Genomic DNA, 57671 nt, shown 5'->3' on the forward strand with positions numbered 1-57671 from the left:
CCAGCGAGCGCATCTCGGCCAGCAGCGCCTCAGGCGCCGGGGGTTCGAGCAGCGCATCTCGTTCGAGCCAGGCGACGCCCTCGGGGTACCCCTCGAGCAGGCCCGCAGCGTACTTCGAGTTTGCGAGCAGCAGCGTGAGCCGCTCGGCCGCGAGCGAGCCGTCCCTGAGGAGGCGCAGGTACCACGACGCATCCCGGTTCGCCTCGCTCACCTTGCGAAAGGCGAGCAAGCCGAAATCAGGATCGGTGCCGAGCGCCAGCCATTGCAGCAGCACTGGGGTGAGGTTGCGCAAGATCTTTGCGCTGCGCGACGGGCCGCTTGTAAGTGCGGCGAGGTGCCGTGAGGCGCCATCAGGATCGAGGAAGCCAATGCTCGACAGTCGAGCTTTTGCCTCTGCCGTGCCGAGCACAAACTCCTCGTCAGGCAAAGCTGCGACAGCGCTCAACAGCGGCGCATAAAAGATCTTCAGGTGCAGTTCTCGGACCTCGCGGCGTACTCGATCCCAGAGCGCGCCCAGTTCCTTCGCGTCTCGTGCAAGTCCAGACGCCCGCGCAAGCACCCGCCGTCCCTCATCGTCGCTGGGCATGAGTGCGGTTCGTCGAAGGTCGCGAAGTTGAAGCCTGTGCTCGAGCACCCGCAGCGTTCGATAGTGCTCGCTCAGGCGTTCACCGTCCCGGCGGGCCACGTAGCCATCGTCGACAAGTGCTCGAAGCGCGGGCAGTGTGCCCCGCAGTTGCAGGTGCTCGTCGTGCTGGCCATGCACGAGTTGCAGCAGCTGCACGCTGAACTCGATATCGCGCAGCCCTCCGGGACCGAGTTTGATTTGCAGCGGCAGCTCTTCAGGCGCGATGTGCTCAGTTACTCGTTCACGCATGCGCTGCACTGAACCAACGAAGTCCTCGCGACTCGCAGACGCCCAGACGAGCGGCCGTGTCGCAGCAACAAATTCCTCGCCAAGGGCAAGGTCGCCTGCACACGCCCTGGCCTTAATAAGCGCTTGGAACTCCCATGCTTTCGCCCACCTGTCGTAGTAGCTCAGCATCGATGACAGCGACCGCACGAGTGGCCCCTGCCTGCCCTCCGGGCGAAGGTTCGGGTCGACCTGCCAGAGAGGCAGCTCGTGAGCAGGATCCTGAATGGCACGCATCACCTCACGAGCGAGCGCGGTCGCCGCGCGCTCGTCGCCCTCGGCGATGAACATGACGTCGACGTCCGAGACAACGTTGAGCTCTTGCGCGCCGCACTTGCCCATGGCAATCACCGAGAACCTGAGCTCGGAAAGCTTTTCTGTAGCAACTCGAGGGCTGGCGCCGTCAGCGCCGAGCGTCGCCCGGCCAACTGCGATGGCTGCCTCTATTGCCGCGTCTGCGAGACTCGACAGCGCGGCAGCGACGGCCTCAAACGCGGGTCGAGGGTCACGGGCGACCTCTTGTGGCCCGGCGCTCGTCAGGTCGAAGAGCGCGACGCTGGAGAGCAGCGCACGGTACCCGACTCTGAGCGCATTCCAACCCGGTTCTCCAGCGAGCTGCACGCCACCCGGCGCGACCGCGGCAAGCATCTCGGCCCGCGCCTCTTCAGCGCTCGGAAGACGGCCATCCCCGCACACGGTCGCCCCGATGCGTTCCGGGTGTCTGGAGAAGAACTCTCCGAGCGCTGGCGACGCACCAACAAGTAGGCACAGGCGTCGCCAAGCGAATGCGTCGAGTAGTGCGAGCCTCGCTCCCTCGGCTTCCGCAATGCGTAGAAGCATGGCGAGCGCCGTGTCTGGGTCCGCAGCCGCCTGCAACCCCTCCAGAAGCGCTAATTCGTCTGCCCCATCGAGCGCGAGGGCGAGCTCGCGAATGCTCTCCCGGGCTGCTGTGAGGTTCTGAAACCCGGCGCGCGCGTAGCTTCCAAGCTCTCCGCGCCGACCGGGTCGCGAGGCTCCGGGCTCCATCATCACTGCGACTAGATCGTGTCGAGCATCGACTTGAGCTCGAACGGTGTCACTTGGCTGCGGTACTCGTCAACCTCGCGACGGCTGTCCCTGATGAGGTAGGCAAATACCTGCTCACCAAGCGTCTCGGCAACGAGCTCGGAGCGCTCCATGACTGCGAGAGCATGCTCAAGGCTCTGCGGCAGCGGGTCGAAGCCCATTGCGCGTCGCTCGCCGTCGCTCAGGGCCCAGACGTTATTCTCGGCCTCTGGCGGCAGCTCATACTCCTCGCGAATACCCTTGAGCCCAGCGGCGAGAAGCACAGAGAAACCGAGGTACGGATTCACTGCACTGTCCATCCCGCGATACTCGATCCGTGCGGCGCCGCCCTTGCCAGGCTTGTACATGGGCACGCGAACAAGCGCTGAGCGGTTGTTATGACCCCAACTCACGAACGACGGCGCCTCGTCTCCACCCCACAGCCGCTTGTACGAGTTCACGTACTGGTTCGTCACGGCGGTGAGCTCGGGTGCGTGCCTGAGAATGCCTGCAACGAAGCGGCGCGCCGTCACTGACATCTGGTACTTCGCGCTCGGGTCGTAGAACGCGTTCTCCTCGCCTTCAAAGAGCGACACGTGCGTGTGCATTCCTGATCCGGGCTGGCCAGCCAGGGGCTTCGGCATGAACGTTGCGTGCACACCCTGCGCGATCGCCACCTCCTTCACCACGGACCTGAAGGTCATGATGTTGTCGGCAGTCGCGAGGGCATCTGCGTAACGGAGGTCGATCTCGTTTTGGCCGGGGCCCGCCTCGTGGTGGCTGAACTCGACTGAGATCCCGAGCTCCTCGAGCATGTTCACGCTCTCACGGCGGAAGTCGTGCGCGGTTCCCCCTGGCACGTTGTCGAAATACCCGGCCCTATCGACGGGAATGGGACCCTCGGGGCCGATTTCTTTCGACTTGAGCAGGTAGAACTCGATTTCAGGGTGGGTATAGAACGAGAAGCCCATGTCGGCGGCCTGCGCGAGCGTGCGCTTCAGCACATTGCGCGGATCAGATACTGCGGGCTCGCCGTTTGGCGTGCGAATATCGCAGAACATCCGTCCCGTCGGCTCAGTCTCGCCGCGCCACGGAAGGATCTGAAATGTCGACGGATCCGGCACGGCAAGGAGGTCCGACTCGTACGCGCGGGTCAGGCCCTCAATGGCTGAACCGTCAAAACCGATGCCTTCGCTGAACGCACCCTCGACCTCTGCGGGCGCGAGTGCCACCGATTTCAGCGCACCGGCGACGTCAGTGAACCAGAGGCGCACGAATCTCACGCCCCGCTCTTCAATCGTACGAAGCACGAAATCTCTCTGCTTGCTCACGCTGCAGCTCCCTTCAGGGCGCGGTCTCGCACCGGGTCCGGTACGCCTTTCAGCCTACCGCCCCCGTGCCGCATCGTGCGCCGGATTGCCCTGTTCGGGGCTTAGCACCCAAGGAGGGCTTAGTATTCTTCCTCGTCCTCCTCGTTCCATTCCCGAGCACGTTCAGCAAGCAGTTGCGGCGCGCGCCGCGCTTCATCACGTGTCTTGAACGGACCGATGCGGTAGATCGCGAGCGACTGCGGCCCCTCTTCAACCTCCCCGGTCTTCGAGTTGAACCAGTAGGTTTCCTCGGGGTCGTCGATCCCCCAGTCCTTCTTGCTCATGAGCGTCTCCTTCGTCAGCTTGCTCCTAGACTAGACCCATGCCTTTCGACGACCACGGCAATCTGATTCCCGGCGTTTTGCCAACGCCGCTCACAGTTCCTCGCGAGATCTCGCGGCCTCCCTACGTCGGGCTACAAGAGCCCCCGGCATATACGGGCGACAACACCTACACCGATGCCGAGGTCGCGAAGATCCGCGCTGCCGGACGCATCGCCTCACGTGCGCTTGACGCCGTTGGGGCGGCGGTTGAGCCTGGCGTCACAACAGCCGAGCTTGACCGCATCGGGCACGACGCTGTCGTTGCAGCTGGCGCGTATCCGTCGACACTGGGCTACCGCGGCTACCCAGCATCCTCATGTACGTCGGTCAACGAGGTCGTGTGCCATGGGATCCCTGACGACACCGTGCTTCGCGAGGGAGACATCGTCAATGTCGATATCACTGCATACCTCGACGGATTCCACGGCGACACCAACCGCACCTTTCGTGTTGGGAAGGTCGCTGAGGATGTCGATCTCCTCGTCGAACGCACGCACGAGGCAATGATGCGCGGAATTCGGGCCGCAAAGCCCGGCCGAGAGGTGAACGTCATTGGCAGGGTCATCGAGACGTACGCGAAGCGTTTCGGGTATGGCGTGATTCGCGACTTCACTGGCCACGGGGTCGGCTCGTCGTTTCACACGGGACTCATCATCCCGCACTACGACTCGGCGCCTCGCTTTAACGATCTCATCGTCCCTGGGATGGTCTTCACAATCGAACCGATGCTCACCCTCGGCACGCGCGAGTGGGACATGTGGTCCGACAACTGGACAGTCACGACGAAGGACAAGTCGATCACAGCACAGTTCGAGCACACGATCGTTGTCCGTGAGGACGGCTTCGAACTACTCACGGTCTCCGAGTAGCTGTGTCCGGGTAGCTATGTCCGGGTAGCCGCCCAGGTTCGCCCCCACGCCGCCACCTCACCACGCCGCACGCCGTCACACGGCCGGACAGCGCCTTTCTTGCAGGACGCCCCCTCCCCTACGGTCGGGAGGGTGCTCTCCTGCGGGGAAGGTGCTCTCGCGGGGACAGAACTCTGCCGAGCACAGTGCGCCCTTCCACGCACAGTGCGCACAGGCCTGCGCAGACCTCCGCGGCGCGCGCCACCTGTGCGAGAGGGGAATGGGCCGGCTATACGCCGGGTTCTGTCCCGCCGGCCAAAGCCGGCTTGGACGGTTATCTATCTCGGGACGCCGTTGCCGACGCCCTCTAGCAGCCCACCCGCAGACTCGGCGGGGCGCGTCATCGTCTGCTGTCTGGCCTTGCTCCGAACGAGGTTTACCTGGCCGCCCGTGTTACCACGGACGCCGGTGGGCTCTTACCCCACCCTTTCAGCCTTACCGGCCGCGGCGAACCACGGCAGGCGGTCTACTCTCTGTTGCACTTTCTCGCGGGTTGCCCCGGGTGGACGTTATCCACCGTTCTCCCCTGCGGAGCCCGGACGTTCCTCGGCCCGTTGCCGCACGCGACACGGGACGCAACCGTCCACCGACCCATTCCGGCTCCCATTCTAGCGTGTCGGCGCGAGGGGTCTCGCCGTAAACCAAAGCTCACCTCGCCGCAAACCAAAGCTCACTTCGCCGCAAACCAAAGCTCACCTCGCCGCAGGCAAGCTCCGCCGCGCTTAGTCTTCGATGACGCGGACGAGAATGGCGCCGGTCTCTGGGCAGAACACGACCTCGTCGTCCGCGGTGGCCTTGATTGTCGAGAGGTCTGCAGGGCTGAGTGCCATCCCGCTCGCCTCCGACACACCAGCGCGCAGGCGCGCAGCCCCGATGCCGACCTGGGCGCGGGTCTTCTCGTAGAGCGCGAGCAGATCGCCCTGCACCTCGGCGGCCTTGCCTGCCCGCTCCGCCGCGGTCGCCGCGCGGTCGCGTTCAGTCTCGGCCTCAGCAGCGGCGATGCGAGCATTGATCTCGTCGCGACGCTTGTCGACGCCCGCAAGCACGTGCTCTGCCTCGGCAAACACTGCCGCCGCGGCGTCAGCGACCTCCATCGCCTCAAGCTGGCGCTCCTCAAGTTCACCCTTGCGGCGGCCGAGCGTGTCGAGCTCACCTTGCAGCGCCTGAGCTTCCTTCGCGGAGGTGCTTGCTGCGAGGAGGTCGTTATCTCGCTTCACGCGCTGATCTACGACGTCGACGTCCGCTTCGATTCGTGAAAGCTCAAGTCGCCTGGCGTCAAGCTCGCGCTGCGCATCCATGTAGCGGTTCCGCACCTCGTCGCGCTCCGCTTCGAGGGAGACAAGCTCGGCACGCTCAGGAAGCTGTTCGTGACGTTTGCGAAGCCTTGCGAGGGTGTGGTCGAGCTGCTGGAGGTCGAGCAGCAACAGCTGCTGGCGCGGGGTAGCCTTCATGGTTCCAGCTTACTCTGCGCCCGGCGCGTCGCTCGGGCGTGCCCCGACGGAGAAACTCCACGGGTCGGTGCGGAGGGTGCTGACGCGAAACTCGACGCCTGGAAGCCTCGTGGCAAGCACCGCAGCTGCGCCCTCGAGCCAGAGCGACTCGCTGGCCCAGTGCGCGACATCGATGAGGGCTGGACCACCTGCGACTGCGTAGAGCTCGAGCGCCTCCTGTGCTGGATGATGCCTGAGATCGGACGTGAGGTAGACGTCTGCGCCGCGCACTGCCGGGTTGTCGAGCAGGCTGTCTCCCGCGCCGCCGAGCAGCGCGATCGCTTGCACGAGGCGATCCGGATCGCCGGCCACTCGCACTCCCGACACCGTCGAAGGCATTGCTAAAGCAACTCGCTCGGCGAACGCTCTGAGCGTCTCGGGAGCGGAAAGCTTCCCGACACGACCAATGCCGATCTCGGGGTCCGCGGGATGGGGAACGATGGGCACGGCACCAACAAGCCCCAGGCGGCGAGCGATAACGTCGGAGACCCCACCGGCAGGCTGATCGGCGTTCGTGTGCGCCGCGATGAGCGCGCACCCCCCGCGGATAAGCGAGGCAAGGAGTGCGCCTTTCGCAGTGTCCTCGGCGACCGTGTGGATGCCGCGTAGCAACAGCGGGTGGTGCGTGATGAGCGCGTCCGCCTCCCAGGCGAGCGCCTCGTCGACTGTCGCGGCGACAGCGTCGACAGCGAGCAGCACCTTGCGAAGCGGGGCGGCATCCCGGCCCGTCACCAGCCCGACGCGATCCCACGACTCGGCAGTATCGGCAGGCCACATCTCGTTTGTGACACGCCGGAGGTCGGCTAGGGTCTGCGCCGCGGGAGCGGTGGGTGTGGGTGTGACAGGTTCGGTGTTCGTCATGCCTCGAGGCTAGCGCCTGAGGAGCCTCCGCGCCGTCACGTTGCCGATGAGCTGTGCGATCTGGACGATCACGACGATGATGAGCACCGACGCCCACGTGACCCACGGGTTCGACTGGCGATAGCCATACTGCAGCGCGAAGTTGCCGATACCGCCTGCGCCGATGATGCCAGCCATCGCTGACATGTCGACGATCGCCACGAAAGCGAACGTGTATCCGAGCACGAGCGGGCCGAGGCCCTCTGGAATGAGCACTGTGAAGATGATCCGCAGCGGACCGGCGCCCATCGCGCGGGCGGCCTCAATCTGGCCGGGCGGCACGGTGAGGAGGTTCTGTTCGACGAGGCGGGAGATCCCAAACGCTGCGGCAACGACGAGCGAGAAGATCAGTGCGGGGCCGCCGATGCCCTTTCCCGTGACCATGCGCGCCAGCGGTTGCAAGAGCATCAGGATCAGCACGAACGGGATCGGGCGGAAGAAGTTCACGAGCAGGTTCAGCACCCAGAATGTTGGTGCGCTCTGCAGGATGCCGCCGCGCCGCGTCGTCGTAAGGAGGACGCCGACGATGAGGCCGATCAGGCCGCCGATCGTGATCGCGAAGGCGACGTAGATGAGCGTCTCGACTGTCGCATCGCCGATCTTTGGGAGCAGTTCAATCAGGCGATCCATTACGCGAGCACCTCCAGCTCAGTCTGCTGTGCGAGTGCTGCGATAGCGTGTTCAACCTGCACGCCCTCGCCGATGAGCTCAAGCGTGAGCTTTCCGAACGTGCGGCCGCCGACGTCAGTGATGCCGCCGTGGACGATGTTCACGCCAACGCCGCGGTCAGCGAGAGTCTGGAACACGATCGGCTGATCTGCTCCGCCGTCACGGAAGGTGAGGGCGATGAGCTTGCCGCGGTGCTTCTCGCGCAGCGCGCGGAGGTGTGCGGGGTCCGGCTCGGTGGGCAGCGCAGTCGACACGAAGCGCCGCGTCGTGTCGGTCTTCGGGTTCGAGAACACTTCGAACACCTCGCCCTGCTCGACCGCCTGACCGCCCTCCATGACGGTGACCCGGTGTGCGATCTCCCGCACAACGTCCATCTCGTGCGTGATGAGCAGGATCGTGACGCCAAGCTCGCGGTTGATCTTTGTGAGCAGCGCAAGCACCTCACGGGAGGTCTCGGGATCGAGCGCACTCGTGGCCTCGTCCGCAAGAATGAGGCCGGGGTTCGTCGCGAGCGCGCGGGCGATGCCGACGCGCTGTTTCTGTCCGCCGGACAGCTGCTCGATGTGTGAGTCGGCGTAGTCCGAAAGCCCGACAAAGCTGAGGAGCTCGGCCACTCGGGCCCCGCGCTCCGTGCGTGGAGTACCCGCCACAACGAGTGGGTACTCCACGTTTTTCGCGATTGTACGCGAGTGGAACAGGTTGAACTGCTGGAAGATCATGCCGATGCGTGACCGGACGCTTCGCAGCTTGGCCTCGGAGAGGGCGGTGATGTCGACGCCATCCACGAGGATCGCGCCGCTCGTCGCCCGCTCCAGGCCGTTGACGAGTCGAAGCAGGGTCGACTTGCCTGCACCCGAGTAGCCAATCACGGCGTGGATCTCGCCAGATGCGATGTCGATCGAGACATCGTCAACGGCGACAACCTCGGTGCCAGACCGGCCGCGGGCTGGATACCGCTTGCCGACCCCCTGCAGTTCAACTTTCGTCATGAAGAACGAGCTTAGCCCTTGGTCGCGCGGTAGTTGTCCTCGGCGTCGGCAAGGAGCTTAGCGAGGTCGTCCTGCGAGAGCTTCACGGAGACCGCGCCCTCACCGACGTAGTCCTTCAGCGCGGCCTGGAAGGTCTCGTTGTTCTGGTAGATGTCGACGAGCTTCAGGTAGGTCTCGTTGTCCTTGTCCTCGGCGCGTGCCGCGAAGATGTTGGTGTACGGCTCCACCGCGGCGTCGTCGGCGCTATCCGAGCCGAGCGAGTCCTTGAAGTCGAGCCCGCCGAGCTCAACGAAGTCGTTGTTGACGATGCCGCCGTCAACGTCGGGCAGCGAGGCCGGGATAATGTCAGCCGCGAGCTCGGTGACCTTCACGCGCGACTTGTCAGCAACGATGTCGTCGGGAGTCGAGGTCGCGCTGCCGCCATCCTTGAGCTCGAGCAGGCCGAGCTTCTGGAGCACGAGCAGGGCGCGGGCGCGGTTCGACTCGTCGTTCGGGATCGCGATTGTGCCACCCTCTGGGATGTCCTTCACGTCGGTGTACTTGCTCGAGAACAGGTTGAGCGGGTACACGACTGTCGAGCCGAGCGCGACGAGGTCGTCGTCGGCGTCGACGTTGTGGGTCGCGAGGTAGATGATGTGCTGGAACTGGTTGAGGTCGAGATCCCCGGCCGAGACGGCCGGGTTCGGCTGCGGGTACTCGCTGAAGTCGACGATCTCGACCTCAATGCCTTCCTTCTCAGCCTCGTCGACGAAGGTCTCCCAGTAGGGCTGGCCGCCAGGGACGACGCCGATGCGCACAGGGCCCGTCGTCTCAGCGCCGTCATCCTTGGGAGCCGAGTCGCTCGCGCAGCCCGTGAGTGCGGTTGCGGCGATAGCGAGGGCCGCGACCGATGCGGCGATGAGACTGCGCTTCTTCACAGACATGATGTTCCTTTTCGTTTGGTGAACTGAGCGTAGGTCGACGCCGTGGCGAGAATCTTGCGCAGTGGCAAGAATCACTATGCCCCGACCGGTACTAGACAATCCTCGCCGTAACGCCACGAATCCCCCAATCGGAGCGTCACATTGCGTCATCCGCGTGGGATACTGAGGTCGAACATTCAGCGAATCGGGGCGGAAAACATCGGCACCCGAGCACATCGGAAGGATCCGTCGGTTCACATGAATCAGCCCACAACTGACCACCTCGAGGCCTGGAACACAAAGCAGGCACTGGCGGAGCGAATGATTCCGCTCATCGGTCAGCTCTACCGCGATCACGACATCGTCATGTCAGTCCACGGACGCAGCCTGATCGGCCGCTCAGCCATCGACATCATTCGCGCCCACAGCTATGCACGCAAGATCGATGAGGTTGAGCTCGACATTGCAGAGACCTCCGCGATCGTCGAGGCACTCACGGCGATCCAGCCCGGCCCCGTCTCGATTGACCTCGCACTCCTCGCGAACGGCTTCCGCGCCGCTGCGACAACCGACCTCGAGGCGTACCTCCGCGACGAGCTCGCGCCCGCCCTCGCAGCCAAGCCCGCAACCGGACGCGACGTTGTGCTCTACGGCTTCGGACGCATCGGTCGTCTTCTTGCCCGCATCATGATCGAGCACGCGGGAAGCCAGAACGGCTTGAATCTGCGCGCAATCGTCGTCCGGAAGAACGGCGAGAACGACCTGCAGAAGCGCGCCAACCTTCTCCGCCGCGACTCGGTGCACGGCCCCTTCAACGGCACCATCAAGGTCCTTGAAGACGAGAACGTCATCCTCGCGAACGGCGTTCGCATCCAGGTGATCTACTCGAGCGACCCGGCAGACGTCGATTACCCCTCGTACGGTATTGAAGACGCGATCCTTGTCGACAACACCGGGCGCTGGCGCGACGCCGAGGGCCTCGGCAAGCACCTCGAGAACTCGGGCATTTCCCGCGTCATCCTCACCGCTCCCGGCAAGGGCGACCTGCTGAACGTCGTCTACGGCGTGAACAACGACAAGATCAGCGACGCTGACACGATCCTCAGCGCGGCATCGTGCACGACGAACGCGATCACGCCAGTGCTGAAGGTCGTGAACGACGCGTTCGGAGTGAAGCAGGGCCACGTCGAGACCGTGCACTCGTACACGAACGATCAGAACCTCATCGACAACTTCCACTCGGGCGATCGGCGTGGGCGCTCCGCTGCACTGAACATGGTGCTCACCGAGACCGGCGCCGCGAAGGCTGTCGCGAAGGCGCTGCCGGAGTTCGAGGGCAAGCTCACTGGCAACGCCATCCGCGTTCCCACACCAAACGTGTCGATGGCTGTGCTCAACCTGCAGCTCGAGCGCGAGACAACCACCGAAGAGCTCAACGCACTTCTCGAGCAGGTCTCACTCACGGGCGCACTTCGCACGCAGATTGACTACGTTGAGTCACCCGAGATCGTCTCCACCGACTTCGTCGGGTCGAACCGGGCAGGCATCGTCGACGGCCTCGCGACCCTCGTCACGGGCTCAAGCGCAGTGCTCTACGTCTGGTACGACAACGAGTACGGCTACAGCTGCCAGGTTGTTCGCATTATCGAGCAGCTCGCGGGCGGACATCCACTGCAGCTTCCCGCTCTCGCCAAGTAAGCTGAAGACACAGACACCCGTACAGGAAGGAACTCGTTATGTCCGAGAAGTACCTCATCGGAGTTGACGGATCAGATCACAGCCGCGCCGCCCTGAAGTGGGGGCTCGCACGCGCCACGGAGCGCGGCGCGACCGTCGAGCTCATCCACGTCGCAGACGACTCCTTCCTGTCCGAGAGTGTCGCCTTCCTCTCGGAGGCACAGTCGGCCTCGGAGCAGATGCTCGCGCACGAGATCGAACGCGCGCGAACCGAGCTTGGGTTCACCGGGGAGATCGCGGGAAGCGCCGTTGTCGGCCACCCGATCGCAGAGGTCGAGGCTGCGTCGAAGCACGCAGACCTGCTCGTCCTTGGCGCGCACACAGGCGGCAAGTTTGCTGGCTCCGTCTTCGGCACTCGCGCGGTGAAGATCGCGGCGGTTGCGCACTGCCCTGTCGCCGTCATCCCGGCAGAGCAGGAAGGCGCCGGTAGCGGCGTTGTCGTCGGGGTTGATGGATCAGAGGCGTCAAAGCGTGCAATCGCGTTCGCCGCCGAAGAGGCCTCGTTCCGTGGTGTGCCCCTCGTCGCGGTCTACGCGTGGATGCCGCCGCTCACCCCCGGTCTCGAATACCTCTGGAGCGAGGAGCTCGTTACCGCTCAGCAGGCAGCGGCCGAAGAGTCAATCGCGATCGGCACTGCGGGCCTTGCTGAGCGCTACCCAGATCTCGAGGTTCGCCGCGAGATCGTGCAGGCTCCCCCAGTCACCGCTCTGCTGCAGGTCGCCGAGACTGCCGAGATGGTCGTTGTCGGTAGCCGCGGTCGCGGCGGCATCTCCCGCCTGCTTCTCGGGTCGGTCAGTCACGGCGTGCTCAACGCGCTGCCGTGCACGACCGTCGTTACCCGCGCGGAGTAATAGTCCATGGCCGGCGATCTTCGCATTGAGCGCGTCGTCACCTTCGGAGTGCTCGGGGCCGGGCGCCCCGGGTACCCGCCGGAGGGCATTGCGTTAGACAACAATGTGTGGATTGTTGGTGACGACGACAGCGCCCTCATCATCGATGCCGCTCACGACGCAGACGCCGTAGTGACCGCTGTCGGCGACCGAGACCCGCTCGGCATCTTGCTCACCCACGGGCACGAGGATCACGTCAACGCTGCGATCGCCCTCGCGGATGCGCTGGACACCCACACCTACCTCCACCCTGACGACCTCTTTTTGTGGGAGGACACTCACGGGGCCGACAGGCTTCCCGACTTCGAACTTGCGGATGGCGCGTCGTTCTCAGTTGGCGGCGCCGAGCTCGTCACGTTGCATACGCCAGGGCATACGCCAGGCTCGGTGAGCTTCTATGCGGGTTCGCTCGGCACGCTCCTGTCTGGCGACACCCTCTTCGAGGGTGGACCGGGTGCCACCCGCTGGGAATACTCGAGCTTCCCGAGGCTCATCGAGTCGATCAGCAACAGGCTACTCACATTGCCTGCCGTCACGACGGTGCTTCCTGGCCACGGATCGGCGACGACAATTGGGGCGGAGGCCCCGCAGATCGCAGCCTGGGCCGCCCAGTCAACCTAGCAGCTCGCTAGAGGACTTCGCCGAGGCGCCTGAACGTCCGGTCAATGTAGCTCATCGGCTCGGCAGCCTCCCCGAAGTGGGCGTCGAGCACCCCTGCGACGACAATCACTGACGAACCGACCTCGAGTTGATGCAGCGAACGGCAACGCAGCGCGGCGCGCACGCCGGGCAGCAACGGTTCGCCAGTAGGGAGCGTCTCCCACCCCTGCTCGGAAGTGAACCGCTCAGTTCCAGAGACTGCAAACGTCTGCGCGATCCCAGCGTGGCGTGCGTCGAGCAGGTGCACAACGAATGAGTCGGCGTGTAGCACTCCCCCTGCGCTACCCGTAGCTCGTGTGACTGAGAACGAGAGCGCCGGTGGGTCGACGGCCACGGAAGCGACGCTCGAGACCGTTAGGCCAACCGGGCCCTCGGGCGTCTGCGCGGTGATCAGGCCAACCCCCGCCGGGTGATCGCGGAATGCGCGCTTCAGCGCGTCGCCAGCCTCAAACTCGTTCACCGATGTTCCTCCGCAGTTCTCTCAGATTGTGGGGACGTGGCCGGTTCTCCAACCTTCCCCCGGTCCAACCCGGGAGGATGCGGGGCTATTCCCCTCGGCTCGGCATAGGCCGCGGCGGTGCGAACGAACACCGTGAGCCAGGCGAACAGGAGGCTCGCCGCCATGAATTCGGTGCCGGTGAGGTTGTAGTAACCAAACGGCACCCACAACAGCACCGCGACGACGATGCCGACAACGACGATCAGCGAGAACACGACGAGCTCCCTCGGAACGTCGACGATACGCCTGAGCGACACGAAGACAAACACTGCGAACACGACGAGCATGCCACTCGCTGACCCAACGTGAACGACGATGTTCTCTGCATCGGGGACCGCACCTGCAACAGCCATGCACAACCCAATTGCGGCAAAGAGCCACGAGAGCAAGCGCACGAGCTTCGGGTCGTCGGAGTTGCGGGCGATGAGGCCACGCCGAATGTCGTGGCCGATGTAGTTTGACAGCGCGACGAGCACGAAGCCCGTGATGATGAGCGAGACGTTGAACCTATAGCCGCTCGAGCCCGACTCGTTGCCGAGCTGCGAGAAGTGGAGCTGCCACCAGGAAGCGTCTGGCGAACTCACCATGCTCGCCATCGTGCCAGTGAACAGTTGTAGAGTTGCGAGCACCGCGATGGAGCCCGAGCTGACCCGCGAGCCAATGAGCGCCCCAATGTACGTCATCGCAGCGGTTGCCGCGCCCGACAGCACACCACCGCCAAGTGCGTCGACAGTCAGGCCCTGGAAGCCAAGTTGGAACAAGCTCGCGATCGCCATGACCGCGAGGTACGCGAGCATGCCTGTCGCGAGCGTGAGCGCGAACACGTCGAAGGCCCGTTTCGCGAGCGGCAGTTGGCGCCGCCAGAGGTCACGCCCGCGTCGAGTCTCGACTATGTGTCCGAGCAGATAGGCAAGGCCCGCTCCACCCCCGGCGCACCACGCCGCGATGTTGCCGAGGGATGCGTCGCCCGCGAGGGGCAGTCGCCGGCCGAACATCACGAGCGCCGTCAAGATCCCGGCAACGACGAACGCAGCAACCGCCAGCCGGGTGGCGCGGGACTCGATTGCAGCGGAGCCGCTGCCGACGCGAGGCAAGAGCCTCCCCTGTCGGAGGGTGCCACTCCCCCCACCCTGAGGGTGGCTGTGCGATTCAAATTCGGTTCGGGCTTGCGGTGTCAAGGGATATCCGTTCAATCTGCGCGACACGCGGGTCCCTCGATTTCGGATCTCGCGCGGTTCCACACTAGACTGATCAGGTTCGCTTCGGTGAACGGAGGGCCTGTAGCTCAGCTGGTAGAGCGCCACGTTTACACCGTGGATGTCGTCGGTTCGATCCCGGCCGGGCCCACCGACATACCCCTCAATCGGATTTCCGAGTGAGGGGTATTGTGTTTCTGCGACAGTGGCTGCACTTCTGGCGCGCTCGCATTACGCCTGTGAGCCACACAGCTCGTTTCATTCTTCTGGGATCTGCCCTTATCAATGCCGGTTTCTCGCTCTTCAGGGATTTCTTCTGCAGATCCCATACCGTGGGCTCGCGCGCGTGAGTGTGTCCACCTGTCCACAGCCCCGCCCGAATGTGCTCGCCTAATGCGACTGCCCACTTTAGCCAGTCACCAGACTGTGCAAAGATGGTTCCCTGCATCGCAAGCACCAATGATCAGCACGCTCACACCAGTCGCGCAGTGGGGAATCGTCTTGCCGGCGCCCCCGGTTTCTGCTTCGACATGCACCAGACGGAGATGATTTCGTGAGCTCACCCGAGCGCACTACCCCCGACAAGACGCCCGACTCGCAGCCCTACGCCGCTCAGGCGGAGACGGGGCGCGCAGACGAGGAACTGGCAGACCCTGCGACTCATGCGGGTCCCGCGCCGACGGCTACGCCCGCGGCTACCGAGCCGCCAACAAACACCGAGCCGCCAACAAACACAGAGCCTCCAACAAACACAGAGCCTCCAACAAACACAGAGCCTCCAACAAGCACAGGCGCGCTCCTGCTCGAGCCCGGAGACCTCGACCTGCCCGATACCGTGCACCTGCACGAGGCTGTGCAGATCAACGATGACGACAGTGACGAGCGCATCACGGCGAAGCTTCGCACGCACGGTGTCCGTATTGGCAAGGGCATGATCTCGCCTCGCGTGTTCTGGCCGGCGCTCGGCATCATCCTTGTGCTTGTCGCCTACGCCGCCTTCTGGCCAGACTCCGCTGAGGCGACGTTCAGCACAGTACAAGGTTGGATCGTGGAGAACCTCGGCTGGTACTACATGCTGATTGTCGCGGCGTTCATCGCTATCGCCGCGACCCTCGGATTCTCGCGGCTTGGCCGCATCAGGCTCGGCCGCGATGACGACGAACCAGAATTCGGCCTGTTGTCGTGGTTCTCGATGCTGTTCGCAGCGGGCATGGGCATCGGCCTCGTCTTCTACGGTGTCGGGGAGCCCCTGACGTATGCCACCGTCGACCCGAAGCCAGGCTGGGCGGGCAACCAGGCCGAGATCGCTGGCCTCGCGATGGCGCAGACGTTCGTGCACTGGGGAATCCACCCCTGGGCTATTTACGCAATCATCGGCCTATCGATCGCCTACGCGATTCATCGTCGAGGCCGCCCGGTATCTATCAGGTGGGCCCTCGAGCCATTGTTCGGCGAACGCGTAAAGGGTTGGACGGGCGACGTCATCGATGTGCTTGCCATCCTTGGCACAGTCTTCGGCGTGGCGACGTCACTTGGGCTTGGCGTGCAACAGATCTCTGCGGGCATGCTTGAGATCGGCATTGTTGACACTGTCGACAACACGACCCTCGTCGTGCTCATCATCGCGGTCACGCTGGTCGCAATGTTCTCGGTGATCAGTGGGATCGGCGCTGGCATGAAGTGGCTGTCGAACATCAACCTGTCGCTCGCAGGCGCGCTGCTCATCTCGCTGCTACTTCTCGGCCCGACGCTGTTCCTCTTCCAGAACCTCACCGAGTCCCTCGGCTTCTACCTGGCGAACTTCATGCAGATGACGTTCGATGTCGGCGCGTTCCAGCGCGGCGAGGGCACGAGTTGGTTCGCAAATTGGACCATCTTCTACTGGGGATGGTGGATCTCCTGGTCCCCCTTCGTCGGCATCTTCATCGCCCGCATCTCCCGTGGACGCACTGTGCGCGAGTTTGTTGCAGGCGTCATGCTTGTTCCGACATTCGTTGGAATTCTCTGGTTCTCTGTACTCGGAGGCAGCGGCCTGTTCCGCCAATTCTTCGGGGCCGGCGACCTTGTACAAGACGGAACACTCGACGTTGACAGCGTTCTGTTCAAGATCCTCGGCGATCTGCCGTTCGGCACAATCTTCTCGGTCGTCGGGATCCTGCTCGTCGCGATCTTCTTCATCACGTCGTCTGACTCGGGTTCGCTCGTGGTCGACATGCTCGCCTCAGGCGGACACCCGAACCCGCCGACATGGTCGCGTGTGCTCTGGTCGGTGATTGAGGGGCTCGTTGCGATCGCGCTACTGCTTGCCGGCGGCCTGAAATCGTTGCAGGCTGCCGCGCTCGCAACAGCGCTCCCCTTTAGCGTGATCCTGCTGCTGATGGCCATCGCAACGGTGAAGGCGCTACGTATTGATGACAGGGTCCTCGAGCGGGCCGAGCGCACTGCAAGAATTGAACGTCTCACCGAGCACATGACCGCACAGTTCGCAGAGAACATCGGTGACCATCTCGCGGTCGAGAACTATGTCGACGACCGCATCGACTACCGCATCTCTCGCACCCGCGGGGCATTTGCACCCCGCCGTGGAGCGGCAACGCATCAGGCGAAGCCCCGCAACACTGGAAGTCCGGGAGCACGCTAGGTATCCCCCAACTACACGCAGACGGCGGCCCTCACCGAGAAATCTCGATGAGGGCCGCCGTCTCGGCAAACCGTCTAGTTAAGCCGTCTAGTTGTGCCGCCGATCAGGCTGCTACGCGATAGCGGCAATCGCCTCACGGTACGCACCAAAGTCGCGAGCCTCGCCGGGGGCGGTCTCAAACGATGCGAGCACCTTGCGCCCCTCCCCGATCACGAGGGTGGCGCGTGTCGCGATGCCGCGCTCCTCAATGAACACGCCGTACTCCTTCGACACTGCTCCATGCGGCCAGAAGTCGGAAAGGATCGAGAACTCGTACCCCTCGGCCTGCGCCCATGCCTTCAGCGCGAAGACGGAATCGACTGAAACACCGACGAGGCGCACTTTGCTGTCCTCAAAGATCTGCAGGTTGTCGCGAAGCTCGCACAGTTCACCAGTGCAGATGCCCGAAAACGCGAGCGGGAAGAATACGAGCGCAACCGGGCCCTCCGTGACGAGCTCACTGAGCGTGAGTTCTTCGCCGTGCTGATCGGAGAGTGTGAAATCGGGGGCGATTGCGCCTACCTCAAGAACCATTGTCAACAACCTTTCAGGCGTCACCGCGCCGCTTAGTGGATCCTCTACGCCCAAGACTAGTGGCGGCTCAGGGGAAATATTGTTCGGGATTCACACAGACCTCCCTCGGATTCTGCGTTTGGTCGTGGATGTTCGCTAGTCTGGAAGGTGCCCGCTAACCTTGCGGGGAGTTTTATGAGTTGCGTGCTCAACGGGGCTGAAACCACATGCCCATGGTTTTGCGCGTGGTGGCGAATGGAGCACTTTCCGTGGCTGTGAACACACAAGATCCTTACTCGCAGGATCACGAAGACATGGATCCCGCTGAGACCGCCGAATGGCGCGAGTCGCTTGACGGCGTCGTAGAGACGCACGGTCCCGGCCGCGGTCGCGAGATCATGACGAGTCTGCTCGAGCGCTCGCGCGAACTGCACCTCAGCGTGCCGATGGTTCCAACGACCGACTACGTCAACACGATCGCGTCAGAGAACGAGCCGAGCTTCCCAGGGGATCACGACACTGAGCGCCAGTACCGCTCATGGATTCGTTGGAACGCCGCGATGACCGTGCACAGGGCGCAGCGCCCCGGCATCGGTGTCGGCGGCCATATCTCGACGTACGGCTCAGCGGCCTCACTGTACGAGGTTGGCTTCAACCACTTCTTCCGCGGCCAGGATCACCCCGGCGGCGGCGACCAGATTTTCGTGCAGGGTCACGCCTCCCCCGGCATCTACGCGCGCGCGTTCCTTGAAGGACGTCTGAGCGCTGACCAGCTCGACGGCTTCCGCCAGGAGAAATCGCACGCGCCGAACTCGCTGCCGAGTTACCCGCACCCGCGCCTCGCACCTGATTTCTGGCAGTTCCCGACGGTGTCGATGGGGCTTGGCCCGATCAATGCGATCTACCAGGCTCAGGTCAACAAGTACCTCACCAACCGTGGCATCAAGGACGCAAGCGACCAGCACGTCTGGGCGTTCCTCGGTGACGGCGAGATGGACGAGGTCGAGAGCCGCGGCCAGCTGCAGGTCGCAGCGAACGAGGGCCTCGACAACCTCACCTTTGTTGTGAACTGCAACCTGCAGCGCCTCGATGGCCCGGTGCGCGGCAACGGCAAGATCATTCAGGAGCTTGAGAGCTACTTCCGTGGCGCAGGCTGGAACGTCATCAAGGTCGTCTGGGGTCGCGAGTGGGACGACCTGCTCCAGCGCGACCAGAGCGGCGCGCTGCTCAACCTCATGAACACCACTCCTGACGGTGATTTCCAGACGTATAAGGCCGAGAGTGGATTGTTCGTTCGCGAGCACTTCTTCGGCCGCGACGAGCGCGCGCTCGAGCTCGTCAAGGACTACACCGACGACCAGATCTGGGGCCTCCGCCGTGGTGGCCACGACTACCGTAAGGTCTACGCGGCCTACAAGGCAGCGATGGAGCACAAGGGTCGCCCGACCGTCATCCTCGCAAAGACGATCAAGGGATACGGCCTCGGGCCGCACTTCGAGGGCCGCAATGCGACCCACCAGATGAAGAAGATGACGCTCGAAGACTTGAAGCTCTTCCGCGACACCATGCACATCCCGATCTCCGACGCGCAGCTCGAAGAGAACCCGTACCTCCCGCCGTACTACCACCCGGGCGAGAACGATCCGACGATCCAGTACATGCACGAGCGCCGCCGCGAGCTTGGCGGCTACCTCCCCGAGCGCCGCTCGACGCACATCGACCTCGCTGTGCCGGAGGAGAAGAGCTACGCGATCGCCGCAAAGGGTTCGGGCACGCAGGAGGCCGCGACCACGATGGTCTTTGTGCGTCTGCTCAAGGACCTCATGCGCGACAAGAACATGGGCAAGCGCTTCGTGCCGATCATCCCCGATGAGGCACGGACGTTCGGCATGGACTCGTACTTCCCGACCTCGAAGATCTACAACCCGCACGGCCAGAACTACACCTCGGTCGACCGCGAGCTGCTCCTTGCGTACAAGGAGAGCCCGGAGGGCGTGCTGATCCACGTCGGCATCAACGAGGCTGGTGCAGCCGCGGCGTTCACGAACGTGGGCACCTCGTACGCAACACACGGCGAGCCGCTCATTCCGATCTACATCTTCTACTCGATGTTTGGGTTCCAGCGCACGGGCGACGCCATCTGGGCTGCCGGCGACCAAATGGCACGCGGTTTCATGATTGGCGCAACCGCTGGGCGCACCACGCTCACCGGCGAGGGCCTCCAGCACGCGGATGGCCACTCGCTGCTGCTCGCATCGACGAACCCCGCGGTCGTGTCCTACGACCCCGCCTATGGCTACGAGATTGGGCACATCATGCGCTCGGGCGTCGAGCGCATGTATGGCGGCACGCACGAGGATCCGAACGTCATGTACTACCTCACGGTGTACAACGAGCCGATCATCCACCCCGCAGAACCTGCAGATGTCGACGTAGACGGCATCGTTCGAGGCATCCACCGCGTCAGCACCGCGTCGGCGGGCACTCACAAGGCACAGATTCTCGCCTCAGGCGTGGCAGTCCCGTGGGCGATCGAGGCCCAGGAGCTCCTCGCAACTGACTGGGACGTCGCAGCCGATGTGTGGAGCGTCACGAGTTGGAGCGAGCTCCAGCGCGACGGCCTCGCAGCCGACCAGCACAACTTTGAGAACTTCGGGGGCGCGCAGCGCACCGCGTACCTCACCGAGAAGCTCGCAGGCGCCGAGGGACCGAAGGTTGCAGTTAGCGACTGGACGCCAGAGGTGCCCGAGCAGATTCGCCCGTACGTTCCTGGCGACTACTCGGTGCTCGGCGCGAACGGCTTCGGCTTCTCGGACACACGCGCGGCAGCGCGCCGGTTCTTCAAGATCGACCGCGAGTCGCTCGTGGTGAAGGTGCTGCAGCGCCTCGCGCTCGAGGGCAAGATCGACGCGAGCGTGCCTGTTGCAGCGGCCGAGAAGTACAAGCTCGCTGACGTCAACGCCGGAACCACTGGCGGCGCGGGCGGGGACGCCTAGCGGGCGAACGGATGAGTCCCAACAAAGCTCAGGAACTCGCCTGGCTCCGCACGATCTCGGGCGAGCTGGCTACGCTGACGGTGACGCGGCTCGAGGACACGCTCCCCTGGTACGGGAGCATGCCCCCGAGCCGCCGATCGGCAGTCGGCCTTGTGGCGCAGACCGGGATCAGCTCGTTTATTCAGTGGTACGAGAACCCCGGTTCAACCCCGTGGATCGCCTCTGACGTTTTCAGCTCGGCTCCTCGTGAGCTGCTGCGCTCGATCAGCCTGCAGGAAACGCTCCAGCTCATTCGTGTTGTCGTGACAGTCGTCGAGGAGCGCGTGGCTCCCCGCAGTGACTCGCTCCGTGAAGCGATCATGCACTATTCGCGTGACGTCGCGTTTGCTGCTGCGGACGTGTATGCGAGACAGGCAGAAGCTCGAGGCTTGTGGGACGCACGGCTCGAGGCCCTCGTTGTGGATTCGATCCTGACAGGCGAATCCGACGACGAACTTCCGAGTAGGATCGCCGCGCTCGGCTGGCACGGTGACGGCGAAGCGGCAGTGCTTGTTGGCAGCGCCGAACGCTCCGTCGATGTCGATCAGATGCGACGGACGGCGCGACACGCGGGTGCCGATGTGCTCATCGGATTGCAGGGCACCCGGCTCGTGCTCGTTCTCGGCAGAATGGCCCCGCCTCAGCAGGCCGATCCGACAGCAGCCGCCGAGGAGCCGCAGCGAACCTTCCTCGAGATCGCAGCCAAGCTGTCCGACGGCTTCGCTGATGGGCCGCTCGTGCTCGGGCCGACTGTCGACAACCTCATCGAGGCGTCTCGAAGCGCCCGGGCTGCGCTTGCGGGCGTCGCGGTCGCACGGGCGTGGCGCCATGCGCCCCGCCCGGTTCCCGCTGACGACCTCCTTCCCGAGCGGGCACTCGCGGGCGATGGACTTGCCCGGAGAACACTCATCGAGCAGATCTACGAACCGTTGCTCGCCCACTCGGCCGAGCTCATGGAGACCCTCTGGTGCTACCTCGACAACGGCAGGTCGCTCGAGGCGACAGCCCGCGAGCTGTTCGTGCACCCGAACACGGTTCGTTACAGGCTCAAGAAGGTCTCCGAGGTGATTGGCTGGAACGCGACTGGGGCACGAGAGTCCCTGATTCTGCAATCTGCACTCATCGCTGGTTCGATTGCACAGCAGGGCGGCAGGCGTCAGCCGAAGCGAGGCTCCTAGCCAAGTTTCGGCACCAACTGGACCCTTTCTGGCCGCTATCTACAACGAATCTTTGAATTTATCGTTGGTTATATGCAGCTAGTTCCGCTCGCATCTGAGAAACTATTTGACGTGATTGTTATCGCTTGCCCGGGTCAGGGCTCCCAAACCCCCGGTTTCCTTACTGACTGGATCGCGGATTCAGCGTCCCGCAGCTTCCTCGAGGCCGCCTCGGAGGCCTCGGGCGTCGACCTCGTTCGGCACGGAACCCAGAGTGACGCTGAGACGATTCGCGCAACTGAGATTGCCCAGCCGCTGATTGTCGCGGCTGCAATCCTGTCGTGGCGTGCACTTGCCGCGCGGCTTGATGGCGCAGGTCTCGACGCGACCACGTTAGGCGCCACAGTTGGCACCGCTGGTCACTCTGTTGGCGAGTTTGCCGCGGCGGCGATCTCAGGCGTCGTGAGCGAGACCGACGCCGTGCGCCTCGTCGGCGTACGCGGCCGCGCGATGGCGGAGGCAGCCGCTGTTGAACAGACAGGAATGTCGGCGGTGGTTGGCGGCGTTGAGGCTGACGTGCTTTCGGCAATCGAAGCTGCGGGCCTCACTGCCGCGAACCGAAACGGTGGAGGGCAGATTGTCGCCGCGGGTGCACTGGCGGGTCTCGCCAAGCTCGGTGAGTCGGCGCCGCGCGGTGCTCGCGTGATCCCGCTGCAGGTCGCTGGAGCGTTCCACACAAGCTACATGGCGTCGGCAGTTCCCGTCCTCGCGCAGGCAGCAGAGTCCACAGCGGTCAGCGATCCCTCGCTGAAGCTCTGGAGCAACGCCGACGGCGGACTCGTCACATCTGGTGCAAGCTTCCGCGACTCACTCGTCTCGCAGATCGCGAGCCCTGTTCGCTGGGACTCATGCATGGAGTCATTCCAGGCGGCCGGCATCACCGGATTCATTGAACTCACCCCCGCCGGTGCTCTCACCGGCATCGCGAAGCGCGGCATGAAGGGCATCCCTTCGGTCGCCGTAAAGACTCCGGCTGATCTTGATGCTGCCGTGCAGCTCATCACCGACGCAGCCTGATCGAAAGGATCGACTCATGGCAACTCTTGTACAGCCAACTGGCCCGGCGCACACACGCGTGCTCTCGGTTGGCGCATCCCGCGGCGACCTCGACGTACCGAACGACGACCTCGTTGGCCCTATTGACTCGTCTGACGAGTGGATCAGGCAGCGCACGGGCATCGTTCAGCGCCGCCGGGCCCGCAAGGGCCTGAACGCTGTCGATCTCGCGGTTGAGGCTGGCCAGGAGGCCATTGAGAAGTCTGGTCTCGAACTCGCAGACATCGACGGTGTGATCATCTCGACGATCTCGAACGTTGCGGTGACGCCGTCAATGGCAGCGCTCGCCGCGCACAGGCTCGGTCTCACTCCCGCGGCGGCATTCGATATTTCTGCCGCCTGCGCTGGCTACGTGTATGGCGTCGGCCAGGCCGACGCACTCGTCCGTTCGGGTGTCTGCAAGAACGTCCTCGTGATCGGTGCCGAGAAGCTCTCGGACGTCGTTGACCCGACCGACCGTTCGATCTCGTTCTTGCTGGGTGACGGCGCTGGCGCCGTGGTCGTCGGAGCGGGCCATCACACCGGTATCGGCCCGACAGTGTGGGGCTCGGACGGCGAGAAGTGGGACACGATCAGCATGACGTCGACGTTCGAGGAGTACCGCGAGGCTCCCGGAGTCGTTGCGTGGCCTACGCTGCGCCAGGACGGCCAGACCGTGTTTCGCTGGGCAGTGTGGGAGATGGCGAAGGTCGCACGCCAGACGCTCGAGGCCTCCGGTATCGAGCCGTCTGATTTGGCCGCGTTCATTCCGCATCAGGCGAACATGCGAATCATCGACGAGCTCGCGAAGCAACTGAAGCTGCCCGAGACCGTCGCGATTGCACGCGATATCGAGATGCAGGGAAACACCTCTGCAGCGTCGATCCCGCTTGCGATGCACGCGCTGCTCGCAGAGCGCCCCGAGCTCTCGGGGGGCCTGGCACTCACGATCGGCTTCGGGGCCGGTCTCGTCTACGGCGCCCAGATCATCGAACTTCCGTAGCTTTTCGCTCTGGGACGCACCGCGCGCCCTGTCGACTTCCCGCGGGAAGTTGCGAGAAACTACTGCACGAGGTTTACTACAAACCCCCATTAAATAAGGAGAATCCAATGGCATTCAGCAACGAAGAGGTCCTCGCAGGTCTCGCCGAGCTCGTCAACGATGAGACCGGTATTGCGGCCGACGTTGTCGCCCTCGACAAGTCGTTCACCGACGACCTCGACATCGATTCGATCTCGATGATGACAATCGTCGTGAACGCAGAAGAGAAGTTCGACGTGAAGATCCCCGACGAAGAGGTCAAGAACCTCAAGACCGTCGGCGACGCAGTCGACTTCATCGTCAAGGCTCAGGCCTAAGCGAAGCTTTCGCGGCGGGATGAGCGGCGGCCACTATCGGCCGCCCCATCCCCGCCGCTCGCTTCATCACACAGACTTTCGGGAGAACAGCCCCACAAGGGCGACTCCCCCAGAGCCACGCGGAGAGCGCAACACATGAGCAAGAAGATCGTCGTCACCGGTATCGGTGCGAGTTCGCCCCTGGGCGGTACCGCTAGCGAGAGCTGGGAAGCTTTGCTTGCAGGCGAGTCGGGCGTACGTACTATCGAGGCCGATTGGGTTGAGAAGTACGACCTTCCAGTGTCGTTCGCTGGCCAGGCCCGAGTGCAGCCGGCTGAGGTGCTTGAGCGCCCAGTCGCCAAGCGCCTCGACCCGTCGAGCCAGTTTGCCCTCGTCGCGGCGAAGGAAGCTTTCGCCGACGCTGGCTCACCCGAGATTCCCGCAGAGCGTCTGGGCGTCGACTGGGCAACAGGCATTGGCGGCATCTGGTCGCTGCTTGACGCGTGGGACACGCTTCGTGAGAAGGGCCCGCGTCGCGTGATGCCCCTCACGGTTCCCATGCTCATGCCGAACGCGCCGTCAGCGGCGATCTCCATGCATTTCACAGCTCGCGCGTTCGCGCGCACCGTCGCGTCAGCCTGCGCCTCGAGCACCGAGTCGATCGCAAACGCCTACGAGCATCTGCAGCTTGGACTCGCCGATATCGTGATCGCAGGCGGCTCCGAAGCCGCCATTCACCCGGTCACGCTCGCGTCGTTCTCGTCGATGCAGGCGCTGTCACGCCGAAACGACTCACCGGAGACCGCCTCACGCCCGTACAACACTGACCGTGACGGTTTCGTGATGGGCGAGGGCGCCGCTGCGCTCGTGCTCGAGACCGAGGAGCACGCGCTCGCTCGCGGTGCCAAGATTTACGCCGAGATCGCCGGCGGCGGTGTGACCGCTGATTCCTACCACATCACCGCAAATGACCCCGAGGGGCACGGCGCCATCCGCGCGATGAAGCTCGCACTCTCGCAGGCGGGTGCTCACCCCGAGGACGTCACCCACATCAACGCGCACGCGACGTCGACCCCTGTCGGTGACATCAATGAGTACACTGCCCTGCTCGGAGTGTTCGGCGATCGCGCACGCGAGATCCCGGTTTCTGCGACAAAGGCCGCGACAGGACACCTGCTGGGCGGCACAGGCGCCCTGGAAGCACTGTTCTCGGTGCTCGCTGTGCATACCCGCGTCGCTCCCCCGACGATCAACCTCGTCGATCAGGATCCCGAGATTCCGCTCATGGTATCAAGCGAGCCGCAGCAGCTCGCCGATGGCCCGCAGCTCGCGATCTCGAACTCCTTTGGGTTCGGTGGCCATAACGCCGTCGTCGCCATCCGCTCGTACGACGCCTAGCGCGACACATAGGAGCCGTCGGGCGGGCGCTATTCGAACAGCGCCTGCCCGACGAACTCACCGGCGCCGATCCCGCCCGGCACCGCCCACAGTCCAGACCCAATGTGACGAATATACTCGTTGAGCAAGTCTGGCTGCAGTGAGCGCTGCACACGAACGAATGTCTCGGGCGAACGCTGGAACGAGATAAAGAAGAGGCCCGCGCCAAGCTGGCCGAGTCCGTTTGAACCGTCGACGTAGTTGTAGCCGCGGCGCAGCATTTGACTGCCCGAATTGTTCTTTGGGTGCGCGAGACGCACGTGCGCGGCAATGTCGATCACTGGTTCCCCAGATGCGGGCAGCTGGGCAGCAAAGTCAGGTTCGTCAAATTCGCCGTCCCCGGTGAGGGGCGCGCCAGCTCGTTTCGATCGCCCGAAGATGCGCTCCTGCTCGGCGAGAGACGCGCGATCCCACGTCTCAATCGTCATCTGGATCTTCCGCGCGACCAGGTAGCTTCCGCCGCGGAGCCAGGCTGGCGCTTCCTCACCGACCCACACGTGCTCGGCGAGCCCCGACGAGTCCTCGGCCATGACGTTCGCCGTCCCATCTTTGAAGCCAAACAGGTTCCGAGGCGTCTCCTGAGCCCGCGAAGTCGACGCGGTACGGCCAAAGCCAAGCTGGCTCCAGGCAAGGTGCGCGCGGCCAGCGGCAATGCGTGAGAGATTGCGGATTGCGTGCACCGCGATCTGGGGGTCATCGGCGCATGCCTGCACGCACAGGTCGCCTCCGCTCTGCGTATCGTCGAGAATGTCGAACGCGAAGGCCGGGAGCGGTTCGAACTCGGCGGGGAGCAGCGAGCGGAGGCCGAAGGGGTCGCCTGCCTGTGTCTCCGCGGCCCTGTCGGCATGCCCGACGAAAAGGCTGCGTCCGAATCCGAACGTGAGCGTGAGGTTGCCAACCCCGAGCCCCGTCGCCTCGCCGGTGTCGTCTGGCGGTAGAAGGCCGTTCTCAGGCTCCATTCCGTCTCCGACTTCCTCGCCGCGGGTCAGCCTCTCGGCGGCCTCAGTCCAGTCACGGAGGAGCGCGATGAGGTCGTCACGGGTCGCGCCGGAGTTCATCGTGAAAGCGGCGAAGTGCAGTCGATCTTGCGCTGGGGTAACGATGCCCGCCTGGTGAGCGCCGCGGAATGGCACGGCGCCGGGGCTCGGTGCATCGCCATGCTGCCCGTCACGCGAAAGCAACGTTCTGGCGGCGGCGGCCCCGCCTGCGCCGCCTGCAGCGAGGCCGATCGCCCCAGCGCCGAGTAGCCCGAGAAGTTGGCGTCTCGATGTACCACTCGGTAGCTGCGTCCGAGGATCCTGATCGGGGCCGCCCACCGCTGGAGTGTCTCGCCTCACGTGTACTAGCTTCCCACAACGCCCGCGGTGAGCCGCGACATCGGCTCGCTCAGCGCGGTGAGCTTCGCCGCGAGCTCGTTGCGCTTCGTAGCATCCACGGTGTCATACGATACAAAGCCAGCATCGTAGGAGCCGTATCCGGCGAGCGTGTCGAGCATGTCGACGAAGCGTGCGTCGAGTTCGGTGGCGAGTTCCGCACCGCCGTTCGCGACGAGCAGCGCGCGCACGGTATCGAAGGCAACCTGCGCGCCCTCGACATTCGCGGTGAAGTCGTACAGGTCGGTGTGCGCGAACTCGTTTTCTTCCCCCGGGAGCTTTCCGTCAGGCGCAGCAACCTCATCGAGCAGCCCCTTCGCCCCCTCAGTGATGTCGGCGAGCGTCAGCGTGAAGTCGGGGCTCTTCACCTTGTCGTTGAGCTCGGAGATGTCAGCGACGAGCTGATCGCCAATTGTTGCGCGCTCCTCGGGCGTGAGCGCAACGAGGTCATCCTTGGGGTAGTGGTTCTTCTCAGGCTGCGAGTAGTTCTCGATGGCCCGGTCGAGCCACAGATCCTGTTCGATTCGATGAAAGCCAGTGAACGGCAACCCCTCCTCGATCGCGCCTGGCTTTCGATAGTCGATCTTCGGATCGAGATCCCCAAACTGCTCCGCGGTTGGCTCGATCCGTTCGTAGTTGATACGCGCGATTGGGAACAGCGCGCGCGCCTCGTCGTCATTGCCTGCCTTGTACGCTGCAACGAACTCTCCCACCCGCGGAACGAGCTCCTCGGTTTGGGTCTTCACGTAGGCAACGTACTGCGCAACCACCGCGTCCTCCTCCGGCGTGGTCGCGACAGCGTCGCCGCTCACTGTGAACGCGGCATGGCCGACGCCAGCACCGATCATGCCTGGTTTGCACGCAGTGAAGTACTCCCCTGGGCCAACCTGCACCGTGAGGTCCCGGCTGGTGCCTGGCGCAATGTTCTCAACCTCGCCGACGATAGTGAGCTTGTTGCTGCCGAGCAGATAGAACTCGGTGACCTTCGTCCCGTCGTTCTGCACAGTGAAGGTCAGGGTGCCGCTCGTTCCGGTCGCGTTGGCCACCTCGCAGCCCTCATCGTTCGCGGTGACTGCAATTGACGTTGCGTTCGGGGCACCATTTGGTACGCACCCAGCAAGCAAGAGGGCTGTTGCGCTGAGCGCAGCAACACCGGCAGCGTTGCGAAGATTGGATGAGGTCATGGGCGTTCCTTTCGTGTGGCGTGCTGCCCGGCGTACGAACGCACGAGGAAGAGTGGCAGCGTGATGATGAGATAGCCCGCCCACGCGAGCACCTCGAGTTTGGTCATTTCAGGCGCGAAGCCGAGTGTTCCCTTGAGGATCACGGCGATCAACCCGTCTGGCGCGATGATGTGCGAAACGTTGAACGCCCACGCGGCCTCCCCAAACCATGCAGCGACGACAGGCCCGGCGCCCTCTGGCGCCGCAACAAACGGTCCCGGCAAGAACCCTGCCTCTTGCAGGTCGTGGATCCCGTACGCCAGCACACCGGCGGCGAAGACGAGCAGCAACACTCCAGTCCACCTGAAGAACACCGTGAGGTTGACCCTCAGGAGGCCTTTGTACAGCGCCCAGCCGATCGCGATGGCAATCAGGATGCCGGAGATCGCGGTGAGAAAACCGACAAGGGGCGCCGTGCCGCTCGCGCGGGTTGTCGCCCAGATGAAGAGTGCAGTCTCGATGCCCTCGCGGGCAACCGAGACGAATCCGATCAAGGCAACCGCCCACCCTGAGCCGACAAGCGCACGATCGACCTGGCAGCGGAGCTCGCCACTGATGCCACGCGACATCTTCAGCATCCAGAACACCATCCACGTCACCATCGCGACCGCAAGGATCGAGAGGAAACCACCAATGGCCTCCTGTGCGGTAAACGACAGCCCGTATGCACCGTAGGTCAGGATCGCGCCGAGCCCGAGCGAAAGCAGGATCGCTGCCGCGACACCGAGCCAAATCTTTCGGGCGGCGTCGGGCCGGTTGAGCTTTCCGACGTAGGCAAGTAGGACCCCGACGACGAGCGCCGCCTCGAGCCCCTCGCGAAGGCCGATCAGCAGGGTCGCAATCATGGGCTGCCTTTCAGTGAAAGATTCATCTGTTGTAGGTAAGGCACGCCTTACTCGGAAACATTAGCACGACTCATCTGATGAATGGAACAGCCCGTGGATTGGGAGGGGCCACCGAAAAGACGTGCCGTCGACTGGGCGGGCCGAATGAACCAGGTGCCGCAATTCCACTAAGCTAGAGCGGTAGCACACGGGGCGTTAGCTCAGTCGGTTAGAGCACTGGACTCATAATCCATCGGTCGCGGGTTCAAGTCCCGCACGCCCTACTCATCGCCGTGTCGCCCAAGGTTCGCCTCCGGGGCAGCAAGGTTCGCCTCCGGGGCAGCAAGGTTCGCCTCCGGGGCAGCAAGGTTCGCCTCCGGGGCAGCAAGGTTCGCCTCCGGGGCAGCAAGGTTTGCCTCCGGGCTGGCAACGCCCCGACATGTCCATGCGGCGCCCACCAGGTCTTCCCACGTGGTCCGGAAGTTTGGGCCTATGCCTGGTCTCGCATCACAGAATTGTTACGTTCGCCTGCTCGGCGAAGCAAAACGAGTAGGGTTGCCTGCAGGGCTGCTGACAACGGCGTCGCCAGTCCGCCCTCTTCAGGCTCCACCTCTGAGCTACCGTGTGACGAGCGTCCGCGTGGTGTTCGCACGCGCAAGCGACTACTCCGCGTCGTCTGGGGTGACAACTGGCAACTTGCCAGTGTGGTCGAGTACCGACTGGCCCGACTGGGGGTGGAACCGCGAAATGCCGATGACCCCGATCATCGCTGTCGCCCCTGTTACCGCGAAGGCGATTGCTACCCAGAGCGGCGCGTCGGCGGCCTCCCCGAGGATGAGGATGCCGATGAGCACCGCCACCATCGGGTCGATGACCGTGAGTCCCGCGACCACGAGGTCCGGCGGCCCAGACGAGTAGGCGTTCTGCACAAACAGCATGCCGAGCAGTCCGCCTGCGGCAAGAGCAGCGACGCACGTCCACGTCAGCCACTCGAAGTCGCCCTGCTGGAAGCGCGAGATGACCACCTTCGCGAATGTCGCGACGAAGCCGTAGAGCACTCCGGCGCCGACGATGTAGATGAGCGCGATGCCCCGGTGGCGGTAGAGCACGAACATCACGAGCGCCGCGAGGAGCACGACGCCGAACGTGATGAGGATCGCGATGAGTTTCGAATCTGTGACGACCTGGTCGGCGACGTTTGTCGCCGCGACAAACACAAACACGGCGATACTCACGACTGCGAGAGCGATCGAGGCGGTGACGCGCTTTCCGAGCTTGACCCCAGAAACCCGGGAGTTCAGCACTGAGGTGATGATGAGGCCGACGACGCCGATCGGCTGTACTATCGTGATCGGCGACAGTGAGAGCGAACCGATCTGGAAGACGACTGCGAGCCCAAGTAGCACTGTTCCCACCACCCAGGAGGGTCTCCTGAGCAGCTTGAGCATATGCCTGATTGAGAGCCCCGCGTGGGCGCTCTCCCCCGTGAGACGCTCGACCTTGTTCAGGCCGCGCGACTGGTACTGCGCGCCAAAGGCGAGAAGTGCTGCACCGATAAGCGCGAGCGGAATCCCCCAGAACTGCCTGGGGTCAACGGCCATGGCCTCGGTCGCAGCCGTGACGATGGTGTCGAGCGCCTGTGGCAGCTCTGTGGGTGAGATCACCTGGAAAGCTTAGCTGTCGCCGCGCATGAGCTCAACGAGGCGTGCGGCAGCAGTCTCAACCTCATCGTTCACGATGATCTCATCGAACTCATCAGCGGCTGCAAGTTCGATCTTCGCGGTCTCGAGCCGGCGGACGCGCTCCTCCTCACCTTCGGTACCTCGACCGACGAGCCTGCGCACAAGTTCGTCCCAGCTCGGCGGCGCGAGAAACACGAGTCGGGCGTCTGGCATGCTCTGCCGTACCTGACGTGCACCCTGCAGGTCGATTTCCAGGAGCACGACTTCGCCACGCGCGCTCGCGTCCATGACGGGACCGCGCGGGGTCCCATACCGGTATTTGTTATGCACTGTCGCCCACTCGAGCAACTCGTCAGCGGCGAGCATCCTGTCGAAGTCTTCGTCAGTGACGAAGAAGTAGTGCACACCATCGATCTCGCCGGGGCGCGGCGCCCGGGTCGTGGCAGAGACTGAGAGCTTCACGTCTGGGTGATTGTCGCGCACATAGGTCGCGACAGTCCCCTTGCCGACAGCCGTCGGTCCGGCAAGCACGGTGAGCGGCGGTCGCTCCCCGCGCGGTAGCGCGCCTGAGCGCTCACGCACGAACGTCTCGAGCCGTTCGCGCTGCAGCGCGCCAAGCCCACCGAGTCGCTTGCGCTCCGAGATCTGCAGCTCGTCACGAATGCGCTCCGCTTTCACCTGCCCGATGGAGGGAAACGAGAGGAGGTAGTCGGTGATCCTCAGCGTGGCCGCGGCGTGGCCGGGCACCTTCGAGTACTCGAGCACCTTGAGCGGTGAGATCTCGCCGCCGCGCAGCTTGCGCTTCAACTCGGCGCGAGCCTGACGCGCCGCCACGGCCGCCTTGTTTGCCGCGACCCGGTCTACCTCCGGCATTCCTGCCTGCTGCTTCGTCATGATCTCCCGTAGAGCGCCTCAGTGATACGTTCGGCCCGGTCTTGGACGCGGGCCGCGAGGCCATCGCCTCCACCACTAAGGATACTGCGCGATTCGTTCGCGAGCACAGCGTGGCCGATCCCCCCGAAGATCGAGGCAGCGTCCTCGATCCGCGCGCCCTGGTGGCCGAAGCCCGGAGCGAGCACTGGAAGCGCCGGGCTGACGCGCTCAGCCGTATCGATGCCGAAGTCGGCGAGGGTGAGCGTCGCACCGAGCACAACGCCCACTGAACCGACGCCGTCCGTCGGGTGTTCGGCGGCGTTGAACGCGTTCGCGCTCGCGACCATTGACTCGGCGAGCGTCTGACCGTCGCCGCGCACCGCGGTCTGCACCGCACGCGCCTCGGGATTTGACGTGGCCGCGAGCACGAACAGCCCCTTGCCGTGCTCGCGCACGTACGGGAACGCCCCGGCGAGCGTCTCGAAGCCCATATATGGCGCGACTGTCATCGCGTCTGCTTCGAGCGGCGAGCCAGGCGCGAGCCAGGCCTCGGCGTACGCGGCGAACGTCGAACCAATGTCTCCGCGTTTCACGTCGGCGACGATAAGCACGCCAGCGTCACGCGCGTCCGCGAAGACACGCTCCAGCGCGACGAAGCCAGCGGAGCCGAAACGCTCGTAGAAGGAGATCTGGGGCTTCACGCACGCTGCGACGCCGGCGGCGGCCGCGACGACGTCGCGGCCCATCCGCTCGGCGCCTGCGGGTGAATCGTCAAGCCCCCACTCGGCGAGGAGCGGCGCGTGCGGGTCGATACCCGCGCACAGGTGCCGGCTCGCGGCGAACTCCGCCGCGAGCCTGGCACCGAAGCTCGGCATCACTCCGCCGCCGCGAGCGCGGCCTGGCGGTCTGCCTCGTACTCCTGCAGCGACTTGACGTCGAAGCCCTGCGCGAGCGCAGACAGCGCACCAACGGCGGCCGAGAGCTCCGAGACCGTCGTGAAGATCGGCTTGTCGGCCGCCACGGCGGCCGCGCGGATCTCGTACCCATCAGCGCGCGCCGAGCTCCCCGAAGGAGTGTTCACGATCATGTCGATCTCACCACGGTTGATGAGGTCGACGATCGTGTCGCCCTCGGCCTGCAACGAGTGCTTGCGCGCGGTCTCCGATGCGATGCCGTTGCGGGCGAGCACAACCTGCGTGCCCTGGGTTGCGAGGATGCGGTAGCCGAGCTCCTGCAGGCGAAGCGCGGGCTGCACGACGGCGCGCTTGTCGCGGTCGGCAACCGACAGAAAGACCGTTCCAGATTTCGGCAGGGAGCTGCCGGCCGCTGCCTGGCTCTTCGCGAACGCGGTCGGGAAGTCGCGATCCATACCCATGACCTCGCCGGTCGAGCGCATCTCTGGCCCGAGGAGCGAGTCGACGACCAGCCCCTCGTTGGTGCGGAAGCGCTTGAACGGGAGCACGGCCTCCTTCACGGCGATGGGGGCGTCGATCGGAGCACGCGAGCCGTCGCGCTCGGGGAGGAAACCCTCAGCGATGAGCTGGGCGACGGTCTCCCCCGCCATGATCCGCGAGGCGGCCTTCGCGAGCGGAATACCGAGCGCCTTCGACACGAACGGCACCGTGCGCGATGCGCGCGGGTTGGCCTCGAGCACGTAGAGCACGCCCTGACCGATCGCGAACTGCACGTTGAGCAGTCCGCGCACGCCGATGCCCTCGGCGATGCCAAGCGTCGCCTCGCGCACCTGGGCGATCTGGTCGTGTCCGAGCGTGACTGGCGGCAGGGTGCAGCTCGAGTCACCCGAGTGCACACCCGCTTCCTCGATGTGCTCCATGACGCCGCCGACGTAGAGCTGCTCGCCGTCGTAGAGTGCATCGACGTCGATCTCGATCGCGTCGTCGAGGAAACGATCCACGAGCAGCGGGTGGCCGGGCCCGACGAGGGCGTGACCCTCGATCCGCTCGAAGTACCCGTGCAGCGACTCGGTGTCGTACACGATCTCCATGCCGCGGCCGCCGAGCACGAACGAGGGGCGGACGAGAACCGGGTAGCCGATCTCCTCCGCGATCCGGATCGCGCCTTCCTTATCGATTGCGGTGCCGTTGCGCGGAGCTGTGAGGCCGGCGCGCTCGAGGATCTGGGCGAACGCGCCGCGCTCCTCTGCGAGGTCGATCGCCTCGGGCGTGGTGCCGAGGATCGGGATCCCGGCGTCCTTCAACGGCTGCGCGAGCCCGAGAGCGGTCTGCCCGCCGAGCTGCACGACGACGCCGAGGAGCTCACCCGACGCCTGCTCGGCGTGGATGACCTCAAGCACGTCTTCAAGCGTGAGCGGCTCGAAGTACAGGCGGTCCGATGTATCGTAGTCCGTCGACACTGTCTCGGGGTTGCAGTTGATCATGATCGTCTCGTACCCGGCCTCTGACAGCGCGAACGAGGCGTGCACGCACGAGTAGTCAAACTCGACGCCCTGACCGATACGGTTCGGGCCCGAGCCGAGAATGACGACCTTCTTACGATCCGACGGAGTGACCTCGGTCTCAAGGTCGTACGACGAGTAGTGGTACGGCGTGAGCGCCGGGAACTCGCCGGCGCAGGTGTCGACAGTCTTGAATACCGGGCGCAGGCCAAGACCGTGGCGGAGGCCGCGCACCTCAGACTCCGAGATGCCGCGGATGGCTGCAATCTGCGCGTCCGAGAACCCATGATCCTTCGCCTCGCGAAGCACGTCGAGCGAGAGCTGCGGGGCAGCCTTCACCATCTCAGCTACCTCATTGATGAGCACGATCTGGTCGAGGAACCACGGGTCGATCGAAGTCGACTCGAAGACCTGCTCAATCGATGCGCCAAGGCGCAGCGCCTGCTGCACGTCGACGATACGGCCGTCAGTCGGGCGCTTGATCGTCTCAAGGATGTCAGCAACCGGGCGGCTCTCTTCACCCCAATGGAACGACGTGCCGCGCTTCTCAAGCGAGCGCAGCGACTTCTGCAGCGCGGTCGTGAAGTTGCGGCCGATCGCCATCGCCTCGCCAACCGACTTCATGGTCGTCGTGAGGGTGTCATCTGCGGCAGGGAACTTCTCGAACGCGAAGCGCGGGGTCTTCACGACAATGTAGTCGATAGCCGGTTCAAACGACGCGGGTGTCTTCTGCGTGATGTCGTTCGGGATCTCGTCGAGCGTGTAGCCGATCGCGAGCTTCGCCGCGATCTTCGCGATCGGGAAGCCTGTTGCCTTCGAGGCGAGCGCCGACGAGCGCGAGACGCGGGGATTCATCTCGATAACGACCACGCGGCCGTCCTTCGGGTCGATTGCGAACTGGATGTTGCAGCCGCCGGTATCGACGCCAACGCGGCGGATGATGTCGATAGAGATGTCGCGGAGGTTCTGGTACTCGCGGTCGGTGAGCGTGAGCGCCGGTGCGACGGTGATCGAGTCACCGGTGTGCACGCCAACTGCGTCGACGTTCTCGATCGAGCAGACGACGACAGCGTTGTCCTTGGTGTCGCGCATGAGCTCAAGCTCATACTCCTTCCACCCGAGGATCGACTCCTCGAGCAGCACCTCCGTCGTCGGGCTGTAGTGCAGGCCGTCAGTGACGATGCGCACGAGCTCTTCCTCGGTGTAGGCGAAGCCCGAGCCAAGGCCACCCATGGTGAAGGAGGGGCGAACCACGAGCGGGTACCCGAGATCCTTTGCGTACTCCTTCGCGTCCTCGAGGGTGTTCGCGACGTACGACTTTGCGACTCCCGCGCCGGCAGCGATCGCGATGTCCTTGAACAGCTGGCGATCCTCGCCCTTCTGGATCGCGTCGACCTTCGCGCCGATGAGCTCGACGCCGTACTTGTCGAGGATCCCTTGCTCGTGGAGCTCCATAGCCGCGTTGAGGGCTGTCTGCCCGCCGAGGGTCGGAAGGATCGCGTCTGGCTTCTCCTTCTGGATGATCGTCTCGATGACCTCGGCCGTGATTGGCTCGACGTAGGTCGCGTCAGCGAAGTCGGGGTCGGTCATGATCGTCGCAGGGTTCGAGTTCACGAGAATGACGCGTACGCCCTCCTCGCGAAGCACGCGGCAGGCCTGAGTTCCCGAGTAGTCGAACTCGCAGGCCTGGCCGATGACAATCGGGCCAGAGCCGATGACGAGGACAGAGTTGATGTCTGAACGCTTGGGCATGTCTGGTTAAGCTCCCTGAGTGGTGGTGTCGGCGGCTGCGGCGCGGTCTTGGACCAGAGCGCGGAAGCGGTCGAACAGGTAGAAGGCGTCGTGCGGGCCGGCGGCCGCCTCGGGGTGGTACTGCACCGAGAACGCTGGGATGTCAAGGCACTCGAGGCCCTCGACAACCTGATCGTTCAGGCTGTAGTGGCTGACCTGGACGCGACCGAAGCCGGCAGGCGACTCGAACTCGCCGTCGATCGGCGCGTCGACTGCGAAGCCGTGGTTCTGCGCGGTGATCTCGACGCGACCGGTGCGCTTGTCGAGCACTGGCTGGTTGATACCACGATGCCCGAAGGGCAGCTTGTAGGTGTCGAGACCGAGCGCGCGGCCGAGCAGCTGGTTGCCGAAGCAGATACCGAAGTACGGCAGGCCGTCGCGCAGCAGCTGCGCGAGGAGCTCGACCTGTGCGTCGCTTGCAGCAGGGTCACCAGGGCCGTTCGAGTAGAAGAGCGAGTCTGGTGCGAGCTCGCGGATCTCTTCGAGCGTCGTCTGCGCAGGCAGCACTGTCACATCGAAGCCGTGCTCCGAGAGGTACTGCACTGTCGCACGCTTGATGCCGAGGTCGAGCACTGCGATCGAGCCGACGCGCTGGACGCCCTCGGCGGACGGCACCTCATACCGCTCAGGGGTCGTGACCTCCGCCGACAGGTTCTTTCCCGCCATACCAGCCTGGTCACGAACGAGCGCGAGTTGCTCGTCAGCTGACAGCTCGAGGTCTGCACCCGAGAACACGCCAGCGCGCATGGCGCCGACCGAACGGATCTTCCGGGTGACGGCCCGGGTGTCGATCCCGGAGATGCCGACGACGCCGTCGTTGACAAGATCCTCATCGAGTGAGCGCTGGGCGCGGAAGTTTGATACCCGACGAGCCGGATCGCGGACGACGAAGCCCTCGACCCAAATCTTGCGAGACTCCATATCGGTGTCGTTTACACCGGTGTTTCCGATGTGCGGCGCGGTCATCATCACGATCTGCCCCGCATACGAGGGATCGGTCAACGTCTCCTGGTACCCGGTCATTCCCGTCGAGAACACAATCTCGCCAAGCGAGCGTCCGGTCGCGCCGTATGCGCGACCTTCGTATCGCGTACCATCCTCGATCACGAGCACAGCTGCTCCTGTGGGGAGTGCGGATGCTGGTGGCACCGTCACTTCATTCGTCGTCGTGGTCACGCGTCCTCCTGGCTCGTGTGGGTGGTCTTGCTTGAAGCAATTGGGGGTGAAAAGTTCTCGGTGGCTGTGCCCGGGGCGATCTCGCCAACTGCGGCTGCGAAACGTCGCTGGTCGCCAACCGTCGAAAAACGGAAACTCGACTCGACTGGGCGCCCATCGATGCCCTCCCAGCCCAGCAGCGCGAGGCCATCGCGTTCGACGACCTTTCCGATGCGGCCACCGGCCGAGTCGGTGCCGCGCACGCTTGCAGCGGCGAGGTGGACCGGGCGTTCGCCTGTCACAGCAATCTCGACGCCGTCGCGGCGAACCGTGACGTCAGCCCAACCCTTGTAGCGCAGGCCCGGGATCGCGAGCCGCTCAAGAGGCGCGCCCGCCGGCGTCGTCGAGACGTAGCCGACGTGCTCGAACGTCTGCACGACGTCACCGGCGAGGCCGTGGTCGGGCAGCGCGAGCCCTGCGTCGCGCCGATTGCGTGCGCGCCAGGCGAGCGCCATAAAGGTGAGGATCCCGGAGGCGATGACGAGCCACAGGATCAGGAACATTGTGCGGCTCATGCGCTCGCTCCGTTCTGTGCGTTCAAGTGCTGTGCGTTCAAGTGCTGTGCAGCCGCATTCCGTGCAGCCGCGTGCTCAGCAACGAGTGCCGTGTCGATGAGCTCGCCGTCTGCGAGCGTCAGGTAGCCCTTCCTGATGGTGTGCGCGACCCGGCCTGGCAGCTCCATCCCGAGGAACGGCGAGTTTGTGCTGAGCCCATGCAGGCGCGCGGTGTCGAACACGCTAACGCCTTCGGGGTCGACGAGCACGATGTCGGCTGGCTGGCCGACGTCGATGGCGCTCGGGTGCTCCCCGTCGGCTCCAACCACGAGCCTGCCGATCTCGGCGGGCTTTCGCGACAGCAGCGCCTCGAGCTCGGCCCAGCTGGCGTGCCCGGGCTGGATGAGCGAGAGCAGCGCGATCGGGAAGGCCGATTCGAGGCCGACCATCCCGAACGCCGCCGAGTCCCACTCGCATTCCTTGGCTTCGACTGGATGCGGCGCGTGGTCGGTGGCGACGATGTCAATGAGCCCGTCGGCGACGGCCTGCCTCAGCGCGCGAACGTCTTCCTCCCGACGAAGGGGCGGGTTCACCTTGTAGCGCGCGTCGTAGCTGCGCGCGAGATCCTCGGTGAGAATGAGGTGGTGTGGCGTCACCTCCGCGGTCACCTGAATGCCTCGAGCCTTCGCCCACCGGATCACCTCGACCGATCCGGCCGTCGACAGGTGGCAGATGTGCAGCCTCGCGCCGACGTGCTCTGCGAGCAGCACGTCGCGAGCGATGATCGATTCCTCGGCGACCGCTGGCCACCCCTTCAGTCCGAGCTCGCTTGAGAGCGCGCCCTCGTTCATCTGCGAGCCCTCGGTGAGGCGGGGATCCTGCGCGTGCTGCGCGATCACGCCGTCAAACGTTTTCACGTATTCGAGGGCGCGGCGCATGAGCAGCGGATCGTGCACGCACTTGCCGTCGTCGGAGAAGACGCGCACCTGCGCGCGGGACTGGGCCATCGCACCGATCTCGCTCAGGCGCTCACCCGCGAGGTCCTCGGTGACGGCGCCGATGGGGCGCACAGTCGCGTAGCCGGCAGCGTCGCCGAGGGCCTGCACTTGTTCGACAACCCCGGCCGTATCCTGCACGGGGAGCGTGTTCGCCATCGCGAACACTGTCGTGAACCCGCCGGCTGCGGCGGCGCGGGTGCCTGTCAGCACGGTCTCCGATTGCTCGAATCCCGGCTCACGGAGGTGCGTGTGGAGGTCGACGAAGCCAGTGAACGCGACGAGGCCGTCGGCGTCGATGACGTGCTCGCCGTCGCGCGGCTCGAGCCGGGGCTTGCCCGCGACTCCGCCGCGCTCGACAATGCGGCCGTCCGCGACACGCAGGTCCATCTGCTGAGCGCCGGTGATGTCGGCGCCGCGCTCGACGAGGTCGGCCGCGAGTCGCGCGCCGCGGATCAGGATCCCTTGAGTCATTACCTTCTCCTTCATCCTTCGGTTCGTTCGCTCTGGGGCCGCTCGCCTGACAGCAGCAGGAAGAGGCAGGCCATGCGCACTGAGACGCCGTTCGCGACCTGCTCGAGCACTGTCGACCGTGGCGAGTCGGCGGCGCCCGAGGAGATCTCGAGGCCGCGGTTCATTGGGCCGGGGTGCATCACGATCGCGCGTTCTTGGAGGCGAGCGAGTCGGGCGTCGTCCAGTCCCCAGTTGCGGGCGTACTCGCGTTCGTTCGGGAAGAACGCAGCGTGCATGCGTTCCGTCTGGATCCGGAGCATCATGACGACGTCGGGCTGTTCCGAGGCAAGGGCATCATCGAGCGAGTGGTACAGCGTCACCGGCCAGTCGCGCACGCCGAAGGGCAGGAGCGTTTCGGGCGCGACGAGGCTCACCTTCGCCCCGAGCGCGTGCAGCAGCCAGAGGTTCGAGCGCGCGACGCGCGAGTGGGCGATGTCGCCGACGATGACGACGGAGGCGCCATCGAGGCCCCTGCCCCTGCTCCCATCGCCGTGCAGGCGACGGCGCATCGTGAACGCGTCGAGTAGCGCCTGCGTTGGGTGCTCGTGCATTCCGTCGCCTGCGTTGAGCACCCCCGCATCGATCCAGCCGCTCGAGGCGAGACGCGCTGCAGCGCCGCTCGCTGGGTGACGAATGATCACTCCGTCGGCGCCGATCGCCTGCAGCGTCTGCGCGGTATCCTTCAGGGACTCGCCCTTCGAGACCGAGCTCCCCTTCGCGCTGAAGTTGATGACGTCTGCGGAGAGCCGCTTCGCGGCAGCCTCGAACGAGATCCGGGTGCGCGTCGAATCCTCGAAGAAGAGGTTGACGACTGTCTTGCCACGAAGCGTGGGGAGCTTCTTCATCTCGCGCTGCTGGGTCGCTGCCATGTCCTCGGCGGTGTCGAGGATCAGGATCGCGTCGTCCCGGTTCAACGTGCGCGTGTCGAGCAGGTGCCTCATGCGTGTTCCCCCGCGTCTCGCGTGCCACCACTGATCGTGACCGAGTCCTCGCCGTCGTGCTCCGCGAGCTTCACCGAGATGCGCTCATCGCGCGAACTCGGGAGGTTCTTGCCGATGTAGTCTGCGCGGATCGGGAGTTCGCGGTGCCCTCGGTCGATGAGCGCCGCGAGTCTGACTGCCTTTGGCCTGCCGTGGTCGCCAAGCGCGTCAAGCGCGGCTCGCACGGTTCGGCCGGAGAACAGCACATCGTCCACGAGCACGACCGTGACGCCGTCGACGCTTACGGGCATGTCTGTGGGGTGCGGGGTGCGAGTCGGGTGCTGCGCGAGATCGTCGCGGTACATCGTCGTGTCGAGGCTCCCGACTGGAACGTCGACACCCTCGATACGCGAGATGTTCTCGGCGATCCGCTGCGCGAGCATCGACCCGCGAGTGGGGATGCCGACAAGCACGAGGTCAGCAACTCCCTTGTTTGCCTCGATGATTTCATGCGAGATTCGGGTCAAGGCCCGCGAAATCTCGGCTCCATCGAGAACCGTTCGCGTGGTCATTCACCGCCCCCCTTCTGCGCCTCACTGGACACCATTAAAGAAAAGCTGTAGCTGCACTAGTCTAGCGCACCGTTCGCACCGCATTCACCCACAGACGCTGATTCAGGCTACGCGCCCGCGTGCTCCGCAATCTTGCCGAGCACACCGTTCACGAAGCGACTCGAATCGTCTGTCGAGTACTCCTTTGCGAGGGCGACCGCCTCGTTGATCGCGACCGCGGCAGGAACCTCGGGGTTGTGCAGCATCTCCCATGAAGCGATTCGCAGCAGTGCGCGGTCGACGTTCGGCATCCGCTCGATCGTCCAGCCCTGGGCGTAGCTCGCGATGAGTTCGTCGATCTCCTCGCGGTGATCGTTCACGCCGTCGACGATCTCGCGGGCGTAGAGCCACGAGGCGACGCGGTCGGGCTCGCCGACCGCGCGCTTCGCTTCATCTGCGACAACTTCCATGACCGGCGTGTTCATCACATCGGCCTGGAAGAGCATGTCAAGGGCGCGCTTGCGCGCCTTCGTCCGTGCTGACACGCCTAGTCGTTGACGCGGCCGAGGTAGTCACCCGAGCGGGTGTCGATCTTCACCTTGGTGCCGGCCTCAAGGAAGAGCGGCACCTGGATCTCAGCGCCGGTCTCAACAGTCGCGGGCTTCGTGCCGCCTGTCGAGCGGTCGCCCTGAAGGCCGGGTTCGGTGTAGGTCACTTCAAGCACGACCGAGGCGGGAAGCTCAAGGTAGAGCGGCTCACCCTCATGGAGGCCGATCTGGACCTGCTGGTTCTCAAGCATGAACTTGTGAGCGTCTCCGACGACGACCGCCGGAACCGTGATCTGATCGTAGTCAGACATGTCCATGAAGACGAAGTCAGCACCGTCCTGGTAGAGGTACTGGAAGTCGCGGCGATCGACGGTTGCCGTCTCGATCTTCGTTCCAGCGTTGTAAGTCTTGTCGATGATCTTGCCCGAGACGACGTTCTTCTGCTTGGTGCGGACGAACGCGCCGCCCTTACCTGGCTTGACGTGCTGGAACTCGAGGACGCTCCAGAGCTGGCCCGCCTCCTTGATAACGGTGCCGTTCTTAATGTCGTTCGAGGTTGCCATGCGGTGTTCTCCAAAGCCTGAGTGAAAGTTCGTGCGCCGTGCGCGCCGATCCATCTTACACCGCGGGGGCTCGGCACGCCTGGGGGCTACAGGTTTCGGCCATCGCGACGTACCATGACGCCATGGCACTGCACTGGAAACTCATCATTGATTCTGTCGAGCCACATCCGCTCGCTGATTTTTGGGCGGCCGCGCTCGAGTACGTTGTCGAGGATCCTGGCGCGCTCGTCTCCGAACTCGTGCGGAACGGTGACCTTCCCGAGTCGGAGACCATCGTGCATGCCGGGACACCGAGGTTCGCGGGCCTCGCTGCCGTTCGCCACCCCGACGACCCATTTGATCCTGTCACTGGCGCCGGTCACGGCCGGCGCATCCTCTTCCAGGCTGTCCCCGAACAGAAGTCAGGAAAGAATCGCCTTCACATTGACGTCCATGACACAGAACGCACGCTCGAGGAACTCGCGCACAGGCTTGAGCTGCTGGGCGCCACGCGCGTCGAGCGCATAGACCAGGGCCCCGCGGGCGTGTGGTGGATCATGCGCGATCCTGAAGGCAACGAGTTCTGCGCGGTTGGCGCGTAGCAGTTTTGTGCACACCCGCCAATACTGCGCGCGGGGACTTAGCTATCTTCTAGTATCGGGGCATGCATATGCTTCCTCGTACGCTCTGGCACAGGTGGTTCGTGGGCCCGCGAGGGCCGCGCCTCGATTTCGGCGCTGTCTCGCGTTCCGACTTTCGAGTGTGGCCGACAGACCTCGACATCCTGCGGCACATGAATAACGGCAAGTACCTCTCACTCATGGACGTTGGCCGCTTCGACCTCATGCAGCGAAACGGCGTGCTCGACCTCTTCGCTCGCGAGGCCTGGTATCCGGTCGTCGTTGGCCAGACAATTTCGTACCGCAAGTCGCTGAACCCTTGGATGAAGTTCACCATCGAGTCACGCATTCTGGGTGTCGACGAGCAGGCTGTCTACATGGAGCAGCGTTTTGTGCGCCCCGCGCCGAGCGGGAGTGCGATCGCAGGCGAACCCGAGGTGTATGCTCGGGCGATCGTACGTGCCCGGATCCTTCGCCGCGCGGGCGGCGTCGTGCCAATCGACGAAATTCTTGCGAAGTCGGGCGCTGACCCTGACGCGCTGCACGTACCTGCTGAGTATCTCACCTGGGGCGAGACGACCAAGCTGCCGTCGACGCGAGTCGACGCCCCGAGTACGTGGGGTGAAGGTTCCCACTCGTCGAGGCATTAGCGGCGGTCAAAGTAATAGCCACGGTCGAGGGAGCCGACGCGAGGCGCTAGCGTAGCGGTATGGAAGCACGGATCTGGCCTGGACTCATCGCCATTCTCTTTGGCAGCCTGTTTCTCATCGTCATCATCGTGCCGTTGATCGCCGCGAACTACCGCAGGTTCGGCCGGCTCTCCCCCGGCCGAATCTTCATCTGGGGTGCGTTTACTGTCTACGCGTGCGCTCTGCTGACGTACACCATGCTGCCGCTGCCTGAACCTGGCAGCTACGAATGCGTCGCTCCAAGGTTTACCCCGGGAGCCTCCGTCGCCGATATTGCCGACTACGACACATCGTCGGCGCGTGCGCTCGTCACGAACCCCGCGGTGCTGCAGATCGCCTTCAACGTGCTGCTATTCATGCCGCTCGGGTTCTTCACCCGCCTCCTTTGGGGGCGCGGTGTGCTCGCGACGGCGCTCATCGGCCTCGGGATCTCGCTCTTCATCGAGACCTCTCAGCTCACCGGCCTCTGGGGCATCTATGACTGCGCCTACCGCCTCTTCGACGTCGATGACATTATCGTGAACACTACGGGCGGGCTCCTCGGCGCTCTCCTCGCAGCCATGCTCAGGCTGCGGCCGGTGACCCCGCGTGGTGAGCTCGGACCGCGCCCGGTCACGTTCGGGCGCCGCTTCCTCGGGATGCTTGGCGACCTGGTCTCCGTCGGGTTCATCAGCGTCGTCGCTGAGATCTCGCGAAACCTCGTGCAGATCAGCGTGCTCGGCCAGGACCCGGCGGTCGTGGCCGAAAACCCGTCGCCTGCGTTTGGCTGGGTCGCGGCGCTCGCGATCCAGCTCGCGCTCGTCCTACTGACGGGCCGCACGATTGGCGACTTCATTGTCAACGTGAGGTACAAGCCCGGCGCCGTCCCCGCGGTGCTCGCCCGGCCGCTCCGCTTCATCGGCGGCATCGGCGGCTACCAGCTGCTGAATGCACCGGCCCTGACCGACGCCGGTTTCGGGTGGGCGCCGGGGCTATTCACGCTCACCGTGTTTGTGTGGGCGATCGCAACGCCCGACCGCTCCGGCCTTGCGGGCAATATCTCGGGCCAGCGTGTCGTTGATGCGTTCAGGGCGGCCCCGGAAGCGTAGGCACGGCGCAACCTGAGCTGAGGCGGGAACCAATCGGCCCCCTCGCCTACCCGATCGGCGGGCGGGCGCCGAGGTGGGGGCCTTGGTTTCCGACCTCGCGGGTGTTCACCCTGACGCTGCGCTCGCTCGTGTCGAACAGTTCACGGGCGGCGAACCTGCCGCCGCTGAGCGTTCCGTGTACCCACGTGAAGCTGCTCCCGTCGAGCAGCGGCTCGCGAGCGGCGACGTGCATGAGCTGCAGCATCAGGATCTCGGGGAGCGCAGGATGCGGCCCGTGCGAGTGACTGAGCCCGACGAGTGGCGGCTTCGGCGTTGCGGGCACCAGCCTCAGCGTCCAGGACACTTCGCCGCCCTGCACCGCACCAGCCTGCACCGCGCCAGCCTGTCCCGCACGAGCCTGCACCGCGGCTACGCCCCGCGGAACGGCGTCAAGTAGCTCGAATTCGGCGGTCACCTCGGGGGCGAGGATGAGCGGCGCGGCGAGCGACAGCGGACTGCTCGGTTGGCGTGCTGCAGCGCGGAAGAGGGCGACCCAGCCGTCGCTCCCAAGCCCGTAGATGGTCGGCACGACGGCGAGCGAGGCATCGGCCATGAGCGCGCGGGCGAGCGCGGCGTGATCGGCGCCGGCGGCCCAGAACTCTTCGGGCTCGGGGACGCGCAGGTCGCGCCAGCCAGCTACCTCACGAGCGAGCTCAAAGCCGCGGGTGAAGCGCACTGCTTCGAGGCCGTCAATGCTTGAGAATGCCGCCTGACCGAGGTCCCCCTGCCTGGCTGCCAGCGCGGCGGCATCGAGCATCGCCTCGGCGCCGCTCGCTGGCGCGGTTCCGCCGGCAGCCCGGCGGCCCTCGGCGTGTGCTCGGTCGAGCTCGTCGGCGAGGTCCGGAAACAGCAGCCTCGCGAGGCGTGCCTCGTTCTCCGACCCCTGCGCGCCCACATTTCCTGGCATAGTGTTCCCTCCGCTCCGAGCCTATCGGGGTTCGATCGGTCGCGCGGACTCGCAGGCTAGCGCCCGAGTCCAGCCTCAGTGACAAGGCGCTCGAGCACGACAGGGAGCTCCTCCGCCGCGTCGAGCCGCATCCCGTCAGGAGCGAAGCGTGTGGCGAGATCGTCGGTGTTGATCCCAATCCCGAACACCGTCACCCCGAGCGCCCTGAGTCGCGCGAGCTCGCGGGCTGCCGCCGTCGCGTCGTTTGTGCCGCCATCGCTGACGAGGATCGCGATGCGTCGGCGCGAGACCGCGTCGCTACCGGGCCTGCCGCTCTGCCTGCTGCTCTGCCTGCTACCGAGCCAGCCCCCAAGCCCGAACTCTGTGGCTGCCGCCCTGAGCGCCGCGGCGTCGTTCGTGGAGCCCTGCGGAGCGTGGATGGCGGAGTCCAGCGCGACGCGTGCGGCGTCGTCGAGCGCGCCCGCAAGCGGCTTCACCGTGAGAGGCGTGGAGTCGAACACGATGAGCGCCGTGCGCAGGCTCAGTTCGAGATCGATGCCGAGCGCGCGTTCCTCGGCAGCGATGTCGCGTTCGACACCCGCGAGCGCTTCAAGCATGATGAGCGCCGCGGTCGCGGCTGCCGAGGCAGCGGGGCCCTGCATTGACGCCGAACGGTCGATCAGCAGCACGTAGTCGGTGCTGCCCTCCCGCCGGCTGCGCCTTGAGCGTCGCTCGCGTCGGAGAAACGCGCGCGGCCGCTCAACTCCGGCTGCCGCATCGGCGACGGCCCGTACGAGCGATTCGCGATCGAGTAGGTCGCCCTCGGGCTCGGGCGTACGGGAGAACGCGCGCTCGAGGTGCACCCGCTCGGAGACAATCTGCCGCCACACGTCGCGCACGCGCTCAATGCTGCGGGCGTGCTGCGTCACCCTGTCCCGATAGCTCGACAGCGCCGCCGCACCGCCGCCACCGCCCGGGGTGCCGAGTTCAGTCGCGCGGTCGGGCCGGTCTCGGTCGGCATTGCGACTGGTGTCGCGGTCGGCGTCGTCTGGGCGCGCGAGGTCGGGGAGCTCCATTTCTTCGACCCAGGATCCCGAGGCCGGGAGCGGCGTCGATAGCACTGTCTCTACAAAGCCCGCCTGCTCCGCGGCGAACAGATCGGCACCCTCGGCGCCGTCCTTGCGGTCGCCGGCGCGCGCCTGCTCGGTGTCGTCATCGCTCGTCGCGGTGCCGCCCGGTGCCTCGTCGCCGTCGGTCTCGCCACCGGCACCGTCGTCACCAGCACCGTCGTCCGTCTGTTCATCAGCAGCAGCTAGGGAACTGTCGAACGCGTCCGCGCCGGGATCCTGATCCGCGGACTCGCCGCCAGCCCGACCGTCCTGCGGCCCGCGCCCGACAATGTCGAGAGCGAGCAGCCGAAGATACGCCGGAGCGAACAGGCCGTACGCGCGCTCGAACCGTTCGATCGGCGAGCGTCGGGGGTCCGGCGAGAGCGCGAGAAGCAGCGCGCCCGAGGTCATGCCCGCCGCCCCGTCGAGGGCCGCAAGCTCCCGCTGCACCTCGGGGGCGAGAGAGTCGTAGTAGGGCGCGGTCCCGGCTCCCCCGCTCGCCCAGCGCGCGGCGGCGGTGTCCAGGACGAGCGACACCCATTGGAGATGCCGCGGCAGCTCGGCTGGATCCGCCCAGCCCGCGGCTACAATCGCCCGCACCACGGGCATCCGCAGGTTCGGGAGCGCGGCGAGCAGCTCCGCCGCCGCGAGGAGCCGATCGAGCGCCGCGAGCAGCGGTTCAAGCTCGGGCCGCGCGCCGCCGAGCGCGAGCCGCCGGCTGCGGCGAGACGGCGCGACCCGCACTTCGCGCACTGATTCCCAGAGCAGCAGCAGCGCGCGAGCGACCACGTCGTCGGGGTCGCCCGACACGGTGGCCCAGCCCAGCCCGACGTGTGCGGCTCCATCCCGCACGCTCCAGGCATCGCCGTCGTGCACGACGACAGGGATGCCGAGGACGGCTGAGGCAGCCGCGAGCGCGCCGCGCGTCACAGCCTCGCCCCGCACATGCTCCATGCGCACCACACTACCGAGAACACCTCAAGGAGAACTCGGCTCACCGCCTGATGGTAGCGTGGCAGCATGCTCTCGTACGACGCAAATCCAGTGCTCGCCGAGGCCGCAGACGTCAGCCGGGAGCTCGCGCGCACCCGCCGCGTCGCCGCCGGGGGAACGTCGCCACGCGCCGCGCTCGCCGCCGACGCGCAGCAGGCGCTCGAGGGGCGCCTCCAGGCACTCTACAACGACCCCGAGAGCGGGGAGATCATCGACCGTGCCCTGACTGAACGGGCGGCGACGCTGCGCGCCGCGGTGACCGCCTGGCGCGCGACCCTGTCGGCGCGCGAGCTGCGACAGCAGGCCGCCGCGATCGCGACGGATGCCGCGCGCGAGGGACGGTCGCTGATCCAGGCCGAGGCGCTGCTCGTCGCGACGCTTCACGGACGCGCAGACAGAATTGAGGCGGACCGCGAGGTCACGCTGCAGGATCGTCTGACGACGGAAGAGGCTCGCGACGGGGCGCTCGCGGCGCTCGCCGCAATCCGCATCCGCGAAGCCCGGGCACAGCTGCGTCGCGGGCTGCTGCTCACCGGTCAGATGCGCGCGATTATCGCCGAGGCGACGCCGGCCCTCACCCGCGGAGAGCCGCTGCTGCTGCTCGGAGAGACTGGCGGCGCAAAGACCGCGCTCGCCGAGTACCTCTCGCGCATCGAGCTCGGGAGCGAGCCGGAGCTCGTCTCCGGGTACGGCGACATCACAAGCTCGCAGCTCATCGGCAGCCACGAGCTGCGCTCAGACGGCGGCGCCACCGTGAGTGTCTTCGTGCCAGGCCCCCTGCTTCGCGCAATGACCGAGGGGCGGCCAGTCATCCTCGACGAGGTGAACGCGATGCCCGCCGAGTTTCTCAAGCGACTCAACCGCATCCTGCAGCTGCGACCTGGACAGTCGTTTGCCGTGCAGGAGAACAACGGCGAGGCTGTTGAGATCGCCCATGGATTCGCCATCCTCGCGACCGCCAATGAACAGACGCCTCACCGGTACCGCGGCATCGATCGCATGAGCGCCGAGCTTGTCAACAGGTTCGGCGCGAACAGTTACCGGGTGCACTACCCCGACGCTGGCCTCGAGTACACGGACGCCCCGCGCGAGAATGCGCTCCTCGCGGCCGCCGCCATCGCCGACGCGACGGGGAACGTCCCGCTGCCAACCGACGATCTCGAGCGGGTCGCGCGCGCCGCGTTCATCAGCCAGCAGGTGTTTGCCGGTGCGCACGGGGAAGGCTTCGGTCGATTCGTGTCGACGGAGCGCGAGATCGATGGGCGGCCTGGCCTCGAAGAGTCCGTGCTCGCGCCACGCACGCTCGTCGCAATCGTGCAGAAGGTTGCCGGGAGCGCCGGGCAGGTCACCCTCGACCACGCGCTCGGCAGGTTCGTCGATGGTGTGATGCACGCGGAGGATCGTCAGGTGCTCACCCTCATCCTGCGATCTCAGGGATTCCTCGTGGGAGCCCGAGTTCACACGCGCTGACGACGGCACTGCCTGTGCACACCGCACATCATGGAGTCAACAAAGTGCACTCGGCACAGTGACGGGGTGTCCGCTCGAGCATAGCCTGGCGATGACCCTCTTCCATTCCTAGGCAAGGATGCTCATGGCAAGCAGCACGCACGGCGACGATTTCGCGCTCACGAGAGTGCCCCAGTCCTCACGCAAGCACTGGTTCGGGATCGCAGTGCAGCGATTCGGTCAAGTGTCTGCACTCTCCCAATTCCTGCTCGGCGCGACCCTCGGCTACGCGATGACGTTCGGCGACGCCGTGCTCGCGTTCCTACTGGGCTCGCTGATCCTCGAGGTCGTCATCGTCTTCGTCGGGCTCATCGGGCAGCGCGAGGGCCTGAATACGTCGCTGCTCGCGAAGTGGACAGGCTTCGGCGAGGTCGGCGCCTCCCTCGTCGGGCTCGCGATCGGCATCAGCCTCATCGGCTGGTTCGGCATTCAGTCCGCCATCTCCGCCCAGTCGCTCGACAACCTCATGCCCGGCATCTTCCCTGTGTGGGTCTGGAGCCTCCTCTTCGGGCTCGCTGTCACGGCGATCGTCGCGTTTGGCTTCAAGGGAATGCAGCTGCTCGCGAATGTCACGGTTCCGTTGTTTCTCATCCTTGTCGGCTGGTCAGTCATCAGCGAGCTCTCCCGGCACGACATCGGCGAGCTCATGACCGGGCCGCCGCCCGGGCCAGCGATGAGCGTGTGGGCCGGCACTGGAATCGTCGCCGGCGGACTCATCGTCGGCGCGATCATCTCTGCAGATATGACGCGGTTCAACCGCACCGGGCCGGACGTCGTGAAGCAGACAGTCGTCGGCGTGACCCTCGGCGAGTTCGTCATCGGGCTCTCGGGCGTGCTGCTCGCACACGCCACCGCGAGCGGCGATATCGTCGCCATCATCACCTCCTCTGTCGGTTTCGTTGGACTGCTCATCGTCATCACCGGGACGCTGAAGATCAACGACTGGAACCTCTACTCGTCGACGCTCGGCCTCGTGAACTTCATCTCGACGGCGTTCGGCAAGAACCTCAACCGAGTCACTACGACGGTCGTGCTCGGCGTCGTCGGTTCGGTCTTGGCCGCCGCTGGCATTCTCGGCCAGCTCACCGGGTTCCTCACCCTGCTCTCCGTCGCGTTCCCGCCGATCGCCGGCATCATGGTCGCCGAGTACTTCATCGTGAAGATCTGGCGCCCCAAGCTCGAGGCCTCCCGCGCCGAGGGCCGCCTCCCGGCCACGGCACCGCGGCTCGTCCCCGCGACGATCATCATTTGGCTCGTCTCCTCGGTCGCGGGCTACTTCATCACCTGGGGTATCCCCGCGGTGTTCTCCCTGCTCATCTCGATGGTGCTCTACATCATCGCCGGAAAGCTCGGGTGGGTGCGCCCGGTCGGCACCGTGCAGACCCGCGAGCCTGAGGCTGCTGCTGGCACAGCGAGCACAGCCGGCACCGCCTAGCCCACACTTGCGGCCTCCCCCGGCCACCCCATCTCTTCCCACACCCAGCGAAAGCGAGAACCATGCATATCGGGATCGACGTCGGCGGCACCAACACCGACGCAGTGCTCATGAACGGCAGCGAGACGCTCGTCGGCATCAAGCACTCCACCACCCCAGACGTGACGGCGGGCATCATCCAGGCCATCCAGGGGCTCCGCGACAAGCACAGCTTCGCGGGGGCCGATATCACGGCAGTGATGATCGGCACCACGCACTTCATCAACGCCCTCGTGCAGGCCAAGCGCCTCGCCCCCACCGCGGCTCTCCGCCTCGGTCTGCCTGCGACCCAGGCGCTGCCGCCGCTCGTCGATTGGCCAGCGGAACTCAAGGACGCCATCGAGGCTCGCAGCTACCTCGCACACGGCGGCTACGAGTTCGACGGCCGCCCCATCAGCCCGCTCGACCCCGAGGAACTCCGTGCGCACGCCGCTGATATGCGGGAGCACGGGATCCGCTCGGTCGCGATCTCGTCGGTGTTCAGCCCCGTCAACCACGACCTTGAGGTAGAGGCCGCGCGCATCGTTTCCGAGGTGCTCGGAGACGACGTCGCAGTATCGCTGTCTCACGAGATCGGTCGCATCGGACTACTCGAACGCGAGAACGCAACGGTCATCAACGCCGCGCTCCGCGAACTCGCGTCCGAGATCGTCGACGGCCTGACCGCCGCGGTCCGCGCCGAGGGTATTGAGGCGCCGATCTTCTTGAGCCAGAACGACGGCACCCTGATGGACGAGGACTACGTGCGCCGCTACCCCGTCGCGACCTTCGCGTCTGGCCCAACAAACTCGATGCGTGGCGCTGCGCTCACGAGCGGGCTTGAGACCTGCGCGGTCATCGACGTCGGTGGCACCACAGCCGACGTTGGGCTGCTCATCAACGGGTTCCCGCGCGAGACCGCGAATGAGGTCAAGGTGGCCGGCGTGCGCACGAACTTCCGGATGCCTGACGTGCTCTCGCTCGGCATTGGTGGCGGCAGCATCGTCGACACGGAGACCGCCGAGGTCGGGCCGGAGTCCGTTGGTTACCGACTCTCCACCGATGCGCTGGTCTTCGGCGGCGACGTGCTCACGGCGACAGACATCGCGGTCGCGGCGGGCCGAGCGAACATTGGCGACGCGTCGAAGGTCGCGCACCTCGATCCCGCATTCGTGCAGCGCGTGCTCGACAGGATTGCGGAGCGCGTCGCGGAGGCCGTCGATCGGATGCGCACGTCGCCCGAGCCGATCCCGGTCGTCGCTGTCGGCGGCGGTTCCGTGCTGCTGCCCGACGTGCTCCCGATCTTCGGCGAGGTCTCCAAGCCTGAGAACTACGCCGTCGCGAACGCGATCGGCGCCTCGATTGCGCAGGTCGGCGGCGAGATCGACAAGGTGTATTCGATCGCGCCGGGCGAGCGCGAACAGACTATCGCCGAGGTGCGCGCCGAGGCCATCGAGAAGGCGGTCGCGGCGGGCGCGAAGCCCGACACAGTCGCCATCATCGACTTCGATGAGGTGCCTATTCCGTACCTGCCAGGCAACGCCACGCGCATCCGCGTGAAGGCTGTCGGCGACCTGAGCATGGAGGGCTAACCGTGAGCTGGAAGATTTCAGTCGACGACATCGACGACCTCGCGCGCGGATCCGCCGTGCTCGGCACCGGCGGGGGCGGCGACCCGTACATTGGCGGCCTGCTCGCAAAGGAGGCCCTGCGGCGGCACGGCGACGTCACCGTCGTCACGCTCGACGAGCTTCCGGAAGACGCGGTCGTCGCCTGCGTCTCGATGCTCGGCGCGCCGACCGTCATGGTTGAGAAGCTTCCGAGTCTCGACGAGGTCATGCGACCGGTAAGAGAACTCAGCGAGCACTATGGCCGGCCGATCACGCACATCATGTGCATCGAGGTCGGTGGCGTGAACTCGACGATCCCGATCGCAGCGGCCGCCGCGACGGGCCTGCCGGTGCTGGACGCTGACGGCATGGGCCGCGCCTTCCCCGAGCTGCAGATGGTACTCCCGACGCTGTATGGCGTCACATCATCGCCGCTCGCGTACTCCGACGAGAAGGGCAACGTCGGAGTGCTCCGCACCGTCGACAACGCGTGGGGTGAACGGATCATCCGCGTCGCGGCCGTCGAGATGGGCTGCTCCATCATGCTGTCGGGCTTCCACATGTCGGGCGCGACCGCGAAGGAGGCACTCGTCGCCGACTCTCTCTCGCTCTGCGTGAACGTTGGCAAGGGCATCGTCGACGCACGTGCGGAGAAGGTCGACGCCGTCGAGCGGGCGACCGATATCCTTGGGGGCCGCGTGCTCTACGGCGGCAAGGTCACCGATGTCGAACGCGCGACCACCGCGGGCTTTGCTCGCGGCCGCGCGACGATCGAGGAGGATGGACGCACCCTCACCCTCCTCTTCCAGAACGAACACCTCATCGCGGAACTCGACGGCGAGGTGCTCGCTACAACCCCCGACCTCATCATGGTGCTCGACCACGAGACGGGCGAGCCCGTCACCACGGAGGGCCTCCGCTACGGCCAGCGCGTGCGCGTCATCGCTGCGCCCGCCGACGAGCGTTGGCACTCGCCGGCGGCGATCGAGATGGTCGGCCCGCGGTACTTCGGCTACGACCTCGAGCCGCACCGCTTCGACGGCTCGGTGCGCCCGGGTAGCCCGATCGCCGACGCGGCGCCCGACGCGTCCCAGTCTGTTGGAGCGACGGCGTGAGCTGGACACTGACCGCTGCCGACCTTCCCGACCTGGCGCGCGGTGCCACCCTGCTTGGCACGGGCGGCGGGGGCGACCCCTACATCGGGCAGATGCTCGTCCAACAGGTCCTCGGGGACGGCGGGATCACCATCCTCGATCCCGACGAGCTCGCCGACGACATGTTCGTGATCCCGACCGCTCAGATGGGCGCCCCGACCGTGATGGTCGAGAAGATTCCCGCCGGCACCGAACCGCTCGCGGCGCTCCGCACGCTGGAGACGCACCTCGGGCGGGCAGCGGAGGCCACAATGCCGATTGAGTGCGGCGGCGTGAACTCGATGATCCCGCTCATCGTGGCAGCAGAGTCCGGCCTCCCAGTTGTTGACGCTGACGGGATGGGTCGCGCGTTCCCGGAGCTCTCCATGGAAACGTTCGCCGTCTACGGCGTGCAGGGGTCGCCGCTCGCTCTCGCGGGCGAGCGCGGCGAGCACGTCATCATCGACACCGGCACCGACAACCGCCAGATGGAATCGTTCGCCCGGGCCATCACGATCCGGCTCGGCGGCGTCGGCCACATCGCCGAATACGCCATGACCGGAGCGGATGTGCGCAGGACCGCGATCCCGCGTACACTCTCGATGGCGCTCGCGCTCGGGCGGGCGATCAGGATCGCGCGCGAGGAGCACCGCTCCCCCTTCGCAGCGCTCGCTGACGCACTGTCGGCGACGCTGTACTCGCACGTGCGCGAGCTGCACGTGGGGAAGGTCGTCGACGTCGAGCGCCGGACGACTGAGGGCTTCGCGCGCGGCAGGGCGGTCATCGAAGCGGTGGACGGCTCGGGTGAGCCCGTGGTGATCGCCTTTCAAAATGAGAACCTCACGGCGTACCGCGGGGAGGAACTGCTCGCGATCGTTCCCGATCTCATCTGCATCGTCGACCACGAGACGGCAGAGCCGATTACGACGGAGGGGCTGCGCTACGGCCAGCGGGTGCGCGTGCTCGGCATCTCGACGCCCGACCTCATGCGCACCCCCGAGGCGCTCGACACGTTCGGGCCGAGCGCCTTCGGACTCACTGAGACGTTCGTACCCGTCGAAACGCTCTCCGGCGCTCCGATCGCTGGCGCAGTGGGCGGTGCCGCGGACGGTGCCGCGGCTCCCGTCCGGTAGCGGACCGGTCTGGGCGTACGGAACATGGGTGCGCGTCGCGTCGCAGCGCGCACCCACACCCCGCCGCGGTCCTATCCCGGCGGCATCATCTACGCTTGAACACATGGCTCTCTCCCTCACGGCAGCCGACCTCCCGCTGCTCTCGGCGGGGGCATCGTTCTGCGGCACTGGCGGCGGCGGCTCCCCCAAGCTCACCGAGCTCATGGTTCGCTCGGCATTCTCGGAGCCGATCGAGGCCGTCCTCCCGGGCGAACTGCCGCCGGACACTCAGTGCTTCGCGCCCGCATTTGCCGGGTCGACGCTTCTACTCAGCGAACGACTCCCCTCACACGACGACTTCGGCAAGCTCATCGCGGTCGCCGAGCGGTGGATCGGCGCGAGGCTTGAGGCGGCCTGCTCGTTCGAGGCCGGCGGGATGAACGCACTGACACCCTTCCTCTTCGCCGGCGACCGCCTCATCATCGACGCCGACTGCAGCGGGCGCGCCGTCCCGACTCTCGACCGCACGAGCCTCTACATCGAGCGGCTTCCCGGGCTGTTCGCCGTGTGTTCCACGGGTGCCGGCGGCGTCGCCCTCATCACCTCCGAACGCGCGAAGGACGTTGACGGACTCATGCGGGCGGCGATGATCCAGTCCGGTGGCGCGGGCGCCGTGCTGTTTGCCGGCTTCAGCGCCCGCGACCTCGAGACGGCTTCGCTCCATGGGCACCTCGCGCGCTCCCTCGAGTTCGGCCGGGCGCTCCTCGAGACCGCCACCGCCCCGGTCTCGACGCTCGCCGACCGGCTCGGCGCCACGCTCGTTGGCGAAGGCAGAATCGTGAGCCTCACCCAGGATTCCCGCGACCCTCATGTGCATGCCGCCGAGGTCGCCGGGAGAGACGGCTCCGTGATCCGGCTCGTGTCGCGCTCGGAACACCTCGCCGTACTCGTCGACGGCGAGACTGTCGCGGCCGCGCCCGAGTACATCGTCGCGGTCGACGTGCTCTCGCGTGAACTCATCGAGGTGACGGACCTGCGGCTGCACCGGCATGTGGCGGTCCTGACCCACCCCGCCGACGACTGGTGGCGCAACTTCCCGCGGCGCGCGGCGAAACTCTATCCGTCGTCGTACGGCCTGACCGGATTGGATCCCGAATGGTAACCACCCCGCGCACCCCACAGGCTACGCTCGACCTCGCGAGCCTGCTTGCCCACCCCGACAACGGCGGCGTCACCCACATCGCAGGCCCGGCGACCGGCACCTGGCAGAACCTCACTGTCGACGAGCCCGAGTCAGCCGCCGAGGGGCTGCTCGTCGCCACCACCGCGTTTCCCAGCACGAGCTGGCAGCAGGACGCGCTCGTGCGCCGGGTCCGCGACCGCGGGTTCGCAGCCCTCGCACTGACTGGCGCCAGACTTGCTGGCCCTGGCGCACGAAAGCTCGCGGACAGGCTCGAGCTCACCCTGCTCGACGTTGACCGCCCGATAGCGCTCGCCCGAGCCGGCTGGCAGCTCCAGCAGGCCAGGGACGCACTTACTATCGACTATGTGCGCAAGGTCGCGCAGGCCTTCGAATACCCCGCGGCGGACCTCGCCGACCTGCTCGGTCACCTGTGCGCGGCCATCGGGCATGGGATCGCTCTCATCGATTCCGGAAGAACGGTGCAGCAGGCCGGTGGCGTGCTCTCACCTGAGCTGCATGCCGGGCTCTCCTTCACGCCCTGGATCAGCGTCGCGCGTGTCGGCGACGCTGCCGCCGCCTCGGTGCGCGTCGACAGTTCGACCAGACGCGGGTTGCGGCTCGCAGTGTTTGATGCCGGGCTCACCGACGTGCAGCTGCGCGCGCTCTCAACGGTTGCGGAGATCATGGTGCCTGCCGTGGCGGCGCGGATCCTGATCGACGAGCTCGACACCGTGAACGACGCGTCCTCCTCCGCTGACCTGCTTCGCGCGTTCATTGAGCTCCGAGGGGTCCGCGACCCCGACGTCCACAAGCGTATGGCTGAACGAGGCTGGCGGACGGCGGGCTATCACCTGGGGTTCCAGTTCACAGCTCGCACCCGTGTCGACCCGGTGGGGCTGCTGCGCGCGGTGTCGCACGAGCTCACCGCAGTCTCGGTCGAGTCGCGGGTGGCGCTCAGCGGAGGTGGCGTGTTGGGCTGGCTGACCTTCACGGATCCGCCCGCCTCGAGCGAGGTGGAGCGGTTCGCGGGCGCGCTCAACGGCGTGCACCAGCAACTCCGTCGGACACGCGATGTGGCGCTCGGCATCGGATCGCTACAGAGCGGCGAGACCGGGCTCGCCCGCACACTCAACGAAGCCGGGGATGCGGCAAAGATCGCGACGTCGCGCTCTTCCTCCGGCTATCTCGTGCGCGTAGACAGCCTGGGGCTCGAGCAGCTCCTCCTCGCGTGGACAGGCACCGACACGTTTCTACCTGCCGCCGAATCACTGCTCGCTCCGCTCCTCACCGAAGCGCCAGAGCTTCTCGACACCCTCGCCGCGTACCTCGATCACGAGTCGGGCATCCAAGCGACTGCCGCGGCGCTCGGGCTGCATCGCAATACCGTCTCGCAACGCGTCCAACGTGCGCAGGAACTCGTTGGCGCGGATCTGACCTCACCGGAGACGCGGCTCGCGCTCCACCTTGCGTGTCGGGCGGTGCTCGCGCCGAGGGGTTAGGGGTTAGGGACGCGGTGGGTGCGGCGGGTGCGGCGGGTGCGGCGGGTGCGGCCATCGTGGTGAGTCCAGTGCGCGCTACAGACACGGCGAGTCCAGCACGTGACTTACGTGGATACACAGCGTGGATAAACAGCGTGAGGAAACTGTTTAAGGAAACAGCGTGAGGGATTCAGGCTGCCAGGCTAGGAGGCTAGTCCGTGCGCTTGAACAGCACCCGACTCGCGGGCGTGTCGCGGTGAATTCTGCCGGTTGGGCTGGCCCACACCATGGTGCCGTCTTTTTCCTGTTGGACATCCCAGTCCGAGTGATGTTTCAGCATATGGTGCCCTCGGCACAAGTGTGCAAGGTTTTCGACAGAGGTTGGGCCGCCATCTTCCGCAGCGATGGTGTGGTCGACGTCACACCGGTGGGTCGGAACTCGGCACCCCGGGGCCCGGCAGCGCTGGTCGCGCGCACGGAGATATCGTCTGATCGCTGGCGTTGGTCGGTATCGGTCGACGGATCGGAGGTTCCCGGCGGAGTCGACCGCGAGCAGATCCAAGGCAGTTGCTTCCGACGCTACGCGCCGCGCGATCCCTTCGGCGAGCGGTCCATACCCTACAAGTTCGGCGACGTACTCAACCTCGCTACCTGCGCCTGGAATCTTGCCGCTCTCGGACTCGGATCGTCGTAGCTGAGTTCCCTCGGCCTCCCAGCCCACCCGGAAATCCCAGTTTTCCGGGTCCCCCAGTCCTTCCAGCTTTCCCCCGGCCTGCCCGCTTTCACAGGCCTCCACGTTCTCCCTGCCCCCGGCTCTGGCATCTACCCGCGCGATCGATCCGGAGAGAGGCGAACGAAGCCCGAGTACCGCTTCGGAGACGAGGACCTGCACGCGACCAGCAATCCCGACGGCCGCCGTTGCGGTGTCGCCGGACGATCCGAGTAGCAGGTCACGATAGACGTCGACCCTCACCGCGGCAATTGGGCGCCGCGCCACATTGACTCGCCCTGAATCGACGTGAGGCGGAGCCTCCGTTCCCTGTGCTCCAGGCTGAGGCGGGCGAGAG

At 65.5% G+C, this 57671-nt stretch carries 50 protein-coding genes, 2 tRNA genes and 1 other RNA gene (2 of these 53 only partly in view); 23 read left to right on the plus strand and 30 right to left on the minus strand.

Annotation, left to right across the window (positions count from 1 at the left end):
- From ACF07D_RS07830 to ACF07D_RS07840, 3 genes are all read right to left on the minus strand, one after another.
- Nucleotides 1-1939: the 5' portion of a bifunctional [glutamine synthetase] adenylyltransferase/[glutamine synthetase]-adenylyl-L-tyrosine phosphorylase gene (locus tag ACF07D_RS07830; RefSeq protein WP_391504516.1), read on the minus strand. It extends 1082 nt beyond the left edge of the window; only the first 1939 of its 3021 coding nucleotides appear in the window; the start codon lies at nucleotides 1937-1939; the stop codon falls past the left edge of the window.
- 8 nt (nucleotides 1940-1947) lie between these two features.
- Complete coding sequence (gene glnA / locus ACF07D_RS07835; RefSeq protein ID WP_119283851.1) at nucleotides 1948-3285, minus strand: type I glutamate--ammonia ligase; 1338 nt, start codon at nucleotides 3283-3285, stop codon at nucleotides 1948-1950.
- A gap of 119 nt (nucleotides 3286-3404) precedes the next feature.
- The gene (locus tag ACF07D_RS07840; protein ID WP_255807715.1) at nucleotides 3405-3608 is read right to left on the minus strand and encodes a methionine aminopeptidase; all 204 of its coding nucleotides are present in this window, start codon (nucleotides 3606-3608) and stop codon (nucleotides 3405-3407) included.
- 38 nt (nucleotides 3609-3646) lie between these two features.
- On the opposite strand from ACF07D_RS07840, the gene map reads away from it, so the two are divergent.
- A complete protein-coding gene (gene map / locus ACF07D_RS07845; protein WP_391504517.1) occupies nucleotides 3647-4516 on the plus strand; it encodes a type I methionyl aminopeptidase in 870 nt (289 codons plus the stop codon).
- A gap of 255 nt (nucleotides 4517-4771) precedes the next feature.
- Here map and rnpB read toward each other — a convergent pair.
- The 6 genes from rnpB to ACF07D_RS07875 form a co-directional block, all read right to left on the minus strand.
- An RNA gene (rnpB, locus tag ACF07D_RS07850) (RNase P RNA component class A) lies at nucleotides 4772-5150 on the minus strand.
- 127 nt (nucleotides 5151-5277) lie between these two features.
- Nucleotides 5278-6006 (minus strand): zinc ribbon domain-containing protein, encoded by a 729-nt coding sequence (locus tag ACF07D_RS07855; protein ID WP_391504518.1) that lies wholly within the window; start codon nucleotides 6004-6006, stop codon nucleotides 5278-5280.
- A gap of 9 nt (nucleotides 6007-6015) precedes the next feature.
- Complete coding sequence (locus ACF07D_RS07860) at nucleotides 6016-6906, minus strand: Nif3-like dinuclear metal center hexameric protein (protein WP_391504519.1); 891 nt, start codon at nucleotides 6904-6906, stop codon at nucleotides 6016-6018.
- A 9-nt stretch (nucleotides 6907-6915) separates the two neighbouring features.
- A complete protein-coding gene (locus tag ACF07D_RS07865; protein WP_119283855.1) occupies nucleotides 6916-7575 on the minus strand; it encodes a methionine ABC transporter permease in 660 nt (219 codons plus the stop codon).
- Complete coding sequence (locus tag ACF07D_RS07870) at nucleotides 7575-8603, minus strand: methionine ABC transporter ATP-binding protein (RefSeq protein ID WP_119283856.1); 1029 nt, start codon at nucleotides 8601-8603, stop codon at nucleotides 7575-7577. The genes ACF07D_RS07865 and ACF07D_RS07870 overlap by 1 nt, the downstream gene beginning before the upstream one ends.
- 11 nt (nucleotides 8604-8614) lie before the next feature.
- Entirely contained in the window at nucleotides 8615-9526 is a 912-nt protein-coding gene (locus ACF07D_RS07875) for a MetQ/NlpA family ABC transporter substrate-binding protein (protein ID WP_119283857.1), read from the minus strand.
- A 237-nt stretch (nucleotides 9527-9763) separates the two neighbouring features.
- On the opposite strand from ACF07D_RS07875, the gene ACF07D_RS07880 reads away from it, so the two are divergent.
- From ACF07D_RS07880 to ACF07D_RS07890, 3 genes are read left to right on the plus strand one after another with little or no spacing between them, the layout of a single operon-like run.
- The gene (locus ACF07D_RS07880; RefSeq protein ID WP_119283858.1) at nucleotides 9764-11203 is read left to right on the plus strand and encodes a glyceraldehyde-3-phosphate dehydrogenase; all 1440 of its coding nucleotides are present in this window, start codon (nucleotides 9764-9766) and stop codon (nucleotides 11201-11203) included.
- Between the two features lie 38 nt (nucleotides 11204-11241).
- Entirely contained in the window at nucleotides 11242-12093 is an 852-nt protein-coding gene (locus tag ACF07D_RS07885; RefSeq protein ID WP_119283859.1) for a universal stress protein, read from the plus strand.
- A 6-nt stretch (nucleotides 12094-12099) separates the two neighbouring features.
- Nucleotides 12100-12753, plus strand: a complete 654-nt coding sequence (locus ACF07D_RS07890) for an MBL fold metallo-hydrolase (protein WP_119283860.1) — start codon at nucleotides 12100-12102, stop codon at nucleotides 12751-12753.
- Nucleotides 12754-12760: 7 nt separating this feature from the next.
- On the opposite strand, the gene ACF07D_RS07895 is transcribed toward ACF07D_RS07890, so the two are convergent.
- Both ACF07D_RS07895 and ACF07D_RS07900 read right to left on the minus strand, forming a co-directional pair.
- Nucleotides 12761-13252 (minus strand): flavin reductase family protein, encoded by a 492-nt coding sequence (locus ACF07D_RS07895; RefSeq protein WP_391504520.1) that lies wholly within the window; start codon nucleotides 13250-13252, stop codon nucleotides 12761-12763.
- The gene (locus ACF07D_RS07900; RefSeq protein WP_391504521.1) at nucleotides 13249-14385 is read right to left on the minus strand and encodes a DUF998 domain-containing protein; all 1137 of its coding nucleotides are present in this window, start codon (nucleotides 14383-14385) and stop codon (nucleotides 13249-13251) included. The genes ACF07D_RS07895 and ACF07D_RS07900 overlap by 4 nt, the downstream gene beginning before the upstream one ends.
- A gap of 180 nt (nucleotides 14386-14565) precedes the next feature.
- Here ACF07D_RS07900 and ACF07D_RS07905 point away from each other — a divergent pair.
- Nucleotides 14566-14638 (plus strand) — tRNA-Val (locus ACF07D_RS07905).
- A 648-nt stretch (nucleotides 14639-15286) separates the two neighbouring features.
- A complete protein-coding gene (locus tag ACF07D_RS07910) occupies nucleotides 15287-17128 on the plus strand; it encodes a BCCT family transporter (protein WP_391504685.1) in 1842 nt (613 codons plus the stop codon).
- Nucleotides 17129-17239: 111 nt separating this feature from the next.
- Here the strand turns inward: ACF07D_RS07910 and ACF07D_RS07915 are convergent, their stop codons facing one another.
- Nucleotides 17240-17701: a peroxiredoxin gene (locus ACF07D_RS07915; RefSeq protein ID WP_119283862.1), complete on the minus strand. Its 462-nt coding sequence runs from the start codon at nucleotides 17699-17701 to the stop codon at nucleotides 17240-17242.
- 248 nt (nucleotides 17702-17949) lie between these two features.
- On the opposite strand from ACF07D_RS07915, the gene aceE reads away from it, so the two are divergent.
- From aceE to ACF07D_RS07945, 6 genes are all read left to right on the plus strand, one after another.
- On the plus strand, nucleotides 17950-20676 hold the full coding sequence (aceE, locus tag ACF07D_RS07920; RefSeq protein ID WP_119284292.1) for a pyruvate dehydrogenase (acetyl-transferring), homodimeric type: 2727 nt from the start codon (nucleotides 17950-17952) through the stop codon (nucleotides 20674-20676).
- Nucleotides 20677-20687: 11 nt separating this feature from the next.
- Nucleotides 20688-21893 (plus strand): CdaR family transcriptional regulator, encoded by a 1206-nt coding sequence (locus ACF07D_RS07925; RefSeq protein WP_255807722.1) that lies wholly within the window; start codon nucleotides 20688-20690, stop codon nucleotides 21891-21893.
- 111 nt (nucleotides 21894-22004) lie between these two features.
- Nucleotides 22005-22949, plus strand: a complete 945-nt coding sequence (locus tag ACF07D_RS07930; protein WP_119284293.1) for an ACP S-malonyltransferase — start codon at nucleotides 22005-22007, stop codon at nucleotides 22947-22949.
- Between the two features lie 16 nt (nucleotides 22950-22965).
- Nucleotides 22966-23970 carry a beta-ketoacyl-ACP synthase III gene (locus ACF07D_RS07935; protein WP_391504522.1) on the plus strand — a complete coding sequence of 335 codons (1005 nt, stop codon included), beginning with the start codon at nucleotides 22966-22968 and terminating at the stop codon, nucleotides 23968-23970.
- A 107-nt stretch (nucleotides 23971-24077) separates the two neighbouring features.
- Nucleotides 24078-24326, plus strand: coding sequence for an acyl carrier protein (locus ACF07D_RS07940; RefSeq protein ID WP_010157098.1), 249 nt, complete (start codon nucleotides 24078-24080; stop codon nucleotides 24324-24326).
- A 135-nt stretch (nucleotides 24327-24461) separates the two neighbouring features.
- Nucleotides 24462-25703: a beta-ketoacyl-[acyl-carrier-protein] synthase family protein gene (locus tag ACF07D_RS07945; protein ID WP_391504523.1), complete on the plus strand. Its 1242-nt coding sequence runs from the start codon at nucleotides 24462-24464 to the stop codon at nucleotides 25701-25703.
- A gap of 29 nt (nucleotides 25704-25732) precedes the next feature.
- Here the strand turns inward: ACF07D_RS07945 and efeB are convergent, their stop codons facing one another.
- The 3 genes from efeB to efeU are packed head-to-tail and all read right to left on the minus strand — an operon-like array spanning nucleotide 25733 to nucleotide 29183.
- Nucleotides 25733-27058, minus strand: coding sequence for an iron uptake transporter deferrochelatase/peroxidase subunit (gene efeB / locus ACF07D_RS07950; RefSeq protein ID WP_391504524.1), 1326 nt, complete (start codon nucleotides 27056-27058; stop codon nucleotides 25733-25735).
- 26 nt (nucleotides 27059-27084) lie between these two features.
- Nucleotides 27085-28299 carry an iron uptake system protein EfeO gene (gene efeO, locus ACF07D_RS07955; protein ID WP_391504525.1) on the minus strand — a complete coding sequence of 405 codons (1215 nt, stop codon included), beginning with the start codon at nucleotides 28297-28299 and terminating at the stop codon, nucleotides 27085-27087.
- Complete coding sequence (gene efeU / locus ACF07D_RS07960) at nucleotides 28296-29183, minus strand: iron uptake transporter permease EfeU (protein ID WP_391504526.1); 888 nt, start codon at nucleotides 29181-29183, stop codon at nucleotides 28296-28298. The genes efeO and efeU overlap by 4 nt, the downstream gene beginning before the upstream one ends.
- Before the next feature lie 189 nt (nucleotides 29184-29372).
- On the opposite strand from efeU, the gene ACF07D_RS07965 reads away from it, so the two are divergent.
- Nucleotides 29373-29446, plus strand: a tRNA-Ile gene (locus ACF07D_RS07965).
- Here ACF07D_RS07965 and ACF07D_RS07970 read toward each other — a convergent pair.
- The 12 genes from ACF07D_RS07970 to efp form a co-directional block, all read right to left on the minus strand.
- Entirely contained in the window at nucleotides 29444-29620 is a 177-nt protein-coding gene (locus ACF07D_RS07970; protein ID WP_391504527.1) for a hypothetical protein, read from the minus strand. The genes ACF07D_RS07965 and ACF07D_RS07970 overlap by 3 nt on opposite strands.
- Nucleotides 29621-29824: 204 nt before the next feature.
- Complete coding sequence (locus ACF07D_RS07975) at nucleotides 29825-30826, minus strand: DMT family transporter (protein ID WP_255807727.1); 1002 nt, start codon at nucleotides 30824-30826, stop codon at nucleotides 29825-29827.
- Between the two features lie 9 nt (nucleotides 30827-30835).
- On the minus strand, nucleotides 30836-31738 hold the full coding sequence (gene gmk, locus ACF07D_RS07980; protein WP_119283869.1) for a guanylate kinase: 903 nt from the start codon (nucleotides 31736-31738) through the stop codon (nucleotides 30836-30838).
- Nucleotides 31735-32592, minus strand: a complete 858-nt coding sequence (gene pyrF, locus ACF07D_RS07985; protein WP_391504686.1) for an orotidine-5'-phosphate decarboxylase — start codon at nucleotides 32590-32592, stop codon at nucleotides 31735-31737. Before pyrF ends, gmk begins: the two co-directional genes overlap by 4 nt.
- On the minus strand, nucleotides 32592-35885 hold the full coding sequence (gene carB / locus ACF07D_RS07990; protein WP_391504528.1) for a carbamoyl-phosphate synthase large subunit: 3294 nt from the start codon (nucleotides 35883-35885) through the stop codon (nucleotides 32592-32594). The genes pyrF and carB overlap by 1 nt, the downstream gene beginning before the upstream one ends.
- A gap of 6 nt (nucleotides 35886-35891) precedes the next feature.
- On the minus strand, nucleotides 35892-37100 hold the full coding sequence (carA, locus tag ACF07D_RS07995; protein WP_391504529.1) for a glutamine-hydrolyzing carbamoyl-phosphate synthase small subunit: 1209 nt from the start codon (nucleotides 37098-37100) through the stop codon (nucleotides 35892-35894).
- Entirely contained in the window at nucleotides 37097-37654 is a 558-nt protein-coding gene (locus ACF07D_RS08000; RefSeq protein ID WP_391504530.1) for a hypothetical protein, read from the minus strand. The genes carA and ACF07D_RS08000 overlap by 4 nt, the downstream gene beginning before the upstream one ends.
- On the minus strand, nucleotides 37651-39102 hold the full coding sequence (locus ACF07D_RS08005; protein WP_391504531.1) for a dihydroorotase: 1452 nt from the start codon (nucleotides 39100-39102) through the stop codon (nucleotides 37651-37653). The genes ACF07D_RS08000 and ACF07D_RS08005 overlap by 4 nt, the downstream gene beginning before the upstream one ends.
- A gap of 11 nt (nucleotides 39103-39113) precedes the next feature.
- Nucleotides 39114-40082 carry an aspartate carbamoyltransferase catalytic subunit gene (locus ACF07D_RS08010; RefSeq protein ID WP_391504532.1) on the minus strand — a complete coding sequence of 323 codons (969 nt, stop codon included), beginning with the start codon at nucleotides 40080-40082 and terminating at the stop codon, nucleotides 39114-39116.
- Complete coding sequence (gene pyrR / locus ACF07D_RS08015; RefSeq protein WP_255807737.1) at nucleotides 40079-40633, minus strand: bifunctional pyr operon transcriptional regulator/uracil phosphoribosyltransferase PyrR; 555 nt, start codon at nucleotides 40631-40633, stop codon at nucleotides 40079-40081. The genes ACF07D_RS08010 and pyrR overlap by 4 nt, the downstream gene beginning before the upstream one ends.
- 107 nt (nucleotides 40634-40740) lie before the next feature.
- Entirely contained in the window at nucleotides 40741-41157 is a 417-nt protein-coding gene (nusB, locus tag ACF07D_RS08020) for a transcription antitermination factor NusB (RefSeq protein WP_119283876.1), read from the minus strand.
- Nucleotides 41158-41159: 2 nt separating this feature from the next.
- Nucleotides 41160-41723, minus strand: coding sequence for an elongation factor P (efp, locus tag ACF07D_RS08025; protein ID WP_119283877.1), 564 nt, complete (start codon nucleotides 41721-41723; stop codon nucleotides 41160-41162).
- Between the two features lie 122 nt (nucleotides 41724-41845).
- Between efp and ACF07D_RS08030 the strand changes: the two genes are divergently transcribed.
- The 3 genes from ACF07D_RS08030 (at nucleotide 41846) to ACF07D_RS08040 (ending at nucleotide 44099) form a co-directional block, all read left to right on the plus strand.
- Entirely contained in the window at nucleotides 41846-42304 is a 459-nt protein-coding gene (locus ACF07D_RS08030) for a VOC family protein (protein WP_119283878.1), read from the plus strand.
- Nucleotides 42305-42366: 62 nt separating this feature from the next.
- Entirely contained in the window at nucleotides 42367-42972 is a 606-nt protein-coding gene (locus tag ACF07D_RS08035) for an acyl-CoA thioesterase (protein ID WP_391504533.1), read from the plus strand.
- A 59-nt stretch (nucleotides 42973-43031) separates the two neighbouring features.
- On the plus strand, nucleotides 43032-44099 hold the full coding sequence (locus ACF07D_RS08040) for a VanZ family protein (RefSeq protein ID WP_391504534.1): 1068 nt from the start codon (nucleotides 43032-43034) through the stop codon (nucleotides 44097-44099).
- A 46-nt stretch (nucleotides 44100-44145) separates the two neighbouring features.
- On the opposite strand, the gene ACF07D_RS08045 is transcribed toward ACF07D_RS08040, so the two are convergent.
- Together ACF07D_RS08045 and ACF07D_RS08050 are read right to left on the minus strand one after the other, a co-directional pair.
- The gene (locus tag ACF07D_RS08045; RefSeq protein WP_391504535.1) at nucleotides 44146-45045 is read right to left on the minus strand and encodes a hypothetical protein; all 900 of its coding nucleotides are present in this window, start codon (nucleotides 45043-45045) and stop codon (nucleotides 44146-44148) included.
- 56 nt (nucleotides 45046-45101) lie between these two features.
- On the minus strand, nucleotides 45102-47087 hold the full coding sequence (locus ACF07D_RS08050; RefSeq protein WP_391504536.1) for a vWA domain-containing protein: 1986 nt from the start codon (nucleotides 47085-47087) through the stop codon (nucleotides 45102-45104).
- A gap of 66 nt (nucleotides 47088-47153) precedes the next feature.
- Here ACF07D_RS08050 and ACF07D_RS08055 point away from each other — a divergent pair, with 66 nt between their 5' ends.
- From ACF07D_RS08055 to ACF07D_RS08085, 7 genes are all read left to right on the plus strand, one after another.
- Nucleotides 47154-48596, plus strand: a complete 1443-nt coding sequence (locus ACF07D_RS08055; protein ID WP_391504537.1) for an AAA family ATPase — start codon at nucleotides 47154-47156, stop codon at nucleotides 48594-48596.
- Between the two features lie 124 nt (nucleotides 48597-48720).
- Entirely contained in the window at nucleotides 48721-50070 is a 1350-nt protein-coding gene (locus ACF07D_RS08060; protein WP_391504538.1) for a purine-cytosine permease family protein, read from the plus strand.
- 62 nt (nucleotides 50071-50132) lie between these two features.
- Nucleotides 50133-51680: a hydantoinase/oxoprolinase family protein gene (locus ACF07D_RS08065; protein ID WP_119283885.1), complete on the plus strand. Its 1548-nt coding sequence runs from the start codon at nucleotides 50133-50135 to the stop codon at nucleotides 51678-51680.
- Nucleotides 51681-51682: 2 nt separating this feature from the next.
- Nucleotides 51683-52813: a DUF917 domain-containing protein gene (locus ACF07D_RS08070; protein ID WP_391504539.1), complete on the plus strand. Its 1131-nt coding sequence runs from the start codon at nucleotides 51683-51685 to the stop codon at nucleotides 52811-52813.
- The gene (locus ACF07D_RS08075) at nucleotides 52810-53964 is read left to right on the plus strand and encodes a DUF917 domain-containing protein (RefSeq protein ID WP_391504540.1); all 1155 of its coding nucleotides are present in this window, start codon (nucleotides 52810-52812) and stop codon (nucleotides 53962-53964) included. The genes ACF07D_RS08070 and ACF07D_RS08075 overlap by 4 nt, the downstream gene beginning before the upstream one ends.
- Nucleotides 53965-54067: 103 nt before the next feature.
- On the plus strand, nucleotides 54068-55105 hold the full coding sequence (locus ACF07D_RS08080) for a DUF917 family protein (RefSeq protein WP_391504541.1): 1038 nt from the start codon (nucleotides 54068-54070) through the stop codon (nucleotides 55103-55105).
- Nucleotides 55099-56625: a PucR family transcriptional regulator gene (locus tag ACF07D_RS08085; RefSeq protein ID WP_391504542.1), complete on the plus strand. Its 1527-nt coding sequence runs from the start codon at nucleotides 55099-55101 to the stop codon at nucleotides 56623-56625. Before ACF07D_RS08080 ends, ACF07D_RS08085 begins: the two co-directional genes overlap by 7 nt.
- 190 nt (nucleotides 56626-56815) lie before the next feature.
- Here the strand turns inward: ACF07D_RS08085 and ACF07D_RS08090 are convergent, their stop codons facing one another.
- Nucleotides 56816-57671, minus strand: partial view of a DUF222 domain-containing protein gene (locus tag ACF07D_RS08090; protein WP_391504543.1) — the 3' portion only. Its footprint extends 755 nt past the window's final position; the window shows 856 of its 1611 coding nt (coding positions 756-1611); its start codon lies beyond the right edge, outside the window — the gene reads right to left on this strand; it ends in the stop codon at nucleotides 56816-56818.

It is taken from the genome of Leucobacter sp. NPDC015123 (genome assembly GCF_043080205.1).
GTDB lineage: Bacteria > Actinomycetota > Actinomycetes > Actinomycetales > Microbacteriaceae > Leucobacter > Leucobacter aridicollis_A.

Bases quoted from the DNA above. Each gene is read 5' to 3' on its own strand.
- ACF07D_RS08035 (WP_391504533.1), top strand. From the start codon at position 42,367: ATGCATATGCTTCCTCGTACGCTCTGGCACAGGTGGTTCGTGGGCCCG.
- ACF07D_RS07880 (WP_119283858.1), top strand. From the start codon at position 9,764: ATGAATCAGCCCACAACTGACCACCTCGAGGCCTGGAACACAAAGCAG.
- ACF07D_RS08055 (WP_391504537.1), top strand. From the start codon at position 47,154: ATGCTCTCGTACGACGCAAATCCAGTGCTCGCCGAGGCCGCAGACGTC.
- ACF07D_RS08010 (WP_391504532.1), bottom strand. From the start codon at position 40,082: ATGAGGCACCTGCTCGACACGCGCACGTTGAACCGGGACGACGCGATC.
- ACF07D_RS07890 (WP_119283860.1), top strand. From the start codon at position 12,100: ATGGCCGGCGATCTTCGCATTGAGCGCGTCGTCACCTTCGGAGTGCTC.
- ACF07D_RS08005 (WP_391504531.1), bottom strand. From the start codon at position 39,102: ATGACTCAAGGGATCCTGATCCGCGGCGCGCGACTCGCGGCCGACCTC.
- ACF07D_RS08060 (WP_391504538.1), top strand. From the start codon at position 48,721: ATGGCAAGCAGCACGCACGGCGACGATTTCGCGCTCACGAGAGTGCCC.
- ACF07D_RS07915 (WP_119283862.1), bottom strand. From the start codon at position 17,701: ATGGTTCTTGAGGTAGGCGCAATCGCCCCCGATTTCACACTCTCCGAT.
- gmk (WP_119283869.1), bottom strand. From the start codon at position 31,738: ATGACGAAGCAGCAGGCAGGAATGCCGGAGGTAGACCGGGTCGCGGCA.
- efeO (WP_391504525.1), bottom strand. From the start codon at position 28,299: ATGACCTCATCCAATCTTCGCAACGCTGCCGGTGTTGCTGCGCTCAGC.
- pyrF (WP_391504686.1), bottom strand. From the start codon at position 32,592: ATGCCGAGCTTCGGTGCCAGGCTCGCGGCGGAGTTCGCCGCGAGCCGG.
- ACF07D_RS07935 (WP_391504522.1), top strand. From the start codon at position 22,966: ATGGCAACTCTTGTACAGCCAACTGGCCCGGCGCACACACGCGTGCTC.
- ACF07D_RS07840 (WP_255807715.1), bottom strand. From the start codon at position 3,608: ATGAGCAAGAAGGACTGGGGGATCGACGACCCCGAGGAAACCTACTGG.
- ACF07D_RS07940 (WP_010157098.1), top strand. From the start codon at position 24,078: ATGGCATTCAGCAACGAAGAGGTCCTCGCAGGTCTCGCCGAGCTCGTC.
- ACF07D_RS08040 (WP_391504534.1), top strand. From the start codon at position 43,032: ATGGAAGCACGGATCTGGCCTGGACTCATCGCCATTCTCTTTGGCAGC.
- ACF07D_RS07870 (WP_119283856.1), bottom strand. From the start codon at position 8,603: ATGACGAAAGTTGAACTGCAGGGGGTCGGCAAGCGGTATCCAGCCCGC.
- carB (WP_391504528.1), bottom strand. From the start codon at position 35,885: ATGCCCAAGCGTTCAGACATCAACTCTGTCCTCGTCATCGGCTCTGGC.
- ACF07D_RS07855 (WP_391504518.1), bottom strand. From the start codon at position 6,006: ATGAAGGCTACCCCGCGCCAGCAGCTGTTGCTGCTCGACCTCCAGCAG.
- pyrR (WP_255807737.1), bottom strand. From the start codon at position 40,633: ATGACCACGCGAACGGTTCTCGATGGAGCCGAGATTTCGCGGGCCTTG.
- ACF07D_RS07945 (WP_391504523.1), top strand. From the start codon at position 24,462: ATGAGCAAGAAGATCGTCGTCACCGGTATCGGTGCGAGTTCGCCCCTG.
- ACF07D_RS08045 (WP_391504535.1), bottom strand. From the start codon at position 45,045: ATGCCAGGAAATGTGGGCGCGCAGGGGTCGGAGAACGAGGCACGCCTC.
- map (WP_391504517.1), top strand. From the start codon at position 3,647: ATGCCTTTCGACGACCACGGCAATCTGATTCCCGGCGTTTTGCCAACG.
- ACF07D_RS07875 (WP_119283857.1), bottom strand. From the start codon at position 9,526: ATGTCTGTGAAGAAGCGCAGTCTCATCGCCGCATCGGTCGCGGCCCTC.
- ACF07D_RS07865 (WP_119283855.1), bottom strand. From the start codon at position 7,575: ATGGATCGCCTGATTGAACTGCTCCCAAAGATCGGCGATGCGACAGTC.
- ACF07D_RS07885 (WP_119283859.1), top strand. From the start codon at position 11,242: ATGTCCGAGAAGTACCTCATCGGAGTTGACGGATCAGATCACAGCCGC.
- efeU (WP_391504526.1), bottom strand. From the start codon at position 29,183: ATGATTGCGACCCTGCTGATCGGCCTTCGCGAGGGGCTCGAGGCGGCG.
- ACF07D_RS08050 (WP_391504536.1), bottom strand. From the start codon at position 47,087: ATGGAGCATGTGCGGGGCGAGGCTGTGACGCGCGGCGCGCTCGCGGCT.
- ACF07D_RS08085 (WP_391504542.1), top strand. From the start codon at position 55,099: ATGGTAACCACCCCGCGCACCCCACAGGCTACGCTCGACCTCGCGAGC.
- ACF07D_RS08030 (WP_119283878.1), top strand. From the start codon at position 41,846: ATGGCACTGCACTGGAAACTCATCATTGATTCTGTCGAGCCACATCCG.
- ACF07D_RS08080 (WP_391504541.1), top strand. From the start codon at position 54,068: ATGGCTCTCTCCCTCACGGCAGCCGACCTCCCGCTGCTCTCGGCGGGG.
- ACF07D_RS07925 (WP_255807722.1), top strand. From the start codon at position 20,688: ATGAGTCCCAACAAAGCTCAGGAACTCGCCTGGCTCCGCACGATCTCG.
- efp (WP_119283877.1), bottom strand. From the start codon at position 41,723: ATGGCAACCTCGAACGACATTAAGAACGGCACCGTTATCAAGGAGGCG.
- ACF07D_RS08000 (WP_391504530.1), bottom strand. From the start codon at position 37,654: ATGAGCCGCACAATGTTCCTGATCCTGTGGCTCGTCATCGCCTCCGGG.
- ACF07D_RS08065 (WP_119283885.1), top strand. From the start codon at position 50,133: ATGCATATCGGGATCGACGTCGGCGGCACCAACACCGACGCAGTGCTC.
- ACF07D_RS07860 (WP_391504519.1), bottom strand. From the start codon at position 6,906: ATGACGAACACCGAACCTGTCACACCCACACCCACCGCTCCCGCGGCG.